The 57,671-nt window shown below is 72.3% G+C and carries 43 protein-coding genes and 2 tRNA genes (1 of these 45 running past the window's edge); 34 read left to right on the plus strand and 11 right to left on the minus strand.

The window, feature by feature from the left end:
• Positions 1 to 44: 44 nt before the first annotated feature.
• A complete protein-coding gene (gene pepN / locus RND61_RS12710) occupies positions 45 to 2,591 on the minus strand; it encodes an aminopeptidase N (protein WP_315878007.1) in 2,547 nt (848 codons plus the stop codon).
• Between the two features lie 148 nt (positions 2,592 to 2,739).
• On the opposite strand from pepN, the gene RND61_RS12715 reads away from it, so the two are divergent.
• Positions 2,740 to 3,375, plus strand: coding sequence for a mycothiol-dependent nitroreductase Rv2466c family protein (locus tag RND61_RS12715; RefSeq protein ID WP_315878008.1), 636 nt, complete (start codon positions 2,740 to 2,742; stop codon positions 3,373 to 3,375).
• A gap of 126 nt (positions 3,376 to 3,501) precedes the next feature.
• On the opposite strand, the gene RND61_RS12720 is transcribed toward RND61_RS12715, so the two are convergent.
• From RND61_RS12720 to RND61_RS12730, 3 genes are all read right to left on the minus strand, one after another.
• Entirely contained in the window at positions 3,502 to 4,137 is a 636-nt protein-coding gene (locus RND61_RS12720; protein WP_315878009.1) for a superoxide dismutase, read from the minus strand.
• A gap of 165 nt (positions 4,138 to 4,302) precedes the next feature.
• Positions 4,303 to 5,811 carry an amino acid permease gene (locus RND61_RS12725; RefSeq protein ID WP_315878010.1) on the minus strand — a complete coding sequence of 503 codons (1,509 nt, stop codon included), beginning with the start codon at positions 5,809 to 5,811 and terminating at the stop codon, positions 4,303 to 4,305.
• Positions 5,812 to 5,987: 176 nt separating this feature from the next.
• Positions 5,988 to 7,361, minus strand: coding sequence for an amino acid permease (locus RND61_RS12730; protein WP_315878011.1), 1,374 nt, complete (start codon positions 7,359 to 7,361; stop codon positions 5,988 to 5,990).
• Between the two features lie 273 nt (positions 7,362 to 7,634).
• On the opposite strand from RND61_RS12730, the gene RND61_RS12735 reads away from it, so the two are divergent.
• The gene (locus RND61_RS12735; protein ID WP_315878012.1) at positions 7,635 to 8,243 is read left to right on the plus strand and encodes a biotin transporter BioY; all 609 of its coding nucleotides are present in this window, start codon (positions 7,635 to 7,637) and stop codon (positions 8,241 to 8,243) included.
• A 93-nt stretch (positions 8,244 to 8,336) separates the two neighbouring features.
• Here the strand turns inward: RND61_RS12735 and RND61_RS12740 are convergent, their stop codons facing one another.
• Positions 8,337 to 9,770, minus strand: a complete 1,434-nt coding sequence (locus RND61_RS12740) for an amino acid permease (RefSeq protein ID WP_315878013.1) — start codon at positions 9,768 to 9,770, stop codon at positions 8,337 to 8,339.
• A 160-nt stretch (positions 9,771 to 9,930) separates the two neighbouring features.
• Between RND61_RS12740 and RND61_RS12745 the strand changes: the two genes are divergently transcribed.
• Both RND61_RS12745 and RND61_RS12750 read left to right on the plus strand, forming a co-directional pair.
• A complete protein-coding gene (locus RND61_RS12745; RefSeq protein ID WP_315878014.1) occupies positions 9,931 to 10,419 on the plus strand; it encodes a ribose-5-phosphate isomerase in 489 nt (162 codons plus the stop codon).
• Positions 10,420 to 10,423: 4 nt separating this feature from the next.
• The gene (locus tag RND61_RS12750) at positions 10,424 to 11,233 is read left to right on the plus strand and encodes an Fpg/Nei family DNA glycosylase (RefSeq protein WP_315878015.1); all 810 of its coding nucleotides are present in this window, start codon (positions 10,424 to 10,426) and stop codon (positions 11,231 to 11,233) included.
• Between the two features lie 72 nt (positions 11,234 to 11,305).
• Here the strand turns inward: RND61_RS12750 and RND61_RS12755 are convergent, their stop codons facing one another.
• On the minus strand, positions 11,306 to 12,535 hold the full coding sequence (locus tag RND61_RS12755; protein WP_315878016.1) for a GNAT family N-acetyltransferase: 1,230 nt from the start codon (positions 12,533 to 12,535) through the stop codon (positions 11,306 to 11,308).
• Between the two features lie 107 nt (positions 12,536 to 12,642).
• On the opposite strand from RND61_RS12755, the gene RND61_RS12760 reads away from it, so the two are divergent.
• Both RND61_RS12760 and RND61_RS12765 read left to right on the plus strand, forming a co-directional pair.
• Positions 12,643 to 13,791, plus strand: coding sequence for a PP2C family protein-serine/threonine phosphatase (locus RND61_RS12760; RefSeq protein ID WP_315878017.1), 1,149 nt, complete (start codon positions 12,643 to 12,645; stop codon positions 13,789 to 13,791).
• 21 nt (positions 13,792 to 13,812) lie between these two features.
• The gene (locus tag RND61_RS12765; protein WP_315878018.1) at positions 13,813 to 14,262 is read left to right on the plus strand and encodes an HD domain-containing protein; all 450 of its coding nucleotides are present in this window, start codon (positions 13,813 to 13,815) and stop codon (positions 14,260 to 14,262) included.
• Here RND61_RS12765 and RND61_RS12770 read toward each other — a convergent pair.
• Positions 14,249 to 15,349, minus strand: coding sequence for an acyltransferase family protein (locus tag RND61_RS12770; RefSeq protein WP_315878019.1), 1,101 nt, complete (start codon positions 15,347 to 15,349; stop codon positions 14,249 to 14,251). The two genes, RND61_RS12765 and RND61_RS12770, sit on opposite strands and share 14 nt — an antisense overlap.
• A gap of 415 nt (positions 15,350 to 15,764) precedes the next feature.
• On the opposite strand from RND61_RS12770, the gene RND61_RS12775 reads away from it, so the two are divergent.
• On the plus strand, positions 15,765 to 15,959 hold the full coding sequence (locus RND61_RS12775; protein WP_315878020.1) for a hypothetical protein: 195 nt from the start codon (positions 15,765 to 15,767) through the stop codon (positions 15,957 to 15,959).
• Positions 15,960 to 16,081: 122 nt separating this feature from the next.
• Here the strand turns inward: RND61_RS12775 and RND61_RS12780 are convergent.
• A tRNA-Gly gene (locus tag RND61_RS12780) sits at positions 16,082 to 16,152 on the minus strand.
• A gap of 138 nt (positions 16,153 to 16,290) precedes the next feature.
• On the opposite strand from RND61_RS12780, the gene RND61_RS12785 reads away from it, so the two are divergent.
• The 5 genes from RND61_RS12785 (at position 16,291) to clpX (ending at position 20,935) form a co-directional block, all read left to right on the plus strand.
• Positions 16,291 to 16,367, plus strand: a tRNA-Pro gene (locus RND61_RS12785).
• A gap of 177 nt (positions 16,368 to 16,544) precedes the next feature.
• Complete coding sequence (tig, locus tag RND61_RS12790; protein WP_315878021.1) at positions 16,545 to 17,921, plus strand: trigger factor; 1,377 nt, start codon at positions 16,545 to 16,547, stop codon at positions 17,919 to 17,921.
• A gap of 237 nt (positions 17,922 to 18,158) precedes the next feature.
• On the plus strand, positions 18,159 to 18,764 hold the full coding sequence (locus RND61_RS12795; protein ID WP_315878121.1) for an ATP-dependent Clp protease proteolytic subunit: 606 nt from the start codon (positions 18,159 to 18,161) through the stop codon (positions 18,762 to 18,764).
• Positions 18,765 to 18,834: 70 nt separating this feature from the next.
• Positions 18,835 to 19,494: an ATP-dependent Clp protease proteolytic subunit gene (locus RND61_RS12800; protein WP_010470196.1), complete on the plus strand. Its 660-nt coding sequence runs from the start codon at positions 18,835 to 18,837 to the stop codon at positions 19,492 to 19,494.
• 157 nt (positions 19,495 to 19,651) lie between these two features.
• Positions 19,652 to 20,935, plus strand: coding sequence for an ATP-dependent Clp protease ATP-binding subunit ClpX (gene clpX, locus RND61_RS12805; RefSeq protein ID WP_315878022.1), 1,284 nt, complete (start codon positions 19,652 to 19,654; stop codon positions 20,933 to 20,935).
• A gap of 73 nt (positions 20,936 to 21,008) precedes the next feature.
• Here the strand turns inward: clpX and RND61_RS12810 are convergent, their stop codons facing one another.
• Entirely contained in the window at positions 21,009 to 21,974 is a 966-nt protein-coding gene (locus RND61_RS12810) for a hypothetical protein (protein ID WP_315878023.1), read from the minus strand.
• A 138-nt stretch (positions 21,975 to 22,112) separates the two neighbouring features.
• Here RND61_RS12810 and RND61_RS12815 point away from each other — a divergent pair, with 138 nt between their 5' ends.
• The 18 genes from RND61_RS12815 to galE all read left to right on the plus strand — a co-directional run bounded on the left by RND61_RS12815 (position 22,113) and on the right by galE (position 49,612).
• The gene (locus tag RND61_RS12815; protein ID WP_315878024.1) at positions 22,113 to 24,734 is read left to right on the plus strand and encodes a valine--tRNA ligase; all 2,622 of its coding nucleotides are present in this window, start codon (positions 22,113 to 22,115) and stop codon (positions 24,732 to 24,734) included.
• A gap of 102 nt (positions 24,735 to 24,836) precedes the next feature.
• A complete protein-coding gene (gene folC / locus RND61_RS12820; protein WP_315878025.1) occupies positions 24,837 to 26,351 on the plus strand; it encodes a bifunctional tetrahydrofolate synthase/dihydrofolate synthase in 1,515 nt (504 codons plus the stop codon).
• A 5-nt stretch (positions 26,352 to 26,356) separates the two neighbouring features.
• Complete coding sequence (locus RND61_RS12825; RefSeq protein WP_315878026.1) at positions 26,357 to 26,710, plus strand: DUF4233 domain-containing protein; 354 nt, start codon at positions 26,357 to 26,359, stop codon at positions 26,708 to 26,710.
• Positions 26,711 to 26,923: 213 nt separating this feature from the next.
• A complete protein-coding gene (gene ndk, locus RND61_RS12830; protein WP_315878027.1) occupies positions 26,924 to 27,337 on the plus strand; it encodes a nucleoside-diphosphate kinase in 414 nt (137 codons plus the stop codon).
• A gap of 260 nt (positions 27,338 to 27,597) precedes the next feature.
• Positions 27,598 to 28,617 (plus strand): rod shape-determining protein, encoded by a 1,020-nt coding sequence (locus RND61_RS12835; protein ID WP_315878122.1) that lies wholly within the window; start codon positions 27,598 to 27,600, stop codon positions 28,615 to 28,617.
• A gap of 99 nt (positions 28,618 to 28,716) precedes the next feature.
• Positions 28,717 to 29,709 (plus strand): rod shape-determining protein MreC, encoded by a 993-nt coding sequence (gene mreC, locus RND61_RS12840; RefSeq protein WP_315878028.1) that lies wholly within the window; start codon positions 28,717 to 28,719, stop codon positions 29,707 to 29,709.
• Positions 29,710 to 29,713: 4 nt separating this feature from the next.
• Entirely contained in the window at positions 29,714 to 30,379 is a 666-nt protein-coding gene (gene mreD / locus RND61_RS12845; protein WP_315878029.1) for a rod shape-determining protein MreD, read from the plus strand.
• Positions 30,380 to 30,446: 67 nt separating this feature from the next.
• Positions 30,447 to 32,639, plus strand: coding sequence for a penicillin-binding protein 2 (mrdA, locus tag RND61_RS12850; protein WP_315878030.1), 2,193 nt, complete (start codon positions 30,447 to 30,449; stop codon positions 32,637 to 32,639).
• Between the two features lie 9 nt (positions 32,640 to 32,648).
• Positions 32,649 to 33,851 (plus strand): rod shape-determining protein RodA, encoded by a 1,203-nt coding sequence (gene rodA / locus RND61_RS12855; RefSeq protein ID WP_315878031.1) that lies wholly within the window; start codon positions 32,649 to 32,651, stop codon positions 33,849 to 33,851.
• Positions 33,852 to 33,900: 49 nt separating this feature from the next.
• A complete protein-coding gene (locus RND61_RS12860; protein WP_315878032.1) occupies positions 33,901 to 35,406 on the plus strand; it encodes a CYTH and CHAD domain-containing protein in 1,506 nt (501 codons plus the stop codon).
• Between the two features lie 80 nt (positions 35,407 to 35,486).
• A complete protein-coding gene (locus tag RND61_RS12865) occupies positions 35,487 to 37,409 on the plus strand; it encodes a TIGR03960 family B12-binding radical SAM protein (protein WP_315878033.1) in 1,923 nt (640 codons plus the stop codon).
• A gap of 647 nt (positions 37,410 to 38,056) precedes the next feature.
• Positions 38,057 to 38,839 carry a TIGR03936 family radical SAM-associated protein gene (locus RND61_RS12870; RefSeq protein WP_315878034.1) on the plus strand — a complete coding sequence of 261 codons (783 nt, stop codon included), beginning with the start codon at positions 38,057 to 38,059 and terminating at the stop codon, positions 38,837 to 38,839.
• 234 nt (positions 38,840 to 39,073) lie between these two features.
• Positions 39,074 to 43,168: an Rne/Rng family ribonuclease gene (locus tag RND61_RS12875; RefSeq protein ID WP_315878035.1), complete on the plus strand. Its 4,095-nt coding sequence runs from the start codon at positions 39,074 to 39,076 to the stop codon at positions 43,166 to 43,168.
• 337 nt (positions 43,169 to 43,505) lie between these two features.
• The gene (locus tag RND61_RS12880; protein ID WP_315878036.1) at positions 43,506 to 44,624 is read left to right on the plus strand and encodes a DegT/DnrJ/EryC1/StrS family aminotransferase; all 1,119 of its coding nucleotides are present in this window, start codon (positions 43,506 to 43,508) and stop codon (positions 44,622 to 44,624) included.
• Positions 44,621 to 45,637 carry a Gfo/Idh/MocA family protein gene (locus tag RND61_RS12885; RefSeq protein ID WP_315878037.1) on the plus strand — a complete coding sequence of 339 codons (1,017 nt, stop codon included), beginning with the start codon at positions 44,621 to 44,623 and terminating at the stop codon, positions 45,635 to 45,637. Before RND61_RS12880 ends, RND61_RS12885 begins: the two co-directional genes overlap by 4 nt.
• 12 nt (positions 45,638 to 45,649) lie before the next feature.
• Complete coding sequence (locus tag RND61_RS12890; RefSeq protein WP_315878038.1) at positions 45,650 to 47,278, plus strand: glycosyltransferase family 2 protein; 1,629 nt, start codon at positions 45,650 to 45,652, stop codon at positions 47,276 to 47,278.
• On the plus strand, positions 47,275 to 48,558 hold the full coding sequence (locus RND61_RS12895; RefSeq protein ID WP_315878039.1) for a nucleotide sugar dehydrogenase: 1,284 nt from the start codon (positions 47,275 to 47,277) through the stop codon (positions 48,556 to 48,558). Before RND61_RS12890 ends, RND61_RS12895 begins: the two co-directional genes overlap by 4 nt.
• A gap of 82 nt (positions 48,559 to 48,640) precedes the next feature.
• On the plus strand, positions 48,641 to 49,612 hold the full coding sequence (galE, locus tag RND61_RS12900; RefSeq protein ID WP_315878040.1) for a UDP-glucose 4-epimerase GalE: 972 nt from the start codon (positions 48,641 to 48,643) through the stop codon (positions 49,610 to 49,612).
• Positions 49,613 to 49,948: 336 nt separating this feature from the next.
• Here galE and RND61_RS12905 read toward each other — a convergent pair whose 3' ends face one another.
• A complete protein-coding gene (locus tag RND61_RS12905) occupies positions 49,949 to 51,004 on the minus strand; it encodes a hypothetical protein (protein WP_315878041.1) in 1,056 nt (351 codons plus the stop codon).
• 278 nt (positions 51,005 to 51,282) lie between these two features.
• On the opposite strand from RND61_RS12905, the gene wecB reads away from it, so the two are divergent.
• The 4 genes from wecB to RND61_RS12925 all read left to right on the plus strand — a co-directional run bounded on the left by wecB (position 51,283) and on the right by RND61_RS12925 (position 55,788).
• Positions 51,283 to 52,389, plus strand: a complete 1,107-nt coding sequence (gene wecB / locus RND61_RS12910) for a non-hydrolyzing UDP-N-acetylglucosamine 2-epimerase (RefSeq protein WP_315878042.1) — start codon at positions 51,283 to 51,285, stop codon at positions 52,387 to 52,389.
• Positions 52,390 to 52,576: 187 nt separating this feature from the next.
• Positions 52,577 to 53,782, plus strand: coding sequence for a glycosyltransferase family 4 protein (locus RND61_RS12915; RefSeq protein WP_315878043.1), 1,206 nt, complete (start codon positions 52,577 to 52,579; stop codon positions 53,780 to 53,782).
• Positions 53,783 to 53,791: 9 nt separating this feature from the next.
• Positions 53,792 to 54,367, plus strand: a complete 576-nt coding sequence (locus tag RND61_RS12920; protein WP_315878044.1) for a hypothetical protein — start codon at positions 53,792 to 53,794, stop codon at positions 54,365 to 54,367.
• Between the two features lie 17 nt (positions 54,368 to 54,384).
• Positions 54,385 to 55,788: a glycosyltransferase gene (locus RND61_RS12925; RefSeq protein ID WP_315878045.1), complete on the plus strand. Its 1,404-nt coding sequence runs from the start codon at positions 54,385 to 54,387 to the stop codon at positions 55,786 to 55,788.
• A 65-nt stretch (positions 55,789 to 55,853) separates the two neighbouring features.
• On the opposite strand, the gene RND61_RS12930 is transcribed toward RND61_RS12925, so the two are convergent.
• On the minus strand, positions 55,854 to 57,671 hold the 3' portion of the coding sequence (locus tag RND61_RS12930; RefSeq protein ID WP_315878046.1) for a glycosyltransferase family 4 protein. It continues 369 nt past the right edge of the window; only the last 1,818 of its 2,187 coding nucleotides appear in the window; its start codon lies beyond the right edge, outside the window; the stop codon is at positions 55,854 to 55,856.

The following is a 57,671-nucleotide window of genomic DNA, read 5'->3' on the forward strand; positions in this document are numbered from 1 at the left end:
CGGGGGGGCGGCGCCCGGGCCCGGCCCCCGCCCCGAGGACTCGGTCACGCGTTCGCGTCGCACTCCTGGGCCCGCAGGGCGCGCGCCAGGTCGTCACGCGCCTCCAGTACGAGCCTGCGCAGCGCCGGCGCGGCCCCCTCGTGCGCGGCCAGCCACGCGTCCGTGGCCTCCAGCGTCTCCGGCCGGTCCTGGAGGGCCGGGAACAGGCCCCGCACCACGTCCATCCCGATCTGGATCGACCGCTCGGCCCACACCCGCTCGATCGCCGCGAAGTACTTCTCCGCGTACGGCGCGAGCAGCTCCCGCTGCGACGGCTGCGCGAACCCCGTGATCGTCGCCTCCACCAGCGCGTTCGACAGCTTGTCGGACTCGACCACCTGCGCCCACGCCTGCGCCTTGACCGCCGCGGACGGCCGCGCCGCCAGGCACCGCACCTGGTGCCGCTTGCCCGACGCGGTGTCGTCCCGCGCCAGTTCCGCGCCGATCACCGACTCGTCGGCCCGGCCGTGCGCGGCGAGCGGCTCCAGGAGCGCCCAGCGCAGCTCCTGGTCGACGTCGAGCCCGTCCACGGTCTCCGTGCCGGCCAGCAGGCCCTGGAGGAACGCGAAGTCCTCGTCCGTCGCCGCGACCGACGCGAAGAACCGCGCCCACGTCAACTGGTGCTCGCTGCCCGGCTCGGCGCTCCGCAGCTCCCGCAGCGCGGCCCGCGCGACGAGTCGGCCGCCGGTCCCGCGCCACTGCGGCGCGGCGTAGTGGGTGAGCGCGGTCCGCACCCAGACGTGCAGCATCTGCAGGACGCCGATGTCCGACTCGCGCCCCGCGAAGGCCAGGACGACCTCCACGAAGTCCCGCGCCGGCATCAGCGCGTCACGCGTCATGTTCCACAGCGCCGACCAGCACAGCGCCCGCGCCAGCGGGTCGGTGATGTCGCCGAGGTGCGCCCGCAGCGTGGCGAGGGAGTCCTCGTCGAACCGCACCTTGCAGTACGTCAGGTCCTCGTCGTTGACCAGCACCAGGGCGGGCCGCTCGGCGCCGGCCAGCTCGGTCACGGCCGTCCGCGTCCCGGTGATGTCGGTCTCGGCACGCGCGTAGCGGACGAGCCGCCCGCCGTCCAGCCGGTACAGGCCGACGACGGCCCGGTGCGGGCGCGCCTCGGCGCCGTCCTGCTCGACGACCAGCTCGGCGACGCGGTCGCCCGTCCCGTCGTACGTGACGACGGGCGTGAGGACGTTGACGCCGGACGTCTCCAGCCAGGACCGGGACCACGCCTTCATGTCGCGGCCGGAGGTCTCCTCCAGCACCGCCAGGAGGTCGCCGAGGGTCGTGTTGCCGTACGCGTGGCGCGTGAAGTACCGGCGGGAGCCCTCCAGGAACGCCTCCCGGCCCGCGTACGCGACGAGCTGCTTCAGGACGGAGGCGCCCTTGGCGTACGTGATGCCGTCGAAGTTGAGCTTGGCGTCCTCCAGGTCGCGGATGTCCGCCGTGACGGGGTGCGTCGAGGGGAGCTGGTCGGCCCGGTACGCCCACGCCTTGCGGTTGTTGGCGAAGGTGATCCAGCCGTCCTCGAACCGGGTCGCCTCGACCATGGAGAACGTCCCCATGAAGTCCGCGAAGGACTCCTTCAGCCACAGGTCGTCCCACCACTTCATGGTGACCAGGTCGCCGAACCACATGTGCGCCATCTCGTGCAGGACGACGTTGGCGCGGCGCTCGTAGGCGGCGCGCGTCACCTTGCCCCGGTAGATGTACTCCTCGCGGAAGGTGACCAGGCCGGGGTTCTCCATGGCGCCGAGGTTGTACTCGGGCACGAAGGCCTGGTCGTACTTGCCGAAGGGGTACGGGTAGTCGAAGGCCTCGTGGAAGAAGTCCAGGCCCTGCTTGGTGACGCGGAAGACGTCGTCCGCGTCGAAGTGCCTGGCGAGGCCCTTGCGGCACATCGCGCCGAGGGGGATCTCCAGGTCGCCGCGCCGGTAGGTGTCGGTGACGTAGTGGTACGGGCCCGCGACGACGCAGGTGATGTAGGTGGAGATCGGCCGGGTCGGCGCGAACCGCCACACCCCGCCGTCCCGGGACTCCTCCGCGCCGTTGCTCCACACGGTCCAGCCCTCGGGCGCCGTCACCTCGAAGCGGTACGGGGCCTTCAGGTCGGGCTGCTCGAAGTTGGCGAACACGCGGCGGGCGTCGGCCGGCTCGTACTGCGTGTAGAGGTAGACCTCGCCGTCCTCCGGGTCGACGAAGCGGTGCATGCCCTCACCGGTGCGGCTGTAGGCGCACTGCGCGTCCACGACCAGGACGTTCTCCTCGGCGAGGCCCTCCAGCGCGATCCGCGCCCCGTCGAAGACGGCCGACGGGTCCAGCGCGCGCCCGTTGAGCGTGACGGAGGTGACGGACGGCGCGACGAGGTCGGCGAAGGTGCTCGCCCCGGGGGTCGCGCAGCGGAACCGGATCGTCGTCACCGAGCGGAACGTCCGCTGCTCCGCCCCGCTCTCCCCGACGGCCGACCGCAGGTCGAGCGCGACCTCGTAGCCCTCGACGGACAGCAGGGCCGCCCGCTCGCGGGCCTCGTCGCGGGACAGGTTCTCACCGGGCACGGGCACTCCTTCGTGGCTCGTTGGTACGGCGTGATCCTCCCACGCCGCCGAGAGCCGCCATAAGCGGGAATGCCCTCGTCGTCCCCCGGCGTTGTGAGGGGAGCGCGACCGCACGTTTCCCTTATGCCGCACGGATCCGAGGAGACACATGTCCGAGACGAGGACCACCGCCGACTTCTGGTTCGACCCGCTGTGCCCGTGGGCGTGGATGACGTCCCGCTGGATGCTGGAGGTGCAGAAGGTCCGCCCGGTGGACGTGCGCTGGCACGTGATGAGCCTCGCCGTCCTCAACGAGAACAAGCTGGACGAGGTCCCGGAGGAGTACCGGGAGGCGCTGGCGACCACGGCGTGGCACCCCGTCCGCGTGGCCGTCGCCGCCGAGCAGCTGCACGGCCCGGAGGTGCTGGGCCGGCTGTACACGGCGATGGGCACGCGCTTCCACAACGAGGGCCAGGGCCCGACCCGCGAGGCGATCGCCGCGGCGCTCGCGGACGCCGGGCTGCCGGCGGAGCTGCTGGAGTACGCCGAGAAGGACACGTACGACGCGGAGCTGCGCGCCTCCCACAAGGAGGGCATCGACCGGGTCGGCCAGGACGTCGGCACGCCGGTGATCTCCGTGCCGGGCCCCGACGGCACGGAGGTCGCGTTCTTCGGCCCGGTCGTCACCCCGGCGCCCAAGGGCGAGGCCGCGGCCCGCCTGTGGGACGGGACGCTGCTGGTCGCGTCGACGCCCGGCTTCTACGAGATCAAGCGCACGCGCACGTCGGGCCCGGTCTTCGACTGAGCGCGCACGCCGGAACGGCCCCCGCGAGTCCTGTCCTCGCGAGGGCCGTTCCTCTTTTCCGCCCGCCGCGTGAAGGGTGAGAAGACGATCACGGGCAGGGGGCCGGGGGGCGGGGCCCCGCCGCCGTCAGGGCGCGATCAGCGGCACGCGGTCCTTGGCCTCGGCGTAGCGCTTCGCCACGTCCTGCCAGTTCACGACCTGCCACATCGCCTCGATGAAGTCGACCTTCTGGTTCTTGTACTGGAGGTAGAAGGCGTGCTCCCAGGCGTCGAACACGAGGATCGGCACGGAGCCCTGGCCGACGTTGCCCTGGTGGTCGTAGACCTGCTCCACGATGAGGCGGCCGCTCACCGGCTCGTACGCCAGGACGCCCCAGCCGGAGCCCTGCGTGGTGGCGGCGGCCTTCGAGAGCTGCGACTTGAACCGCGCGAACGAGCCGAACGACTCGGCGATCGCGTCCGCGAGCTCGCCCGTGCCGTCCTTCTCCAGCGGCTCGCCGCCACCGTCGCCGGTCATGTTGTGCCAGTAGATGGAGTGCAGGATGTGGCCCGAGAGGTGGAAGGCCAGGTTCTTCTGCAGGCCGTTCAGGGCGGCCCACTGGTCCTTGTCGCGGGCCTCCTCCAACTGCTCCAGGGTGTCGTTCGCGCCTTTGACGTACGCGGCGTGGTGCTTGTCGTGGTGGAGCTCGATGATCTCCGGGCTGATGACGGGCGCCAGCGCCGCGTAGTCGTAGGGAAGTTCCGGAAGGGTGTACATCGCCATGCCGAGCCTCCGACTGCTTATTGCAACCTGTGTGCAAGTGCACGCTAGCAGCAGCAGGGTCCGGAGTTGATCAGCCCTTCGCCCTAGGTCCGGGAAGTGGCCGGAAAACGGGGGAGGCCCCGGCGCGCCGTCGCGCCGGGGCCTCCCCAGGGGGTTGCGGGTGGATCAGTCGTCGCCCTTCGCGGCGGTGGCCGCGGGCTTCTCGGCGGGCTCCTCGGCGGTCGCGGGCGCCCCGGCGGCCGGTGCCCCGGCGGGGACGGCCTCCCGGTCGGCGGTCAGCCGCTGGTGGACGTAGCCCAGCACGGCCAGGACCACGACGAGGCCGCCCGTGTAGTAGAGCTGCTCGCGCGTGCCCTCGTCGCGGGCCATCAGGACGAACACCACGGCGATGCCGGCGAGCGCCGCCCACGTGAGGTACGGGAAGGCCCACATCCGCACGACCAGCTTCTCCGGCGCCTCCTGCTCCATGCGGCGGCGCAGGATCAGCTGGGAGACGGCGATGAAGAACCAGACGACCAGGATGATCGCGCCGATCATGTTGAGCAGCCACATGAACAGGTCGTCCGGCCGCCAGTAGCTCAGCAGCACGCACACGAAGCCGAAGACCGACGAGGTCAGCACCGCGACGCGCGGCACACCGCCGGAGATCTTGCCGAGCACCTTCGGGCCCTGGCCGCGCGCCACCAGCGAGCAGGCCATGCGGGAGGCGCCGTAGATGTTGGCGTTCATCGCGGACAGCAGCGCCACCAGCACGACGACGTTCATGATCTCGCCGGCGGCCGGCAGGCCCAGGTGCCTCAGCGTGGCGACGTACGAGCCCTCGGCGAGCGACTCGCTGTTCCACGGGATCAGCGTGACGATGACCACCATGGAGCCGATGTAGAAGACCGCGATGCGCCACATCGCCGTACGGACGGCCTTGGCGACGCCCTCCACCGGGCGCTCGGACTCGGCGGCGGCGATGGTGACGGTCTCCAGGCCGCCGTACGCGAAGACGGAGGCGAGGAGGCCGACGATCAGTCCGTCGGTGCCGTTCGGCAGGAAGCCGCCCTGGCCGGTCAGGTTCGACATGCCGGGGGAGTCGACGTCGGGCAGCAGGCCCAGGATGGCCAGCAGGCCGATGACCAGGAACAGCGTGATGGCGCCGATCTTCAGCGCGGCGAACCAGAACTCGAACTCGCCGAAGTTCTTCACGGCGGCCAGGTTCGTCACGCTGAACACCAGCATGAACAGGGCGACCACCGACCACTCGGGCACGTCCACCCAGCCCGTCACGATCTTGGCGGCGCCGATCGCCTCCAGACCCACGGCCACGCACAGCAGGAACCAGAAGGCCCAGCCCGCCGTGAAGCCCGCCCACGGGCCGATGGCCCGCTCGGAGTGGACCGAGAAGGAGCCGGAGGCCGGGTTGGCCGCCGACATCTCGCCCAGCATGCGCATGATCAGCATGACGAGCAGACCGGAGATCGTGTAGGCGACGACGATCGACGGACCGGCGGCCGCGATGGCGGAGCCCGAACCGACGAAGAGGCCGGCGCCGATCACACCACCGAGGGCGATCATCGACAGGTGGCGTTGCTTGAGTCCGTGCGAGAGCGGCGCGTCGGTGGTCGGCGTCGCAGGTGCGTCGACGTCGGCCGAGCCGGAGGACGCGGGCGCGGGGGTCCGAGACATGGGAGTGCCCTGTTCCGTAGCGGGGGAGAGGCAGAAGGTGCGCCCAAGTTTTGATGCGCGCACCGGGCGCAGGGAACACGTTTCCGCTATACGGACACAGCGCTCACACAAAGTGAAGGCGCAACCACGAATTCCTTACAAGCGGAACGTGATCACCGGTTGTCCGGAAGCAGCCGTTACGTCCGCTTCGCCCGCCACTCCCGGACCAGCGCCACCGCCACCACGAGGGTCGTCGCGCCGGTCGACCAGAGCACCTGGGGGCGGGTCGAACCCTCCCGTAGCATCAGCACCCACACCCCCGTCATCGCAGCCAGCGCCGCCCACGTCAGCCAGGGGAACGCCCACATCCGCACCGCCGGCCCCTCCGGCGCCTCCCGCTCGATCCGCCGCCGCAGCCGCAGTTGCGACACGGCGATCAGGGCCCAGACGAAGAGCAGGACCGCGCCCACGGAGTTGAGCAGGTAGAGGAAAACGGAATCCGGCCACAGGAGGTTCAGCAACACCGACACGAAACCGAACGCCACCGACGCCAACACCGCCCGCCGCGGCACCCCGCCCGCCGACACCACCAGCAGCCCGCGCGGCGCCTGACCGCGTTCCGCGAGCGAGAACACCATCCGGGAGGCCCCGTACAGATTGGCGTTCAGCGCGGACAGCAGCGCCACGAACACGACCACGTCCATCAGCGCGCCCGCCGCCGGCACCCCGATCGCGTCGAGCACCGCCACGTACGGGCTGAGCCCCGGCCGCATCGCCGTCCACGGCAGCAGCGTCACCACGACCAGCATCGAGCCCACGTAGAAGACGAGGATCCGCCACACGGCGGTGCGCACCGCGCGCGCCACGTTCCGGGCCGGGTCGTCCGACTCGGCGGCGGCGATCGTCACCACCTCCAGGCCGCCGAACGCGAACACGACGGCCAGCACCCCCGACACGACGCCGGCCCAGCCGTTCGGCAGGAAGCCGCCCCGCCCGGTCAGGTTCTCCAGCCCCACCGGCTCGCGCCCCGGCAGCCACCCCGCGACGGCCGCCACGCCCAGCAGCAGGAACAGCACGATCGCCCCGACCTTCAGCGAGGCGAACCAGAACTCCGACTCCCCGAAGTTCTTCACGGCGGCCAGGTTGGCGGCCGTGAACACCAGCATGAAGACCAGCACCCAGCCCCACTGCGGCACGGCCGGCAGCCAGCCGCTCGCGATCCGCGCCGCGCCCGCCGCCTCCACCGCCAGCACCACCACCAGCAGGAACCAGTACAGCCATCCCACGGAGAAGCCGGCCCAGCGGCCCAGAGCCCGTTCGGCGTGCACCGAGAACGCGCCCGACGCGGGCATCGCCGCCGCCATCTCCCCGAGCATCCGCATGACCAGCATGGCGAGCGCGCCCGCGATCAGGTACGACAGCACGATCCCCGGCCCGGCCACCGCGATCCCCGCCCCGGAGCCCACGAACAGCCCCGCCCCGATCACCCCGCCCAGGCCGAGCATCGTCAGGTGGCGCCGCTTCAGCACGTGCGCCAGGGGTTCTGCGGGGGCGGTCCGGGGGGCGGGCATGGTGCCGGGCACACTCTCTTCAGGCGTTTGGTGAGACCCCACAGTCTCCCCGGAGATCGCGGCGCCACGCAAAAGGGGCGGTTCAACCGGCCGCCCTAGTGACACGTATCACGTCCCCGGAGGGTTCGCGGACGACCTTTGTGTGAAGTCCACCAACGCCGGGAGCGGGGCTTTGTCGTTCGCTGACGGTGGTCGCCCGCTCGCCCCTGGGCTACGGTCGGGGCCTGTCCCTGGCCCACCGCCCGCGAAGCCCCGCGGAGTACCGGAGTTCCGATGAGCACTGCCGCCGTCCCCGCCCGTACCGGAGCGGTCCTCGCCGACCTGCTCCCCTCCAGCCGCGCCCGCACGAGCGACCTCGCGCTCGTCGCCGGCGGCGCCCTCCTCACGGGCCTCGCCGCCCAGATCGCCGTCCCCGTGCCGGGCTCGCCGGTCCCGGTCTCCGGGCAGACGTTCGCCGCGCTCCTCGTCGGCACCGCGCTCGGCGCCCGCCGCGGCTTCCTCTCCCTCGGCCTGTACGCCCTCGCCGGCATGGTCGGCGTCCCGTGGTTCGCCCAGGGCGAGGCCGGGTACGCCATGCCGACGCTCGGCTACGTCCTCGGCATGCTCCTCGCCGCCACCGCGGTGGGCGCCCTCGCCCGGCGCGGCGCCGACCGCTCGGTGGCGCGCATGGCGGGCACGATGGCGGTCGGGTCCCTGATCGTCTACGCGGTCGGCGTGCCGTACCTCGCCCTCGCCACCGGCATGTCCCTGTCCCAGGCGGTGGCCGCCGGCATGGTGCCGTTCCTCATCGGCGACGCGCTGAAGGCCGCGCTCGCCATGGGCCTGGTGCCCACCGCCTGGAAGCTCCTCGGCGACCGCGACCGGAACCGCGACCGCGGCTGAGGCGCCGAGGCCGCGGCGCAGGCACGCGCCGCCGGAACGACGAGGGGCCCTCCGTCTCACAGGACGGAGGGCCCCTCGCCGTTTCCGCGCGCCTCAGGACTTCGCGGCCGCCCGGTGCCTGCGGTCCAGCACCACGCCCACGGCCACGACGATCGCCGCCACCAGCACCGACAGCAGCACCACCTGGCGGTTGGCCTCGTCGAAGACCATGTAGACCAGCACGAACAGGATCATCGCGGCGGTCGCCCAGGTCAGGTACGGGAACAGCCACATCTTCACGGTGACCTTCTCCGGGGCCTCCCGCATGAGGATGCCGCGCATCCGCAGCTGCGTGAAGCAGATCACCAGCCAGACGAACAGCGCCACGGCGCCCGACGAGTTCAGCAGGAACGTGAAGACGGTGTCCTTGAAAGCGTAGTTGAAGTACACCGCCGCGAAGCCGAAGACCACCGACGCCCAGATCGCCACGGCCGGCACGCCCTTGGCGTTGACCCGCGCGAAGGACTTCGGCGCGTCACCGCGCTCGCCCAGCGAGAACGCCATGCGCGAGGCCGTGTACAGCCCGGAGTTCAGGCACGACAGCACCGCCGTCAGCACGATCACGTTCATGATCTGCCCGGTGTGCGGGATGCCGATGGAGTCGAGCGCGGCGACGTACGAGCCCTTCTCGACGATCGAGGCGTCGTTCCACGGCAGCAGCGTCAGCACGACGAAGATCGAGCCCAGGTAGAACACGCCGATGCGCCAGATCACGCTGTTGGTGGCCTTGGTGACCGCCCGGCGCGGGTCCTCCGACTCGCCGGCCGCGAGGGTGACGATCTCGCTGCCCATGAACGAGAAGACCACCATCAGCACACCGGTGAGCACGGCCCCGGCGCCCTTGGGGAAGAAGCCGCCCGTGTCCGTCAGGTGGGCCAGGCCCGCCCCCGGGTTGTCGGAGCCCGGCAGCAGCCCGAAGACCGCCAGCAGGCCGATGACGACGAACGCGCCGATCGCGACGACCTTGATCCCGGCGAACCAGAACTCGAACTCGCCGTACGAGGAGACCGACGCGAGGTTCGTCGCGGTCAGCACCACCATCACGATCAGGGCCCAGGCCCACTGCGGCACGGCCGGGACCCAGCCCTCCAGGATCACCGCGCCCGCCGTCGCCTCGACGGCCAGGACGACCACCCAGAAGAACCAGTACAGCCAGCCGATGGAGAAGCCCGCCCAGCGGCCGAGGGCCCGGTCCGCGTAGGCCGAGAAGGAGCCGGAGTCCGGGCTGGCGGCGGCCATCTCGCCCAGCATCCGCATCACGAACACGACCATCGCGCCCACCAGGGCGTACGACACGAGGATGGCGGGCCCGGCCGCGGCGATGCCGCCGGACGAACCGACGAAGAGGCCGGCGCCGATCACGCCGCCGATGGCGATCATGGAGAGGTGGCGGTTCTTGAGCCCCGCCTTGAGACCGTGGGAGGACTGCGAAAGTCCGGGTTCTCCGGCCTTTCCGCCTTCCTTCACCAGGTTGGTCTGGGTGGTCATGGACACTTCCTCAGCTTTCTCGGGTGCTCGGGTCGCGAGCCCGAGCATTCAACCCCGCGGGTGTCCGCACCCGGAAGGCCCGAACCCGGATCGTTGTACGCGTCACTCCGGCCCACCCCGGCGGCCGTCGCCGGGTACCCCCCGTGTCACACTCGGAGCCATGCGCGTGTACCTCGGCTCGGACCATGCCGGCTACGAACTCAAGAACCACCTCGTCGAGTGGCTGAAGGCCCACGGCCACGAGCCCGTCGACTGCGGACCCCACGTCTACGACGCCCAGGACGACTACCCGCCGTTCTGCCTGCGTGCCGCGGAGCGGACGGCCGCCGACCCCGACGCCCTCGGCATCGTCATCGGCGGCTCCGGCAACGGCGAGCAGATCGCCGCGAACAAGGTGAAGGGCGTCCGTGCCGCCCTCGCCTGGAGCGAGCAGACCGCCGCCCTGGGCCGCGAGCACAACAACGCCAACGTCGTCGCCGTCGGTGCCCGGATGCACTCCGTCGAGGACGCCACCAAGTTCGTCGAGGTCTTCCTCGCCACCCCGTACTCCGGCGACGAGCGCCACACGCGCCGCATCGAGATGCTCGCCGCGTACGAGACGACCGGCGAGCTCCCCCCGATCCCGGCCCACCACCCGCAGCAGGACTGACACGATGCCCGAAGGGCATACGATCCACCGGCTGGCCGCCGACTACCGGGAGCGGTTCGGCGGCCGCGCCGTGCGGGTGACCAGCCCGCAGGGCAAGTTCTCCGACGCCGCCGCGCTCCTCGACGGCACCGTGCTGGAGACCACCGAGGCCCACGGCAAGCACCTGTTCCTCGGCTTCGGCGCGGAGGAGTGGGTGCACATCCACCTCGGCCTGTTCGGCAAGGTCACCTTCGGCGGCGCGCCCGTCCCGCCGCCCACCGACACGGTCCGCCTGCGGCTCGCCCACGCCGACGCCCACGTCGACCTGCGCGGCCCCACCGCCTGCGCGCTCCTCACCGGCCCCGAGAAGCAGGCGATACACGACCGGCTCGGCCCCGACCCGCTGCGCGACGGAGACGACCCGGACCGCGCCTGGCGCCGCGTCTCCCGCTCCCGTACGACGATCGCCGCGCTCCTCATGGACCAGAAGGTCATCGCCGGGGTCGGCAACGTCTACCGCGCCGAGGTCCTCTTCCGGCACGGCATCGACCCGTACCGCGCGGGAAGGGACGTCACGGAGGCGGAGTGGGCGGCGATCTGGCAGGATCTCGTCGCGCTCATGCGCGAGGGCGTCCGCACCAACCGCATCGACACCGTGCGCCCCGAGCACACCCCCGAGGCGATGGGCCGCCCGCCGCGCGTCGACGACCACGGCGGAGAGGTGTACGTGTACCGCAGGGCCCACCTGCCCTGCCACATCTGTGGCGGCGAGATCCGCACCGCCGATCTCGCCGCCCGCAACCTCTTCTGGTGCCCCGGCTGCCAGCGGCGCTGACCTGCTGCCGGCGGCGCTGACCCGAGCCGCCGGCGCCGGGGCCGGGTACGGCACCGGGACGGGCCCGGCGGCTCAGAAGCCGTGCGGCAGCCAGGGCGCGACGGCGGAGCCGAACGCGAGCGACGCCTCGGCCAGCGCGCCCTCCCGCAGCTCCCGCACCCGGCCCGCCTGTGCCAGCGACACGAGCGAGAACCCGCCCAGGTACGCCGTGCCCAGCTCCCGCACGGACAGCGCCAGGTCCGCCGCCTCGTCCGTGCGGACGCACCGCGCGCCCCGGCCGTCCCCGGTCAGCCGCCAGCGCCCCGCGTTCCAGGGGCAGAAGCCGTCCGCCACCTCCAGGACCACGTCCACCGGCGCCTGGTACGTCCGCGCCTCCAGCGCCGCGCCCACGTCCACCAGCCGGACGAACATCCCGTCCTGCAGCGTGATCCCGCACCGCCGGACGTCCGACACGAGGTGCTGCCAGGCGTCGTCCACCGGACGGCTGCCGACGGAAACAGTCGAAGTCAGATCAATCTCGAACAAATAGCGCCACAGGGCGGCGTACGACAGCGGGTCGAGCGCCCCCAAGTGCTCCATCACCACCGTGCCGTCGGCCCCCGCCGCGTTCCACTCGGGCCGCACCCGGTACAGCACGTACCCCGTGACCCCGCCGTCCCGCTCCGCCAGCACGCACTGCAGCGGCGACGCGCCGCCCCGATCCGACGGCGGGTCCAGCAGCGGCAGCCGCTCCCACCCCGGACGGCGCTCCGTCATCCCCGGCCGCAGCGGCACCGACCGCGCGTACACCGCCTCGCACGCCGCCGCCGCGTCCTCGGGCCGCGCGAGCCGCAGCCGTACGCCGTCCGTCCCTTCCGGAACGGACAGCCGCACCCGGGCCGTGTCGATGTCGGCCCGCATCCGCCGCGTCGCCAGGCCGTAGCCGAACCGGCCGTAGATGTCGGGCTCCGACGCCGTCAGCACCGCCAGCGGCTCGCCCCAGGCACGCACGTCGTCCAGTTGCCGCCGCATCATCGAGGTGAGGACACCGCGCCTGCGGTGCGTCGGCGCCACGCTCACCATCGTCACCCCGGCCGCGGGCACCACCGCCCCGCCCGGCACCGACAGCCGGAACGAGAACGCCCCCGCCGTCCCCACGCACTGCTCCCCGTCCCAGACGCCCAGCGAGCGCTCGTGCTCGGTCAGCGCCTCCCACAGGGCGCGCGCCTCCGGCGCCTCGGCCACACCCCCGAACGCACGCTCCAACTGCTCGTACCACACGTTCCACTGGGCAGGGGCCAGGACCCTCGGCTCGATCGTCATAGGCCATCCGTACCAGCCCGTCCCCCCGGCGGGCGACCCGATTTCGAACGCAATGTCGCGGGGGTCCCCCTGCACGCCGCCCTCCCGGATGGATAGGGTCCAGGCCAATGGCCCGCAGCGCACCACGAACGGACACGTACGCGGCCCGGTACCGCAAGGCGGCCCACCGGGCCCGCGTCGCGCTGCGCAAGTCCGCCGTCGACTACTTCCGCGGCGACGGCTCCGACTGGATCGCCCTGGCGGGCCTCTTCCTCACCATCCCGGCGATCATGCTCGCCACGATCGCCACCCCCGTGTGGTGCGCCCCCGAGGCCCTCGTCCTGCCGATCGTCGCCGGCGGGCTGCTGCTGCGCCCCGCCAGCCTCCTCGGCCTGTACGCCGCCTCCGCCGCCGCGCTGATCGTCGAGTCGGCCGCCCTGGGCCCGTACACCGAGGGCGCCGCCCGGGTCACCCCCGGCACCGTCCTCGTCGTCGCCGCGTGCGGCCTGTTCGGACTGCTCATCGCCCAGTTCCGGGCCCGCGTCGGGGTGCCCTGGCGGCGCGGCGGCACCATGCTGTTCGACCTGCGCGAACGCATCCGCACCCAGAGTGCCCTGCCCCCGCTGCCCAAGGGCTGGCACCGCGAGATGGCGCTGCGCCCGGCCGGCGGCCAGTCCTTCTCCGGCGACTTCGTCGTCGCCGCCCGCACCCACGGCGGCCGCACCCTCGAAGCCGTCCTCACCGACGTGTCCGGCAAGGGCATGGACGCCGGCTCCCGCGCCCTGCTGCTGTCCGGCGCCTTCGGCGGGCTGCTCGGCTCCCTCCCGCCGCACGGCTTCCTCCCCGCCGCCAACGGCTACCTCCTGCGGCAGGACTGGGACGAGGGCTTCGCCACCTCCATCCACCTGGTCCTCGACCTGGAGTCCGGCGACTACGAGCTGCTGTCCGCCGGCCACCTGCCGGCCCTCCAGCTCCACGCGGGCAGCGGACGCTGGGAGGAGAAGGCCGCCGACGGGCCGCTGCTCGGCGTCTACGACGGCGCCGAGTTCCACCCGGTCAAGGGCACCCTGCGCCCCGGCGACGTGCTGATGCTGTTCACCGACGGCCTCGTCGAGGCCGCCGACCGCGACATCGCCGAGGGCATCGACCGGCTCACCGGCGAGGCCGACCGCTACGTCACCGCGGGCTTCCGCGGCGCGGCCTGGCACCTCATCGAGGCGTGCGCCAAGGACGTCAACGACGACCGCGCGCTGCTCCTGATCTCCCGCGAGGCCTGAGCCGGCGCGTACAGTCGCCCCGTGCCGAACCTCTCCCTGCCGCAGGTCGAAGCGATCGCCCGCCGTGCCCACGCCGGGCAGACGGACAAGGCGGGGCGGCCCTACGCCGAGCACCTCCAGGCCGTCGCCGAGGGGGTGCGGGCGCGGGGTGGCAGCGACGGGCAGATCGCCGCGGCGTGGCTGCACGACGCCGTCGAGGACGGCGTCCTGTCGCCTGGCTGGCTCGCCGGCGCCGCGCTGCCGCAGGAGGTCAAGGACATCGTCCTGGCGCTCACCCGGCGCCCCGGCGAGGACCTCGCCGACTACACCGCCCGCGTCCTCGCCGTGCCCGGCGCCCGCCTCGTCAAGGAGGCCGACCTGGCGCACAACGCCGACCCGGACCGGCTCGCCGCCCTCGACGAGCCGACCCGGGCCCGGCTGACCGCCAAGTACGCGCGCGTACGGCGGCTGCTCGGCCTCACCTCCGACTGACCGCCCCGGCGGCCACCGCCCCGCCCGGGGCGCCGCCACCCGGCGCGCCCGGCACGGGTTCCTCCGTCCGGCGGAACGCCCACTCCAGGCGCGGCTCCGTCACCCACCGCAGCGCGCGCCGCACCGGCGGGGTGCACATCAGCGTCACCGCCACGGCCGCCGCCGCCGTCAGCCCGACCCGCCCCGCGGGCGTGGCCAGCACCTCGTACGCGTCGACGAGCTCCCAGTACTGGAGCGCCTTCGTCGCGAACCCGTGCAGGAGGTACCCGCAGAGGCTGCCCGCGCCCAGCACGGTGAACCAGGTCCGCCGCGACGGCACCCACGCCAGGAACGCCGCCGTCAGCACCAGCGCGACGGCGCCCAGCGCGACCGTCGCCAGCGGCCCCGCCCACCACGCGTACCCGAGCTCCTGGGCGCTGGTGTTGCGGTAGAACCAGCCCATCCGCAGGTGCGGCGCCACCGCGTACGCCCCGGCCAGCGCGGCCACCGCGACCGGCACGGCCGCCACCCGCACGGCCCGCCGCCGCAGCAGCCGGAAGTGCTCCTCCCGCAGCGACAGGCCCAGCACGAAGAACGGCAGGAACTGCAGGACCCGCTGGAGGTCCAGGTCGGCCGCGATGCGCGGGGTCAGCGACGCCAGTGCCGCGACGGCCACGGCGACGGGCAGGGGGTGGCGCAGGGCGCGCCACAGCGGGGCGGACAGCCGCCACATGAACAGCGCCAGGAGGAACCAGGTCAGGTAGAAGGGGTCGGTGAGCGAGAACGCCTGTTGCGGCGCGTCCTGCGCCCACCGCCGGTACAGCGTGTACGCCACCTCGAACACGAGGTACGGGACGAGGACCCCGCCCACCAGCCGTCTCAGTTGGTCGGGCCGTCCGGCGAAGCTCCGCGAGAAGTACCCGGAGATGATCACGAACGCCGGCATGTGGAAGGCGTACACGACCATGTAAAGCGCGCGGGTCGCACGGCTGCCCTCCATGACCGGCTCCCACACGTGGCCCACCGCGACGAGCACGATCGCCAGGTATTTCGCGTTGTCGAAGAAAGGATTCCGCTGACTCTGCTTTTCCCGGAGTGGCTGGAACATCCAAGGGACCCTAACCCCGCCCGGCGCCGTTCCGGCAACCCGACGCCCCCCGTCACGGCATGGCACACGGTGCCCGGAATGCCATGACAAATCCCCCACAAAAGCCGCACATCACCCTGTTGGCCGTCACGCCGCGCACACCGGTCGGGGCGCCGGACGTGAGCCCGGACCCCTCCTGTGGCTTTCCTGTGGCGGACACGCGGGCGCCCTGGGGGAATCGCCGCGCATTCCGTCGCGGAATTCCCGCAGGGCCGTACGCCGACCGTGTCCGCCCCGCCCCGCGGGCCCCCGCGTCCGTCCACGACCCGTCACGGGGCAGCACGGGAGGGGTCGTTGATGGCACGATGGACGCGTGCGGGGGTCGCCGGGCCGTGTGCCCCCGGCCGTCCTGACGGACCGACCGAGGGGATCAGTCGTGGCCATTTCGCTGTCCGTGGTGCTGTTGCTGGCGATCGTCCTGGTGGTGATGATCCGCGGCGGCTCGATCAAGGCGGGTCCCGCCGTCGTCGCCGCCCTGTTCGGCTTCTTCCTCGCGTCCTCCGGACTCGGGCCGACCATCTCCAAGATCCTCAACGAGATAGCCGCGTCCATCGGCAGGATCAACTTCTAGCCGGGCCCGGCCGCACCCTCCCGGCCGCCTCCGGCCGGCCCGGAGGCGATTTCGGCGCGCCCGGAGACGACTCCGGCCCGGCCGGGTGATCGCTCACCCGGCCGGGCCGGACGTCCGTACAGAGCGGGCGACGGGAATCGAACCCGCGTAGCTAGTTTGGAAGACTAGGGCTCTACCATTGAGCTACGCCCGCAAGCGGCACACCGCACGTCACCGGGAGGGCGACGGCCGCGCCACGTAGAGCATCGTAGCGGGTTCCCGCGCCGGGTCGCACACCCCTTTAAAGTGCCGACGCAGCGCCCGCGGCCATGTACCCTACGTGTCGCACCGACGGGGTGTGGCGCAGCTTGGTAGCGCGTCCGCTTTGGGAGCGGAAGGCCGTGGGTTCAAATCCCGCCACCCCGACCACGACAGACCCTCACGCGCGTGCCGGACGCAACCAAGATCACGTTGTGGGGCCCGTACTCCTTGCGGTTACTATGCAAACTGCGTGCCCGTGTGTCTCTCTGACCGGGCCGATCCGCTGGGCCGCCGCAGTCAGCGCCCCAGCTGAAACCCAGAATCAGCCACCAAGGAGACCGAACCGTGAAGAGCGCCGTGGAGACCCTGAACCCGACTCGGGTTCGGCTCACTGTCGAGGTGCCCTTCGAGGAGCTCAAGGCCAGCCTCGACGCGGCGTACAAGAAGATCAACCAGCAGGTCACGGTCAAGGGCTTCCGCAAGGGCAAGATCCCGGCCCGGGTCATCGACCAGCGGTTCGGCCGCGGTGCGGTGCTGGAGGAGGCCGTCAACGACGCCCTCCCGAAGCTCTACACCGAGGCGGTCAACGAGGCCGAGGTCAACCCCCTCGGCCAGCCCGAGGTCGACATCACCGAGCTGAAGGACGGCGAGCTGCTGGCCTTCACCGCCGAGGTCGACATCCGCCCGGCGATCGAGATCCCGGACTTCTCCGGCATCGAGGTCACCGTCGACGCCGTCGAGGTCACCGACGAGGACGTCGAGAAGTCCGTGGAGCAGCTGCGCGGGCGCTTCGCCTCCACCTCCCCGGTCGAGCGCGCCGCCGCCGAGGGCGACGTCGTGACGATCGACCTGGAGGCCAAGGTCGACGGCGAGGTCCTCCCGGACGGCGTCGCCACCGGCGTGCAGTACACGATCGGCTCCGATGAGCTGCTGGAGGGCATCGACGAGGCCGTGACCGGCCTGGAGGCCGGTGGCGAGGCCACCTTCACCTCCACGCTGAAGGGCGGCTCCGCCGAGGGCAAGGAGGCCGAGGTCACCGTCAAGGTCACCCAGGTCGCCGCCCGCGAGCTCCCCGAGCTGGACGACGAGTTCGCCCAGATGGCGAGCGAGTTCGACACGCTCGACGAGCTGAAGGCCGACAGCCGCAAGCGCCTCGAGAACATGAAGCAGTACGACCAGGCCACCCAGGCCCAGGAGCGCGTCCTGGACGAGTTGCTGAAGCTGGTCGAGGTCCCGATCCCCGAGAAGCTCCTCGAGGACGAGATCAACACCCGCAAGCACAACCTGGAGCACCACCAGCTCGGCCAGATGGGCCTCACGCTGGAGAAGTACCTGGAGCTCCAGGGCAAGACGGTCGAGGAGTTCGACGCCGAGACCGAGGAGCAGGCGGTCAAGGGCATCAAGACCCAGTTCATCCTGGACGAGCTCGTCTCCAAGGAGAAGCTCAACGTCAACCAGGACGAGCTGACCGAGCACCTGATGCGCCGCGCCGCGTCCTCCGGCATGAGCCCGGACCAGTTCGCCCAGGCCGTCGTCGAGGGCAACCAGGTCCCGATGCTCGTCGGCGAGGTCGCCCGCGGCAAGGCCCTGGCGCTCGTCGTCGAGTCCGCCAAGGTCGTCGACACCAACGGCGAGCCGGTCGTCATGGACGACGACGAGGACGAGACGGCCGAGGCGGCCGAGTCCTCCGAGGCGAAGGCCGAGGAGCAGACCGAGGCCTGAGCGGCCTCGCCCTGAGCTCCGCGGCGGGCCCCGGACGCACTGCGCGACCGGGGCCCGCCGCCGTTCTCAAGGAACCTTGCGCTCCCAGCGAACAGTTCGGGAACCGGGATGGCGCCCGCCCACCTGCGCGTTAGGGTCCATGAATACGAGGGCAGGGGAGTACCCGCCCCCAGGTACGAGAGACGCTGAGACGGCCGCAGCCGTCAGAGACGAGCAGGTGGATACGTGACGAATCTGATGCCTTACGCCGCGGGTGAGCCGTCCATCGGTGGTGGCCTCGGCGACCATGTGTACAACCGGCTGCTCGGTGAGCGGATCATCTTCCTCGGCCAGCAGGTCGACGACGACATCGCGAACAAGATCACTGCGCAGATGCTGCTCCTCGCCGCCGACCCGGACAAGGACATCTACCTGTACATCAACAGCCCCGGCGGCTCGGTGACGGCCGGCATGGCGATCTACGACACCATGCAGTACATCCCGAACGACGTGGTCACGATCGGCATGGGCATGGCCGCCTCCATGGGCCAGTTCCTGCTGACCGGCGGTACCGCGGGCAAGCGCTTCGCCCTGCCCAACACCGACATCCTGATGCACCAGGGCTCCGCCGGCATCGGCGGCACGGCCTCGGACATCAAGATCCAGGCCGAGTACCTCCTCCGCACCAAGCGACGCATGGCCGAGATCACGGCGCGCCACTCGGGCCAGTCCGTGGAGACGATCATCCGCGACGGCGACCGCGACCGCTGGTTCACCGCGGACGAGGCCAAGGAGTACGGCCTGATCGACGAGATCATCTCCGCCGCCTCGGGCGTTCCGGGCGGTGGCGGCACCGGCGCCTGAGCCCTCCCGCCGCACCGACGGCCCCCGCCCCCAGCAGCCCGCCGAACGCCATCAGGATGGTGAACACCCCATGAGCAACTTCTCCGCGAGCGGCCTCTACACCGGCCCGCAGGTGGACAGCCGTTACGTCGTCCCCCGCTTCGTCGAGCGCACCTCCCAGGGCGTGCGCGAGTACGACCCGTACGCGAAGCTCTTCGAAGAGCGCGTGATCTTCCTCGGCGTCCAGATCGACGACGCCTCCGCCAACGACGTCATGGCGCAGCTCCTGTGCCTGGAGTCGATGGACCCGGACCGCGACATCTCGGTCTACATCAACAGCCCCGGTGGCTCCTTCACCGCGCTGACGGCGATCTACGACACGATGCAGTTCGTGAAGCCGGACATCCAGACCGTCTGCATGGGTCAGGCGGCCTCCGCCGCGGCGGTCCTCCTCGCCGCCGGCACGCCCGGCAAGCGCATGGCCCTGCCCAACGCGCGCGTGCTGATCCACCAGCCGTCCGGCGGCACCGGCCGCGAGCAGCTCTCCGACCTGGAGATCGCGGCCAACGAGATCCTCCGGATGCGCACCCAGCTGGAGGAGATGCTCGCCAAGCACTCCACGCAGCCGATCGAGAAGATCCGCGACGACATCGAGCGCGACAAGATCCTCACGGCCGAGGACGCCCTGGCGTACGGCCTGATCGACCAGATCGTGTCGACCCGCAAGAGCACGGCGGCCGCGGCGGCCTGACGCTCGACCTTCCCTTGGCACGGCACGCCGCGGACGCCCGACGACGTGAACCGTGCCAAGGGGGGCCCGAACGGGGGGCCCGGCAAGGTACCGTCGGATATGAGGCACCAGGAGTCGGCTGCGAACAAGCCGCTCCCAGGCGAAGGGGAAGCACCTCGTGGCACGCATCGGTGATGGCGGCGACCTGCTCAAGTGCTCGTTCTGCGGAAAGAGCCAGAAGCAGGTGAAGAAGCTCATCGCAGGCCCCGGTGTGTACATCTGCGACGAGTGCATCGACCTCTGCAACGAGATCATCGAAGAGGAACTCGCCGAGACGAGCGAGGTGCGGTGGGAGGAACTCCCCAAGCCGCGCGAGATCTACGAATTCCTGGAGGGCTACGTCGTCGGCCAGGAGCCGGCGAAGAAGGCCCTCTCGGTCGCGGTGTACAACCACTACAAGCGCGTCCAGGCCGGTGAGAACGGCGGCGCGCAGGGCCGGGACGACGCGATCGAGCTCGCCAAGTCCAACATCCTGCTGCTGGGCCCGACCGGCTCCGGCAAGACGCTGCTCGCCCAGACGCTGGCGCGCATGCTGAACGTCCCCTTCGCCATCGCCGACGCGACGGCGCTCACGGAGGCCGGGTACGTCGGCGAGGACGTCGAGAACATCCTGCTGAAGCTCATCCAGGCGGCCGACTACGACGTCAAGAAGGCCGAGACGGGCATCATCTACATCGACGAGATCGACAAGGTGGCCCGCAAGAGCGAGAACCCGTCCATCACGCGCGACGTGTCGGGCGAGGGCGTCCAGCAGGCCCTGCTGAAGATCCTGGAGGGCACGACGGCCTCCGTCCCGCCGCAGGGCGGCCGCAAGCACCCGCACCAGGAGTTCATCCAGATCGACACGACGAACGTGCTGTTCATCGTGGGCGGTGCCTTCGCCGGCCTGGAGAAGATCATCGAGGCGCGGGCCGGCGCGAAGGGCATCGGCTTCGGCGCGACGATCCGCTCCAAGCGGGAGATCGAGGCGAGCGACCAGTTCCAGGAGGTCATGCCGGAGGACCTGGTGAAGTTCGGGATGATCCCCGAGTTCATCGGCCGCCTCCCCGTGATCACCTCCGTCCACAACCTGGACCGCGAGGCCCTGCTGAAGATCCTCGTCGAGCCGCGCAACGCCCTGGTGAAGCAGTACCAGCGCCTCTTCGAACTCGACGGCGTCGAGCTGGACTTCGACCGCCCCGCCCTGGAGGCCATCGCCGACCAGGCCATCCTCCGCGGCACGGGCGCCCGCGGCCTGCGCGCCATCATGGAGGAGGTCCTCATGTCGGTGATGTACGAGGTGCCGTCCCGCAAGGACGTCGCCCGCGTCGTCATCACCGAGGACGTCGTCCACAACAACGTCAACCCGACCCTGGTCCCCCGGGTCGTCAAGGACCAGGGCCGCCACGAGAAGAGCGCGTAGCACCCCCGGTACGACGAAGGGCGCCCGCCCGGTTCCACGGAACCCGGCGGGCGCCCTTCGCGTCGCGCGGGGCTCACGCCTTGACGCGGACCTCCTTGCGGAGGTCGGCGGTGATCTGCGCCGCCGCGTCCTTGCCGAGGCCCCTCGTCGCCTCGTTGGCGAAGACCACGGCGAACGTGCTGTGGTCCGACCACGCGCAGAACCAGTTGGTCTGCCGCTGCTTCGTCACGAGGTTCTCGCCCTCGATGGACTGGCACTTCATGACGCCGTTGAAGCCGTCCGGGCTCATCTCCTCCGGGGACCCGACCAGCTTCGCCTTGCTGTCGGTGTCCTTCTTCGCCTCCTCGTGCACCCCGGCGAAGTACGCGTCCAGGGTCTTCTCCGGGTCCGCGATCTTGCCGTACACGCCGGTGAAGCTGACCGACTTCGCCGTCATCAGCTCCGGCGACGCCGACGGGTTCGTCAGGTCGATCTTCTTCGGGTCGAGCGTCGAGTACGTCCCCGTCACGGACGTGCCGTCCTGCACGCCCGCCTTCCCCAGGTCGCCCGCCAGCGAGTCGTTGGTGGCGCCCTCCTTGTTGGTCCGCTTGTACTCGCCGCCGAGCACCGTCTCGGGCGTCGCCAGCTTGTGCGGCCCGTCGTCCTCCAGGCCGCCGCCGAACCCCCCGCCGAAGAGGAACCACGCGCCCACGCCCAGCGCCACGGCACCCGCCGCCACACCGATGACCAGGCCCGTCTTCTTCTTCGGGGCCTGCGGCGGGACCGGCGCGCCCGGGTAGCCCGGACCGCCGTACGGGGGCTGCTGCGGGGGCTGGCCGTACGCGCCGGGCTGCGGCGGCTGGCCGTACGGACCCGGCGCCTGCTGCGGGTAGCCGTACCCCGGCTGGGGCGGCGGCGCCTGCTGCGGGTAGCCGTAACCGGGTTGCGGCGCCTGCGGCGGCTGGCCGTACGGACCCGGCTGGCCGTAGGGGCCCGGCTGGCCGTACGGCCCGGGCTGCTGGGGCTGCCCGCCGTACGGACCCGGCTGGTTGTAGCTCATTGAGGGGTTCCCCCATCCAGATGTTTACGCGTCGCTCACATCTTGGCCGAAGGGACGCCCCCCGAGGGGCCCGGGGCCCGGACCGTCACGGAACATTCCCGTTTCAGTACGCGGCTGTGACACCTCTAAACTGGGCCCGTGACCGAGAACACTCAGCAGCAGCCAGCATCCGTCCCCGAACTGCCGACCCAGTACGCGCCGGCCGAGGTAGAGGGGAAGCTGTACGAGAGCTGGGTGGAGCGCGGTTACTTCACGGCCGACGCGGCGAGCGGCAAGCCCGCCTACACCATCGTCATCCCGCCGCCGAACGTCACCGGCAGCCTCCACCTGGGCCACGCCTTCCAGCACACCCTCATGGACGCCCTCACGCGCCGCAAGCGCATGCAGGGCTACGAGGCGCTGTGGCTGCCCGGCATGGACCACGCCGGCATCGCCACCCAGAACAAGGTCGAGCAGCAGCTCGCCGAGGAGGGCAGGTCCCGCCACGACCTGGGCCGCGAGGAGTTCGTCCAGCGGGTCTGGCAGTGGAAGGAGGAGTACGGCGGCAAGATCCTCGGCCAGATGCGCCGCCTGGGCGACGGCGTCGACTGGAGCCGTGAGCGCTTCACCATGGACGAGGGCCTGTCCCGTGCCGTCCAGACCATCTTCAAGAAGCTCTACGACGACGAGCTGATCTACCGCGCCGAGCGCATCATCAACTGGTGCCCGCGCTGCCTCACGGCCATCTCCGACATCGAGGTGGAGTACCAGGAGGACGACGGCGAGCTCGTCTCCATCCGCTACGGCGAGGGCGAGGACAGCCTCGTCGTCGCCACCACCCGCGCCGAGACGATGCTCGGCGACACGGCCGTCGCCGTCCACCCCGACGACGAGCGGTACAAGCACCTGGTCGGCAAGCGCATCAAGCTGCCGCTGACGGACCGTACGATCCCCGTCGTCGCCGACACGCACGTCGACCCGGAGTTCGGCACCGGCGCCGTCAAGGTGACCCCGGCCCACGACCCGAACGACTTCGCCATCGGCCAGCGCCACGGCCTGGAGTCGCTCACCGTCATGGACGAGCGCGGCGTCATCACGGTCCACGGCCCGTTCGAGGGACTCGACCGCTTCGAGGCGCGCTCCACCATCGTCGGCGCACTGCGCGAGCAGGGCCGGATCGTCGCGGAGAAGCGCCCGTACGTCCACTCCGTCGGCCACTGCTCCCGCTGCAGCACCACCGTCGAGCCCCGCCTCTCCCTCCAGTGGTGGGTCAAGGTCGGGCCGCTCGCGAGGGCGGCCGGCGACGCCGTCCGCGACGGCCGGGTCGCGATCCACCCCGAGGACATGTCGAAGCGCTACTTCGACTGGGTGGACAACATGCACGACTGGTGCATCTCGCGCCAGTTGTGGTGGGGCCACCGCATCCCCGTCTGGTACGGCCCGAACGGCGAGGTCGTCTGCGTCGGACCGGACGAGGAGCCGCCGACCGGCGAGGGCTGGACGCAGGACACCGACGTCCTCGACACGTGGTTCTCCTCCGGCCTGTGGCCGTTCTCCACGCTCGGCTGGCCCGAGCGGACGCCGGACCTGGAGAAGTTCTACCCGACCGACGTCCTCCTGACGGGCCACGACATCATCTTCTTCTGGGTCGCCCGGATGATGATGTTCGGCCTGTACGCGATGGACGGCGAGGTGCCGTTCAAGACGATCGCCCTCACCGGCCTCGTCCGCGACGAGCGCGGCAAGAAGATGTCGAAGTCCTTCGGCAACGTCGTCGACCCGCTCGACTGGATGGACCGGTACGGCTCCGACGCGGTCCGCTTCACCCTCGCCAAGGGCGCCAACCCCGGTACGGACGTGCCGATCGGCGAGGACTGGGTCCAGGCGTCCCGGAACTTCGCCAACAAGATCTGGAACGCCACCCGCTTCGCGCTGATGAACGGCGCGACGGTGGAGGGCCCGCTGCCCGAGCCGTCAAAGATGTCCGCCACGGACCGGTGGATCCTCTCCCGCCTCAACAAGACGGTCGCCGAAGTCGACGCGTACTACGAGGACTTCCAGTTCGCCAAGCTCAGCGAGGCCCTCTACCACTTCGCGTGGGACGAGGTCTTCGACTGGTACGTCGAGCTGTCGAAGACGACGTTCTTCGGGGGCGGCGAGCGGGCGAAGGTCTCCGCGCGCGTCCTCGGCGAGGTCCTCGACGTGATGCTGCGCCTGCTGCACCCGATCGTCCCGTTCGTCACCGACACCCTGTGGACCACCCTGACGGGCGGCGAGTCCCTCGTCGTCGCCGACTGGCCCGCGGACAGCGGCTTCCGCGACGACGCGGCCGAGCGGGAGATCGAGCTCGTCCAGCGCGTCGTCACCGAGGTCCGCCGCTTCCGCTCCGACCAGGGCCTCCAGCCCGGTCAGAAGGTCCCGGCCCGCCTGGACCTGGACGGCACGGCGCTGGCCCCGCACGAGGCGGCCATCCGCCAGTTGCTGCGCCTCCAGCCGGAGGGCGAGGGCTTCCACGCCACCGCGTCCCTCCCGGTCGCCGGCGCCACGGTCGCGCTCGACCTGTCGGGCACGATCGACGTCGAGGCGGAGCGCAAGCGCCTGACGAAGGACCTCGCCGCGGCCGAGAAGGAGAAGGCCCAGGCGGAGGGCAAGCTCGGCAACGAGGCCTTCCTCGCCAAGGCGCCCGACCAGGTCGTCGAGAAGATCCGCACGCGGCTCGCCAAGGCGAACGAGGACATCGCCCGCATCGAGGCCCAGCTGGCGGGCCTCCCGCAGGGCTGACCCCTCCCACGGCGGGGCCCCGGGACCGGTTCGGTTCCGGGGCCCCGCCGTGCGCGCGGGTCGGGCCGGCCCGTGTCGGCGGCCCTCCGTAGACTGGACGGCGTGAGTGAGCAGCCCTCGTCCAGCGACCACCCGGACAGCGAAGACTTCGACGGCATCGTCGAGGCGGAGACCACCCGAGACCCCGACCTGGCGGTGATCGAGGCCGGCAGCCGCACCCTGCGCACCCAGGCCGGACCGCCGCAGGGCGACCCCGTACCGGCGCGCCCCGCCGACCCGGAGGTCGACAGGGCGCTGCGGGAGGTCGAGCAGGAGCTCTCCACCCGCTGGGGCGAGACCAAGCTGGAGCCGTCCGTCCAGCGGATCGCCGCGCTCATGGACGTCCTGGGGGAACCCCAGCGCGCGTACCCCTCCCTCCACATCACGGGGACCAACGGCAAGACCTCCACGGCCCGCATGATCGAGGCGCTGCTCGGCGCGTTCGACCTGCGCACCGGCCGGTACACGTCGCCGCACGTCCAGTCGATCACCGAGCGGATCAGCCTGGACGGCGCCCCCATCAGCGCCGAGCGGTTCGTCGAGACGTACCGGGACATCAAGCCGTACGTCGAGATGGTCGACGGCGCCCAGGAGTACCGGCTGTCGTTCTTCGAGGTCCTCACCGGCATGGCGTACGCCGCGTTCGCCGACGCCCCGGTCGACGTGGCCGTCGTCGAGGTCGGCATGGGCGGCACCTGGGACGCGACGAACGTGATCGACGGCTCCGTCGCCGTCGTCACGCCGATCTCCCTCGACCACACCGACCGGCTCGGCGACACGCCCGCGCAGATCGCCGGCGAGAAGGCCGGGATCATCAAGCAGGGCGCCACGGTCATCCTGTCGCAGCAGCCGGTGGACGCGGCGCAGGTGCTGCTGAAGAAGGCCGTCGAGACGGACGCCACCGTCGCGCGCGAGGGCCTGGAGTTCGGCGTCGTCTCCCGCGAGGTCGCCGTCGGCGGCCAGCTGCTGACCCTGCGCGGCCTCGGCGGCGAGTACGAGGGCGTCTTCCTCCCCCTGTACGGCGCGCACCAGGCGCACAACGCCGCGGTGGCGCTCGCCGCGGTCGAGGCGTTCTTCGGGGTCGGCGCGCAGCACGCCCGCCCCCTGGACCTCGACACGGTCCGCCGGGCCTTCGCGTCCGTGGCGTCGCCGGGCCGCCTGGAGGTCGTCCGGCGCAGCCCGACCGTCGTCCTGGACGCCGCGCACAACCCGGCGGGCGCGCAGGCGGCGGCGGACGGCGTCCGGGAGGCGTTCGGCTTCTCGCGGCTGATCGGCGTGGTCGGCGCGAGCGGCGACAAGGACGTGCGGGGGCTCCTCGAAGCGTTCGAGCCGATCTTCGCGGAGGTCGTCGTCACGGCGAACTCCACGCCCCGGGCGATGGACCCCGATGCGCTCGCGGCGATCGCGGTGGAGGTCTTCGGCGAGGAGCGGGTGGTCGTCGAGCCGCGCCTCGACGACGCGCTGGAGGCGGCCATCACGCTCGCCGAGGAAGAGGGCGAGTTCGGGGGCGCCGGTGTGCTGGTGACGGGTTCGGTGATCACGGTCGGGGAAGCCCGGCTGCTCCTGCGGAAGGGCTGACACACATGCGTACGCTCTGCGCCTCGACGCTGATCGGCGAGTTCTTCGTGCTGGGCTTCGCGGGCCTGGTGGCGATGAAGGACCCGGAGCTGGGCATGGGCACCGTCTGGGCGGTGTGCGGCGTCCTGATGGGGGTGAGCCTGCTGCTGTGCGGCATGATCACTCGTCCGGGCGGAGTCCAGCTGGGGTGGGCGCTGCAGATCGCCCTCGTCCTGAGCGGCTTCGTCGTCCCGGTCATGTTCTTCCTCGGCGCGGTCTTCGCGGGTCTGTGGTGGGCGTCCCTCCACTTCGGCCGCAAGATCGACGAGGCGAAGGCCCGCTGGGCCGCCCAGAACGAGGCCGGCGCCTCCTCGGCATAGCCGTACCGCCGGTGCCGGACGACGCACCACGCGCCGCGGGCGGCTCGTCGTTCCCCGCGGGCGCGGGGCGGCCCGCCGATGACGAACGGCTCGCCGCTCACGGTGGGGTCCCCGCACCCCGCGGGGACGGGGCCGCGGCCCGGGGTCCCCTCCCTTTCGGGGCCCCCTGTAACCTCTGTGCACCGCACGAACGCCTGCAAGGAGCCGCACACCATGACCCAGCGCACCCTCGTCCTCCTCAAGCCCGACGCCGTCCGGCGCGGGCTGATCGGCGAGATCATCGGCCGCATCGAGCGCAAGGCCGGCTGGAGCGTCACCGCGCTGGAGATGCGCACGCTGGACCGGGCGATCCTGGAGCAGCACTACGCCGAGCACGTCGGGCGGCCCTTCTACGAGCCGCTCGTCACGTTCATGTCCTCCGGGCCCGTCGTCGCGGTGGTCGTCGAGGGGGAGCGGGTCATCGAGGGCGTGCGCCAGCTCGCCGGCCCGACGGACCCGATCGCCGCGGCGCCCGGCTCCATCCGGGGCGACTACGGCACCATCGTCCGGGAGAACCTGATCCACGCTTCGGACTCCGAGGAGTCCGCCATTCGGGAACTGAAGATTTTCTTCCCCGGCCTTTCCTGACCTCCTGTCAGCCATACGCGCTCACGACCTGGGGCGACCGAGTGGTATTTCGGTCGCCCTTCGGCATATGACGGGGGAGACCGGGAACGCATCGCTCCGACACTTCGTCACCTATATAGAGGCGGACCACCGCGCCGTGTTCGCGGAAGCGGCACTACGATGGAATCCTCCGCTCCACACGATCCAGCGCGCCGTCCTGAGAAGCCGTCAACGCTCTATGGGAAGGCCCGGCGCTCCTCATGGGAAACAAGGGGAACTCAATGTCGTTCATCGGCCGTGACATGGCTGTCGACCTCGGGACCGCCAACACGCTGGTGTACGTCAGGGGTCGCGGCATCGTCCTCAACGAGCCGTCGGTCGTCGCCATCAACACCAATACCGGCGGCATCCTGGCGGTCGGCGCAGAGGCGAAGAAGATGATCGGCCGGACCCCCGGCAACATCGTCGCGGTGCGCCCGCTGAAGGACGGGGTGATCGCGGACTTCGAGATCACCGAGCGGATGCTCCGCTACTTCATCCTGAAAATCCACAAGCGCCGCTATCTCGCCCGCCCCCGCGTCGTCGTCTGCGTGCCGTCCGGCATCACGGGCGTCGAGCGCCGCGCGGTCATCGAGGCGTCCACCCAGGCCGGCGCGCGGCAGGTGCACATCATCGAGGAGCCCATGGCGGCCGCCATCGGCTCGGGCCTGCCGGTCCACGAGGCCACGGGCAACATGGTCGTCGACATCGGCGGCGGCACGACCGAGGTCGCCGTCATCTCCCTCGGCGGGATCGTCACCGCGCAGTCCATCCGGGTCGCCGGCGACGAGCTGGACAACGCGATCATCCAGCACGTCAAGAAGGAGTACAGCCTCCTCCTCGGCGAGCGCACCGCCGAGCAGATCAAGATCACCATCGGTTCGGCGTACGAGCTCGGCGAGGACGAGCACACCGAGATCCGCGGCCGCGACCTGGTCTCCGGCCTGCCGAAGACCGTCGTCATCTCCGCCTCGGAGGTACGCAAGGCCATCGAGGAGCCCGTCAACGCCATCGTCGACGCCGTGAAGACGACCCTCGACAAGTGCCCGCCCGAGCTGTCCGGCGACATCATGGACCGCGGCATCGTCCTCACCGGCGGCGGCGCCCTGCTGCGCGGCCTCGACGAGCGGCTGCGCCAGGAGACGGGCATGCCCATCCACATCGCCGAGGACCCGCTGGACTCGGTGGCGCTGGGTTCCGGCAAGTGCGTCGAGGAGTTCGAGGCGCTCCAGCAGGTCCTGGACGCCCAGCCCCGCAGATAGCGCGTGCGCGATCAGCCGTACGGGTGTTGCCAGGCCCGTACGGCTGATCGTTGGTATAACGGCACAAACATTCCTACGAGGAAGGCACGGCCGCCCCACGTGAGGGACACGAAAGAGAGCCGGCTGCTTCTGGCGCTTCTGGTCGCCGTCGCGTTCGCGCTGATCACGGTGGACATCCGCGGCGGTGAGGAGTCACCGGTCGACGGAGCCCGGCGCGTCGCCGCCACCGTCTTCGGTCCGGTCGAGAACAGCGTCGCGTCCGCGGTGGACCCCATCGGCAACGCGATCGGGGCCGTACGGGACTCCGGTGAGCGCCACAGCCGCATCGCGCAGCTGGAGAGGGAGAACGCCGAGCTGAAGGTGAAGCTCGGCAGCGACGACCGCAACCGCAACCGCGTCCGCGAGCTGGACAAGCTGCTCAGGACGGCCGGCGCGGGACAGTACGGCATCAAGGCGGCCGAGGTCGTCGCCATAGGGGCCGCCCAGGGCTTCTCCTGGACGGTCACCATCGACGCCGGCTCCCGGGACGGCATCCGCCGCGACATGACCGTCATCAACGGCGACGGGCTCGTCGGCCGCGTCACCACTGTCGGCCCCTCCACCGCGACCGTGCTGCTCGCCAACGACCCGGACTTCACGGTCGGCACGCGGATAGAGCGCACCAACGAGCTGGGCTTCGCCACCGGCCAGGGCGAGCGCCCGCTGTCGGTGCAGCTCCTCAACGGCAAGGCGAAGGTGAAGCCCGGCGACCGGCTCGTCACCTTCGGCTCCCAGGCCGACCGCCCCTTCGTGCCCGGCGTGCCCGTCGGCGAGGTCATCCGCGTCGATCCGTCCAGCGGCGACCTGACCCGCCGGCTGTTCGTCCGCCCGTACGCCGGGTTCAGCCGCCTCGACATCGTCGGCGTCGTCGTCCAGGCCCCCCGCACCGACCCGCGCGACACGGTCCTGCCCGCCAAGCCGAAGCCCGCCCCGACGGTCACCGTGACGGTCACCCCGTCCCCGGGCGGCGAGCAGCCGCAGGGCGAGCAGGACGAGCGGATGAACGCCCAGCCCGGCGTGACCCCCCGCACCGACGAGCAGGAGCAGGAGTAGTCCCATGCGCTTCAACCGGATCCTGCTCTCCAGCACCCTGGTCGTCGTCGCCCTCGTCGTCCAGGTCTCCGTCCTCGCCCGCCTCCACCTGCCCGGCGCCGTCCCCGACCTGGTCCTGCTGACCGTCCTCAGCCTGTCCATGGTGTACGGGCACGTCAGCGGCGCCCTCATCGGCTTCGCCGCCGGCCTCCTCGCCGACCTCGCCCCGCCCGCCGACCACGCCGTCGGCCGCTACGCCCTGGTCCTGTGCGTCATCGGCTACGTCGCGGGGCTCACCAGGCCGGAGACCGGCCAGCCCCGGTCCGCGGCCGGCCCGATGGTCATGGTCGTCGCCGCCGCCATCGGCTCCACGCTGCTGTACGCGGGCGTCGGCGCCCTCGTCGGCGACACCGGGGCCCGCCACGTCGGCCTCGCCTCGCTGATCCTCACCGCCGTCGTCTACGACCTGCTGCTCGCGCCGTTCACCGTGCCGTGGATCATGGCGCTGGCCCGGCGGGCCGACAACGACCCGCTCGCCGAGCCCGCCACCGCCGGCGGCGACGTCACCGCGAGCTGGACGGCCGGCGGCACCGGTCTGCGCGTCGGTGAACGGCGCGGCGGGCTGCGCGCCCGGGCCGCCCGCGGCAGGGCCGCCCGCGCCGCCCGCATCAAGGGGGTCAAGCGCCTGTGAGGCCGGCCCGACCGCGACGAGAGCGGCACGCGACACGAACGAACCGAGACGTCCGGGGGAGGGAGTCTTGAGCAACATTCCCGAGACGGGCCGGACCCCGCGGGTCCAGATCCGCCTCATCGTCATCCAGGTCCTCGTCTTCTCCCTGCTCCTCACCCTCCTCGGCCGCCTGTGGTACCTCCAGATCCGCAACGGCGAGGAGTACACCAACGAGGCGAAGAACAACCACGTCCAGCAGGTCGTCCAGCCCGCCGTGCGCGGCACCATCCTCGACGCCCGCGGCGTGCCCCTCGCCGACAACGAGACCCGCCTGGTCGTCTCGGCCTCCCGCACCAAGCTCATGCGCATGGAGGACCGCGGCAAGGGCGTCCTCACCCGCCTCGCCGGCGTCCTCGGCATGACGCCCAAGGAGGTCATGGACAAGGTCCGCCTCTGCGACGCCAAGACCCCGCAGCCCTGCTGGAACGGCTCCCCCTACCAGCCGATCCCCATCACCGACGAGGCGACCACGCAGCAGGCCCTGCAGATCCGCGAACGCGCCGAGGACTTCCCCGGCATCACCGCCGAGCCCACCGCCGTACGCCGCTACCCGGCCCCCGGCAAGGCCCGCACCGCGCAGGTCCTCGGCTACCTCTCGCCCGTCACCGACGAGGAGATCGAGAAGGCCAAGGACACCGACTCGCCGTTCCTCCGCTCCGACCAGGTCGGCCGCTCCGGCATCGAGCGCACCTACGACAAGTACCTGCGCGGCAAGGCCGGCGTCACCCGCTACGAGGTCGACAACCTCGGCCGCGTCCTCGGCCAGGCGGAGAACGACCCGGCGGTCCCCGGCTCCACCCTCGTCACCTCCATCGACGCCCGCGTCCAGGCCGTCGCCGAGTACGAGCTCCACCAGGCGATGAAGAACGTCCGCAAGGAGACCGACAGGGTCACCGGCCGCCCCTACAAGGCGGACGCGGGCGCCGTCGTCGTCATGGAGTCCAAGACCGGCCGCGTCGTCGCGATGGCCTCCCAGCCCGACTACGACCCCAACGCCTGGGTCGGCGGCATCTCCGGCACCGAGTACGCCAGGCTCACCAGCAAGAACTCCAACTACCCGCTGCTCAACCGGGCCATCCAGGGCCAGTCGCCCGCCGGCTCCGTCTTCAAGGTCGTGTCGGCGAGCGCGGCCGTGCGGGCCGGCTACCCCTTCGACAACCGCTACAACTGCAGCAGCTCCTACAGCCTCGGCGGCCGGAGCTTCGCGAACTTCGAGTCCAAGGGGCACGGCCCGATCACCCTCGGGGACGCCCTCAAGTACTCCTGCAACACCGTCTTCTACGCCCTCGGCCACAAGGAGTGGCAGCGCGACGGCGGCCTCAAGCCGAACAAGAACGCCCACGACTGGTTCTACCGGACCGCCCACGACTTCGGCTTCGGCTCCGAGACCGGCATCGACCTGCCGAACGAGGTCAGCGGACGCATCCCCGACCGCCAGTGGAAGCAGAGGTTCTGGGAGGCCAACAAGGACTCCTGGTGCAAGCAGGGCAAGAAGGGCGGCACCTACGTCGAGCAGATCGCCTACGAGAACTGTCTCGAAGGCAACCAGCTGAAGGCGTTCGACAGCATCAACTTCGCCATCGGCCAGGGCGACGTCCTCATCACGCCCGTCCAGCTCGCCACCGCCTACGCCGCCATCAGCAACGGCGGCACCCTCTTCGCGCCCACCATCGGCAAGGCCCTGATCAGCCCCGACGGCAAGAAGGTCCAGGAGATCAAGCCCAAGTCCCGCGGCAGGCTGCCGGTCGACGCCGAGACCATCAGCGACCTCGACAAGGGCCTGCGCTCCGTCGTCGAGCCCGGCGGCACCGCCGCCTGGCGGTTCGGCGGCTGGCCGCAGGACAAGATCCCGATGCGGGCCAAGACCGGCACCGCCCAGGTGTACGGCAAGCAGACCACCTCGTGGTTCGCCACCTACACCGACGACTACACGATCGTCATGACGATCTCCCAGGGCGGCACCGGCTCCGGCGCCTCCGGCCCCGCGGTCCGCAACATCTACGACGCCCTCTACGGCCTCGACGACGAGGGCAACCAGGACCTCAAGCGGGCCCTCCTGCCCAAGCCGCAGAAGGACCTGCCGAAGATCCAGCCCGACGGCACCATCGAGGCGCCCACCGTCAAGCCGTACGACCCCGAAGCGCAGAAGCCCAAGAAGGGCGACGGACAGGACGGCGGACAACAGGGCCTGGCCGGCCCGCCGCCGGTCTGGAGGGACTGACCGACCACCATGCCCGGAACCAACGCCTTCTCCGTCCCCCGGTACGCCCCCGAGCCCGGCGGCCTGTGGGCCAGGCTCACCGCCCGCGACTCCCTGGTGCGCCGCCTCGACTGGCCGCTGCTGTTCTCGGCGCTGGCCCTCTCCCTCGTCGGCGCGCTCCTCGTGTGGTCGGCCACCCGCAACCGCACCGAGCTCACCCAGGGCGACCCGTACTCGTTCCTCTTCAAGCACCTGCTGAACACGAGCATCGGCATCGCCCTGATGGTCGGCACGATCTGGCTGGGCCACCGCACCCTGCGCGGCGCTGTGCCCTTCCTGTACGGCCTCTCCGTCGTGCTCGTGCTGCTCGTCCTCACCCCGCTGGGCGCCACCATCAACGGCGCCCACGCGTGGATCGTCCTCGGCGGCGGCTTCTCCCTCCAGCCATCCGAGTTCGTGAAGGTCACGATCATCCTCGGCATGGCGATGCTGCTCGCGGCACGCGTCGACGCCGGGGACCAACTCCACCCCGACCACCGCACCGTCGCCAAGTCGCTGGTCCTCGCGGTCCTCCCCATGGCGATCGTCATGCTGATGCCGGACCTCGGCTCCGTGATGGTCATGGTCGTGATCGTCCTCGGCGTGCTCCTCGCCTCCGGCGCCTCCAACCGGTGGATCTTCGGCCTGATCGGCGCCGGTGTCACCGGCGCGGTCCTCGTCGCCGTGCTCGGCGTCCTCGACGAGTACCAGATCAACCGCTTCGCCGCGTTCGCCAACCCCGAACTCGACCCCGCCGGTGTCGGCTACAACACCAACCAGGCCCGCATCGCCATCGGCTCCGGCGGCCTGTACGGCGCGGGACTCTTCAACGGCCACCAGACGACCGGCCAGTTCGTCCCCGAGCAGCAGACCGACTTCATCTTCACCGTCGCAGGCGAGGAGCTCGGCTTCCTCGGCGCCGGCACGATCATCGCCCTGCTCGGCCTCGTCATGTGGCGCGCCTGCCGCATCGCCCGCGAGACGACCGAGCTGTACGGCACGATCGTCGCCGCCGGCATCATCGCCTGGTTCGCCTTCCAGTCCTTCGAGAACATCGGCATGACCCTCGGCATCATGCCCGTCGCCGGCCTGCCCCTGCCGTTCGTCTCCTACGGCGGCTCGTCCATGTTCGCCGTGTGGATCGCCGTCGGCCTGCTCCAGTCCATCCGCTCCCAACGGCCCATGACGGCATAGGCGCACCCGGGCGCAACGGTCCAACGGCGCGTTGGACTACATTCGGTACATGGCGGAGACAAAACGCGAAATCGAGCGAAAGTACGAAGCCACCACCGACACGAGGGTGCCGGACCTCACCCGGGTCCGCGGGGTGTCCCGCGTCGTCGACGCGGGCACCGCGGACCTCGACGCCGTCTACTACGACACCCCCGGCCTGCGCCTCGCCGCGCACTCCATCACCCTGCGCCGCCGCACCGGCGGCGGCGACGCGGGCTGGCACCTCAAACTGCCCGTCGCCCCCGGGGTCCGCGACGAGATCGGCGCGCCCCTCGACGACGACGTGCCGCCGTCCCTCGCCGCGCTCGTCCGCGCCCGCACCCGCGGCGACGCCCTCGCCCCCGTCGTACGGCTGCGCTCCTCCCGCGACGTGCGCCACCTCCTCGACGGGGACGGCGGCCTCCTCGCCGAACTGAGCACCGACACCGTTCACGCCGAACGCCTCACCGGGGGCGGCGGCACCGCGCGGTGGACCGAGATCGAGGTGGAACTCGCGGACGGCGGCGACCCGGCGCTGCTGGACGCCGTCGGCAAGCGGCTCCGCAAGGCCGGCATCCGCCCCGCCGCGTCCCCCTCCAAGCTCGCCCGGGCCCTGGAGGAGACCGGCACCCCACCCCGTGCGGCCCGGCCCCCCGCGCCGGACGGCACGGCCGGCGACCACGTCCTGGCCTACCTCCGCGCCCAGGTCGACGCCCTCCTCGACCACGACGCCGGCCTGCGCCGCGACCGGCCCGACGCCGTCCACCAGATGCGCGTCGCCACCCGCCGCCTGCGCAGCGCCCTCCGCAGCCACCGCGCGGTCCTCGACCGGGAGGCCACCGCCCCCCTCGCCGCCGAGCTGAAGTGGCTCGCCGCCGAACTGGGCGTCGACCGCGACCGGGAGGTGCTCGACGCGCGCCTGCTCGCGGCCCTCGACACGGTCCCGCGCACCCTCCAGCTCGGCCCGGTGCGCGGTCGCCTCCGCCGCTGGTCCGCCGCCCGCGAGGCCGGCTCGCGCGGCCGCCTCCTGGAGATCCTCGACGGCGACCGCTACCTGGCCCTCCTCGACGCCCTGGACACCCTCCTCGCCGACCCGCCGCTGCGCCCCGCCGCGGCGAAGGCCCCGGAGAAGGTGTTGGCCAAGGCGATCGGGAAGGACTACGCGCGCGTGGCGGCCCGTCTCGAACGCGCCCTGGCGCTCGACCCCGGCCCCGAGCGGGACACGGCCCTCCACGAGGCGCGGAAGGCCGCCAAGCGCGCCCGGTACTCCGCCGAGCCGGCCGCCCCCGTCCTCGGCAGGCCCGCGCGGCGCCTCGCCAAGGGGATGAAGGCGGTCCAGCGGCTCCTCGGTGACCACCAGGACAGCGTCGTCGCCCGCGAAGCCCTCCGGAACCTCGCCGTCCAGGCGAACGGCGCGGGGGAGTCGTCCTTCACCTGGGGCCTCCTCTACGCCCGGGAGGAGGCCGCGGCAGCGGCCAGGGAGCGGGAGCTGCCGGAGGCGTGGGCGAAGGTGTCGCTCCGGGGTCTGGACGGCTGAGCCGTTCGCCGTACCGGGGGGCGGCCCCGGGCGCGTTACGCTTGAGGGCCGCCCCCGTCAGCTCACGAAGGTTCCCCGAAATGCCTGAGTCGGTCTTCCCACAGCTCGAAGCTCTGCTCCCGCATGTGCAGAAGCCGATCCAGTACGTCGGAGGCGAGCTCAACTCCACGGTCAAGCCGTGGGAGAGCTGCGACGTCCGCTGGGCGCTCATGTACCCCGACGCGTACGAGGTCGGTCTTCCCAACCAGGGCGTCATGATCCTCTACGAGGTGCTGAACGAGCGCGAGGGCGTCCTCGCCGAGCGCACGTACAGCGTGTGGCCCGACCTGGAGAAGCTGATGCGCGAGCACGGCGTGCCGCAGTTCACGGTGGACAGCCACCGCCCGGTCGGCGCGTTCGACGTCTTCGGCCTGAGCTTCTCCACCGAGCTGGGCTACACCAACATGCTCACCGCGCTCGACCTGGCGGGCATCCCGCTGGAGGCGCGCGAGCGCACGCTCGACGACCCGATCGTCCTCGCCGGCGGCCACGCCGCGTTCAACCCCGAGCCGATCGCTGACTTCATCGACGCCGCGGTGATCGGCGACGGCGAGCAGGCCGTCCTGGAGATCACCGACATCATCCGCGCGTGGAAGGCCGAGGGCCGCCCCGGCGGCCGTGAGGAAGTCCTCTTCCGCATGGCGCGGACCGGCGGCGTGTACATCCCGCGCTTCTACGACGTGGAGTACCTGTCGGACGGCCGCATCGGCCGCGTCGTGCCCAACCGGTCCGGGGTGCCGTGGCGCGTGTCGAAGCACACGGTCATGGACCTCGACGAGTGGCCGTACCCGAAGCAGCCGCTCGTCCCGCTCGCCGAGACGGTCCACGAGCGGATGTCCGTCGAGATCTTCCGCGGCTGCACCCGCGGCTGCCGTTTCTGCCAGGCCGGCATGATCACGCGCCCCGTGCGGGAGCGAAGCATCACCGGCATCGGCGAGATGGTCGACAAGGGCCTCAAGGCGACCGGCTTCGAGGAGGTCGGCCTGCTCTCCCTGTCCTCCGCGGACCACTCCGAGATCGGCGACGTCGCCAAGGGCCTCGCGGACCGCTACGAGGACGACAAGATCGGCCTGTCGCTCCCCTCGACCCGTGTCGACGCGTTCAACGTCGACCTGGCCAACGAGCTGACGCGCAACGGCCGCCGGTCCGGTCTCACCTTCGCCCCCGAGGGCGGCTCCGAGCGCCTGCGCAAGGTCATCAACAAGATGGTCTCGGAGGAGGACCTGATCCGCACGGTCGCCACGGCGTACGGCAACGGCTGGCGCCAGGTGAAGCTGTACTTCATGTGCGGCCTCCCCACGGAGACCGACGACGACGTCCTCCAGATCGCCGACATGGCGGCGAACGTCATCGCCAAGGGCCGCGAGGTGTCGAGGTCCAACGACATCCGCTGCACGGTCTCCATCGGCGGTTTCGTGCCCAAGCCGCACACGCCGTTCCAGTGGGCGCCGCAGCTCTCCGCCGAGGAGACCGACGCCCGCCTGGAGAAGCTCCGCGACAAGATCCGCGGCGACAAGAAGTACGGCCGCTCGATCGGCTTCCGCTACCACGACGGCAAGCCGGGCATCGTCGAGGGCCTCCTGTCGCGCGGCGACCGGCGCGTCGGCGCCGTCATCCGCGCCGTGTTCGAGGACGGCGGCCGCTTCGACGGCTGGCGCGAGCACTTCTCGTACGACCGCTGGATGGAGTGCGCCGAGAAGACGCTGCCGCAGTACGGCGTCGACGTCGACTGGTACACGACGCGCGAGCGCACCTACGAGGAGGTCCTGCCCTGGGACCACCTGGACTCCGGCCTGGACAAGGACTGGCTGTGGGAGGACTGGCAGGACGCCCTCGACGAGACCGAGGTCGAGGACTGCCGCTGGACGCCCTGCTTCGACTGCGGCGTCTGCCCCCAGATGGACACCCACATCCAGATCGGCCCGACCGGCAAGAAGCTGCTTCCGCTCACGGTCGTCAAGTAGCCGCCGACGAGGCGTGACGCCCTGACAACGGCCCGTCCCGGGGGAGACCCCGGGGCGGGCCGTCGCGTTACGGGGGCGGGGACCGGGGAGCGCCCGCCGTGGCGCGGACCGGGGGCCGCCCGGCGACGGCCGTCAGACCGCCCGTCCGGACCGCCGCCCCGCCTGTCGGCCCGGGCCGTGCGCCCCGCCCGTGCGCCCCGCCCGTGAGCCCGGACCGTCGGCCCGGGCCGTGCGTCCTGTCCGACCGTCCTGACCCGTCGGTGCGGACCGTACGTCCCGCCCATCCGCCCGGGCCGTCGTCCCGCCCGGTGTGCGAGGGGTCCCGCCGCACGGTTCCGCGCCCCCCGGGCCGTTTCCTCCCCGTGTCCCCGCCCTCCCGGGGGTGGCGCCGCGCGCCGGCCGGTGCGGGCCCCGCCGCGCGACCCGTGGGAGAGGGGCGCGTTCCTGCGCGTACCCTGGGTAGGACGACGACTGCTCCCGGCGCGGCGCCCGCCCCCGAGGTCTCCCCGCACCAGCGGGGGTGATCCGGGCGGGTCCCCCGGGACGTCCACCGCATCCGGTGGGCGGCGCGCCACCGCGCCGCCCCGCACCGAGGAGAAGAACCACTGGGCAAGCGACAGCCCGAAGGCCCGCCGCCCGCACCGGCGGTGCAGCGCATCCGACTGCGCTACACCAAGCGCGGCCGCCTCCGGTTCACCAGCCATCGAGACTTCCAGCGCGCGTTCGAGCGCGCGCTGCGCCGCGCCGAGGTGCCCATGGCGTACTCGGCCGGTTTCACGCCCCACCCCAAGGTGTCGTACGCGAACGCCGCGCCGACCGGTACGGCCTCCGAGGCCGAGTACCTGGAGATCGCGCTCACCGAGCCGCGCGACCCCGCGAAGCTGCGGGAGCTGCTCGACGAGTCCCTCCCCGGCGGCCTCGACATCGTCGACGCCGTCGAGGCCCGCACCTCCGGCCTCGCCGACCGGCTCACCGCCTCCGTGTGGGAGCTGCGGCTCGACGGGGTCGACCCGGCCGACGCCGAGCGGGCCGTCGCCGCGTTCCTCGCGGCGGACACCGTGGACGTGCAGCGCATGACCAAGAACGGCCTGCGCACCTTCGACGCCCGCGCCGCCGTGGCGGGGCTCGAAACCGTTCCCGCTTCGGCTGATAGGCCGCTGGACGGCCCCTGTGCGATACTGCGGCTGGTTGTTCGGCACGTGACACCTGCCGTTCGACCCGACGACGTCCTGTCCGGTCTCCGAGCTGTGGCCGACCTGGCGCCGCCGGTCCCCGCAGCGGTGACCAGGCTGGCGCAGGGGCTCTTCGACGAGGAGTCCGGCACGGTGACCGACCCGCTCGCGCCCGACCGCGAGGCAGTCACGGCCGCCCCTTCCAAGGCCGCCGGACCCGCCGCCGCGACGGCGCCGGAAGGTGCAGGTTCCGCGTAGGAGCGTTCGTCGAAGCGCGGCCCTGGCACTCGGAGCCACCTGGGTCGGGTCGCGTACAGACACAGGAGACTTTCGCCAGGCCGTACGCAGAAGGCGTACGGAACCGGCGAGCCAGACATAACAGCTCCCGTGCGGCGCCCGCGCCCCGGACGGCGGCCACCGCGCATCACGCGGTGCCGCGGCCGGACCGGACACAGGCGCGGCGCCCGGGAGCGTGACGGGAGAACCGCCCGCATGCTCGAGTCGAACGAAACCGGCACCGCCGGTATCAACGAGGACAACAACACACCCAGCGACACGCTGCCGCCGCGCCGCAGGCGCCGCGCCGCGTCGCGCCCCGCGGGTCCGCCGGTCACGGCGGACACCGCCCCCGAGACCGTCGTGACCACGGTCGCTCCGGCCGCCGAGGCCGCCGCGTCCGACACGCCCGCCGCTTCCGGGGACGCGCCCGAGGCCGCCGCACCGGCGCGCCCGCGTCGTCGTGCGACCCGCAAGGCCACTGCGCCCGCGGCCGAGGCGTCGCAGGCCGCGGAGGTCGTCGAGGCCCCCGCCGCGCCCGTCGAGGCCCCCGCGCCTGCCGCCGAGGAGCCGGTCGCCCCGGCTCGTACGCGTCGTCGTGCGACCCGCAAGGCCACTGCGCCCGCGGCCGAGGCGCCGCAGGCCGCAGAGGTCGTCGAGACCCCTGCCGCGCCTGCCGAGGCCCCCGCGCCCGTCGAGAGCCCTGCTGCCGAGGTTCCCGCCGCCGAGGAGCCGGCCGCCCCGGCTCGTACGCGCCGCCGTGCGACCCGCAAGGCGACCGCGCCCGCCGTCGAGGCGTCGCAGGCCGCGGAGGCCACCGAGGCTCCTGCCGCGCCCGTCGAGGCCCCCGCGCCCGTCGAAGCGCCCGCGCCCGCCGCCGAGGAGCCGGCTGCTCCGGCTCGTACGCGCCGCCGTGCCACCCGCAAGGCCACTGCGCCGGTCACGCGGCCGGAGCCCGTGCCCGCCGAGGAGACCGAGACCGAGGCCGAGGTGGGCGAGAGCCTGCCCGCCGCCACCGTCGCGCAGATCACCACCGAGGAACCCGGTCGGGTCGCCGCCGCCGAGCAGGCCGCCTCCCGGGGCCGTACGCGCCGCCGCGCGACCTCCCCGCAGTTCACCGCCGAGGCCCCGCAGGGCCCCGAGCGCGGCCGCCGCCCGGCGCGCCCCGCCGTGCCGGTGTTCCAGGCCCCGGTCTTCACCGAGCCGATGTTCCAGACCCCGGAGACCGCCGCCGCGGCAGCCGCGGCCGCCGCCGCCGAGGCCGCGGAAGCCGCCGCCGAGGCGGAGGAGGAGACGGCCGAGGCCGTCGAGCCCGCCGCCGAGCGCGCCGAGACCGGTGGCCGCCGTCGCCGTCGCCGCCGCGGCGAGCCCGCCGAGGCCGTACGCCCCGCCGAGCCCGCTCCCGTGGAGGAGGCCGAGCCCGAGGCCGCCGAGGAGGAGCCCGAGGAGGCCGCCGCCGAGGGCGACGAGCAGGACGAGTTCGAGGAGCGCCCGTCGCGCCGCCGCCGCCGGGGCGGCCGCCGTCGCCGCCGCGGCGAGTCCGCCGACGCGGACGACCACGACGAGACCGCCGAGGCCGCCGAGGAGGAGGACGACGAGGACGACCGCGACGAGTCCGCCGAGACCGACGCCGAGTACGAGTCCGAGTCCGAGGGCGACGCCACCCCGTCCGCCGCCGGTACGAGCAGCTCGCGCCGCCGTCGCCGCCGTCGCCGCCGCAGCGGTGAGCCCGCCGCGGAGGCCGAGGCGGCCACCGAGGAGGACGGCGTCCGCACGGTCGTCAAGGTCCGCGAGCCGCGCCCCAAGGCCGAGCCGTCCGACGAGGTGCAGTCCATCAAGGGCTCCACGCGCCTGGAGGCGAAGAAGCAGCGCCGCCGCGAAGGCCGCGAGCAGGGCCGCCGCCGCGTCCCGATCATCACCGAGGCCGAGTTCCTCGCCCGCCGCGAGGCCGTCGAGCGGGTCATGGTCGTCCGCCAGCACGGCGACCGCACGCAGATCGGCGTCCTCGAGGACAACGTGCTCGTCGAGCACTACGTCAACAAGGAGCAGGCGACCTCGTACGTCGGCAACGTCTACCTGGGCAAGGTCCAGAACGTGCTGCCGTCCATGGAGGCCGCGTTCGTCGACATCGGCAAGGGCCGCAACGCCGTCCTGTACGCCGGCGAGGTCAACTTCGAGGCGCTCGGCATGGCCAACGGGCCGCGCCGCATCGAGACCGCGCTCAAGTCCGGCCAGTCCGTCCTCGTCCAGGTGACGAAGGACCCCATCGGCCACAAGGGCGCCCGCCTCACCAGCCAGGTCTCCCTGCCCGGCCGGTACCTGGTGTACGTGCCCGAGGGCTCGATGACCGGCATCAGCCGCAAGCTGCCCGACACCGAGCGGGCCCGGCTGAAGACCATCCTCAAGAAGATCGTCCCCGAGGACGCGGGCGTCATCGTGCGCACCGCCGCCGAGGGCGCCAGCGAGGACGAGCTGCGCCGCGACGTCGAGCGGCTCCAGGCGCAGTGGGAGGAGATCCAGCAGAAGGCGAAGGGCGGCAACGCCCCGACGCTCCTGTACGGCGAGCCGGACATGACCGTCCGCGTCGTCCGCGACATCTTCAACGAGGACTTCTCGAAGGTCATCGTCAGCGGCGACGAGGCGTGGGAGACCATCCACGGCTACGTGTCGCACGTCGCGCCCGACCTGGCGGACCGGCTGCAGCGCTGGACCTCCGAGGTCGACGTCTTCGCGACGTACCGGATCGACGAGCAGCTGATGAAGGCGCTCGACCGGAAGGTGTGGCTGCCGTCCGGCGGCTCGCTGGTGATCGACAAGACCGAGGCGATGGTCGTGATCGATGTCAACACCGGCAAGTTCACCGGCCAGGGCGGCAACCTGGAGGAGACCGTCACCAGGAACAACCTGGAGGCGGCCGAGGAGATCGTCCGGCAGCTGCGCCTGCGCGACCTGGGCGGCATCGTCGTCATCGACTTCATCGACATGGTGCTGGAGTCCAACCGGGACCTGGTGCTGCGGCGCCTGCTGGAGTGCCTGGGCCGGGACCGGACGAAGCACCAGGTGGCCGAGGTCACGTCGCTGGGCCTGGTCCAGATGACCCGCAAGCGGGTCGGCCAGGGACTGCTGGAGTCGTTCTCCGAGACCTGCGTCCACTGCAACGGCCGCGGCGTCATCGTCCACATGGAGCAGCCCGGCACCGCGGGCGGCGGTGGCGGCAAGCGGTCCCGCAAGCGCGGTCGCGGCGGCGCCGAGCAGCACGAGCACGTCGAGCAGCCGCACGAGTACGTCGAGCCCGCCGAGGCCGCCGAGGCGCCCGCCGCCGTCGAGGCCCCGCAGGCCGAGGCGCCCGCCCCGGCCGCCGAGCCGGAGCCGGCGTTCGCCCCGGACGAGGAGCTGTACTCCAGCGCCGCCGAGGCCGAGGCCGCCGCGGCCCGCGGCCGTACGCGCCGCCGTGCGAGCCGCAGGGCGTCCGCCCCGGCCGGCGCGCCGCGCGCCGCGGAGACCGCGCCGGTCGTGGAGGCCCCGGTGACCCCGGTCGCCGAGCCCGCGACGGTGACGGAGCCGGAGGTGGCCGCCCCGGCCGCCGAGCCGGAGCCGGCCGCCGTCACGCCGGAGACCGCCGAGGTCACCGAGGCCGCGCCCGAGGCGCCCGCCGAGGCCGCGCCGCAGGGCCGTACGCGCCGCCGTGCCACCCGCAAGGCGACCGCGCCGGCCGGATCGCCGAAGGCCGCCGAGGCCGCCGTCGTCGTGGCCCCCGCAGCCCCCGAGGCACCGGCCGCTCCCGAGGCGCCGGTCGCTCCCGAGGCGCCGGTGGCCGAGGAGCCGGCCGTCGAGGCGCCCGCGCCCGCGGCGGCCCCGCCGCGGGCACGCCGCCGGGTGGTCCGCAAGGTCACCGCTCCCGCCGGTTCGCCGTCGGGCGCGCAGGAGGCCGCGATCGTCGTCGTGAGCAGCCCGTCGGCCCCGGCGGAGCCCGCTCCGGCGGAGGCGGAAGCGGAGCCCGCCGAGGCGGGGGCCGCCGCCGAGCCGGAGGCCCCGGCCGCCGAGAAGCCCGCCCGGAAGACCGCCGCCAAGAAGGCCACGGCCAAGAAGACCGCCGCCAAGAAGACGGCGGCCAAGAAGACCGCGGCGAAGAAGACGACCGCCAAGAAGGCCACGGCCACCAAGGCCACGGCCACCAAGGCCACGGCCACCAAGGCGGCGTCGAAGACGGCGAAGACGGCCAAGGCGGCGAAGACCGCCAAGTCGGCCAAGAAGACCGCTGCCGCCGAGCAGTCGTCGGAGCCTTCCGTGACGGTGGTCACGGAGGACTGAACGCTCGGTGGAGCGTGGCCGAAATGATCTGTGTCCCGCCTCGCATTCCTGCGGGGCGGGGCATGGATTTTGTTTCAGAATCGATGCTTCCGGCCCTTAACGGCCCGGAAATTGGCAGAGACATTCCTGATAATGTGACGCGGGTCGATGCCGTTCACCGTTCCCCACCGGAGCGTGCGGGCGGTGTGCGACTCGGTTCCGGGCCGGACCCGTCCCGGCCGTCATCGGTAGGGCGTCGGCATCGCGCCGGAGGGGTAGACGCGCGCTCACGACGAGACGTACGCACACCCCGGACCTCTGCCACATAGAGCTCTTGCGGTGTTCAAGGAGGACGTCCATGCCGAGCGTCAACGAGCAGCCCATCCCCGCTGCCCGCCCGGTCATCGGTGAAGAAGAGATCGAAGCCGCCGTACGCGTACTGCGCAGCGGCCGCGTCGTGCAGGGCCCGGAGGTGGCGGCCTTCGAGGAGGGCTTCGCCGACCTCGTCCAGGGCCGCCACTGCGTTGCCGTCAACTCCGGCACCTCGGCGCTGCACCTTCTCCTGATGGCCCTGAACGTCGGCCCGGGTGACGAGGTCATCGTGCCGTCGTTCTCCTTCGCGGCCTCCGCCAACGTGATCCGGCTGGTCGGCGCCGACGCCGTCTTCGTCGACATCGACCCGGACACCTTCTGCGTGGACCCGGCCGCCGTCGAGGCCGCCATCACCCCGCGCACGGTCGCGATCATGCCGGTGCACCTGTACGGCCACCCGGCCGCGATGGACGAGATCATGGCCATCGCCGACAAGCACAAGCTGGCCGTCGTCGAGGACGCCTGCCAGGCGCACGCCGCCGCCCTCCACGGCACCCCGGTCGGCGCGTTCGGCGTCGGCGGCACGTTCAGCTTCTACCCGACCAAGAACATGCACTCCCTCGAGGGCGGCATGGTCACGGTCGCGGACGCGGAGATCGCCCGCACCCTGCGCCTGCTGCGCAACCAGGGCATGGAACAGCGGTACGCCAACGAGATCGTCGGCGCCAACATGCGCATGACCGACGTCGCCGCCGCCGTGGGCCGCGTCCAGCTCGCGAAGCTGAACGGCTGGACCGAGCAGCGCATCGCCAACGCCGCGTACCTCTCCGAGCACATCACCGCGCCGAACGTGGTGACCCCGGTCGTCGCCGAGGGCGCGCGCCACATCTACCACCAGTACACGATCCGCGTCCTCGGCGACCGCGACGCCGCCATGGCGAAGCTCACCGAGGCCGGCGTCGGCAACGCCGTGTACTACCCGACGCCGATCCACCGCCTGAAGCCGTACTGGGAGCCGGACCAGAAGGCCGGCCGCCACTGGGACCTGCCGGAGACGGAGAAGGCGGCCGCCCAGGTCGTCTCCCTGCCCGTCCACCCGTCGCTGACCCGGAACGACCTGGAGCGGATCGTCACCGCCGTGAACGCGCTGGGGGAGGACCTGTGACCGCCACCACCGGAACGCTCCGGGCCGGCCTCGTCGGCCTCGGCTCCATGGGCCGCCACCACGCCCGCGTCCTCGCCGGGCTGGAGGGCGTCCAGCTCGTCGGCGTCGTCGACCCGATGGGCGACAAGAACGGCTGGGCGCAGGGCGCCCCCGTCCTCGCCACCGTCGAGGAACTGCTCGCCCTCGGCGTGGACTACGCCGTCGTCGCCTGCCCGACCGCCCTCCACGAGGAGGTCGGCCTGAAGCTGGCCGAGGCCGGCGTGTGCGCGCTCATCGAGAAGCCCGTCGCGGACACCGTCGACGGCGCCCGCCGCCTCGTCGAGGCGTTCGAGTCGCGCGGCCTGGTCGCCGGCGTCGGCCACATCGAGCGGTGCAACCCGGCGCTGCGCTCCCTGCGCGCCCGCCTGGAGGCCGGCGAGCTGGGCGACGTGTACCAGGTCGTCACGCGCCGCCAGGGCCCCTTCCCGCACCGCATCGCGGACGTCGGCGTCGTCAAGGACCTGGCCACCCACGACATCGACCTCACCGGCTGGGTCACCGGCCAGACGTACACGTCGATCGCCGCGCACACGGTGTCCAAGTCGGGCCGCCCGCACGAGGACATGGTGTCCGCCGTCGGCCAGCTCTCCGACGGGACGATGGTCAGCCACCTGGTCAACTGGCTGAGCCCGCTCAAGGAGCGCTTCACGTCCGTCACCGGTGAGCGCGGCTGCTTCATCGCCGACACCCTCACCGCCGACCTGACGTTCTACTCCAACGCCGCCGTCGCCACCGAGTGGGAGGCCCTGCGCGCCTTCCGCGGGGTCGCCGAGGGCGACATGGTCCGGTACGCGATCCCGAAGCGGGAGCCGCTCCTCGTGGAGCACGAGCTGTTCCGCGACGCGGTCCTCGGCAAGTCCGACGACATCTGCACGCTGCGGCAGGGCCTGCGGACCGTGGAGGTCGCCGCGGCCGTCCTGGAGTCCGCCGCGACCGGCGACACGATCCGTCTCGACGGCGCGGCAAAGGGGTAGGGGTAATCTCCCTTGACCAGACCTGATGTCACCGTCGTCGTGGCGGTCTACAACACGATGCCGTACCTGACGGAGTGTCTGAACTCGCTCGTCAAGCAGAGCATCGGCAGGGACCGCCTGGAGATCGTGGCCGTCGACGACGGTTCGACCGACGACAGCGGCCGGGAGCTCGACCGCTTCGCGGAGCGGTACCCCGGCGTCGTGAAGGTCATCCACCAGGCCAACTCCGGTGGCCCGGCCGCTCCCAGCAACCGGGCCCTGGAGGTGGCCACCGGCCGCTACGTGTACTTCGTCGGCTCCGACGACCGCCTCGGCCGGGAGGCACTGGAGCGCATGGTGAAGTGCGCCGACGAGCACGGCTCCGACGTCGTCGTCGGCAAGATGGTCGGCACCAACGGCCGGTACGTCCACCAGGCGCTCTACCAGCGGAACGACCCCGACGTCAGCCTGTACGACTCGGCGCTGCCGTTCACGCTCGCCAACACCAAGCTGTTCCGGCGGGACCTCGTCGAGCAGCACAAGCTGCGCTTCCCCGAGGACATGCCGGTCGGCTCCGACCAGCCGTTCACCATCGAGGCGTGCGTCCGCGCGAGGAAGATCTCCGTCCTCGCCGACTACACGTACTACTACGCGGTGAAGCGCGGCGACGCGTCCAACATCACCTACCGCGCCGACCACCTCTCCCGGCTGCGCTGCACCGCGCAGATCATGGAGCACACGGCGCGGCTCATCGAGGCCGGGCCGAAGCGCGACGCGGTCCTCAAGCGCCACTTCACGTGGGAGCTCGCCAAGCTCGTCCAGGGCGACTTCCCGTCCCTGGACCGCGCCACCCGGGTCGAGGTGTGCGCCGGCATCGCCGAACTGGCCGACGCGTACTTCACCGACGCGCTGCGCGACTCCATGGACGTCAGGCGGCGGGTGCGGATCGCCCTCGCCCAGCGCGGCGCCGTCGACCTGCTGGTCCGCGCCATCGAGGACGAGGCGGAGCACGGCGCCCCGCCGATGCTCCTGGAGGACGGCCGCGCGTACCTGCGCTACCCCGGCTTCCGCGACCCCGCCCTCGGCCTGCCCGACCGGCTGTTCGAGGTGGTCGGCGAGGCCGTGCCCGCGCAGCTCGCGGACGGCACGCGCCTGGTCTCGGCCGCGTGGGAGCAGGACGGCGACGACATGGCCGTCTCCCTCGCCGTCCGCGTCCCCGTCACCGGCGAGACCGGCACCGCGACCGTGCGCCTCGCCGACGGGGCCCTGCCGAAGAGCGCCGACAAGCCCGGTGGCCGCCGCGTCCCCGTCGGCACCGAACTGCCCCCCCTCGCGGGCGGGACCAGCCAGGAGGCGGCGGCGGACGGCACCGGGACCGTGCTGCTGACCCGCGTCCCGCTCCCGCCGATCCGGGCCAGGCTCGGCGTCCGCGCCTACCTGGATGTGGCAGGCTCGACGTACGAGATCCCCGTCAAGACACAGGGGGCGCCGCTGCCCCTGGCCCGGCGCTGGCGCGAGAAGGTCCCGTACCGGCTCTCCGCCACCGCCGACGCCAAGGGGCGGCTGGTCATCACCACGGCCCCGCTGTGGGAGCCCCCGCCCGGCGCCAGCCTGCGACTGCGCCGCGTCCTGTCCCGTGTGAAGAGGAAACTGACCCGATGAACATCTGTGTAGTCGCGCTCGGCAAGATCGGTCTGCCGCTCGCCGTGCAGTTCGCCGACAAGGGCCACAAGGTCATCGGCGCCGACGTCAACGAGAAGGTCGTGGAGCTGGTCAACGCCGGCACCGAGCCCTTCCCCGGCGAGCACGACCTGGACGTCAAGCTGAAGAAGGCCGTCGACGCCGGCCTGCTCACCGCCACCACGGACACCGCCGCCGCCGTCGCGCGGTCCGAGGCCGTCGTCGTGGTCGTCCCGCTGTTCGTGGACGCCGAGGGCACCCCCGACTTCGGCTGGATGGACTCCGCCACCCGGGCCATCGCCAAGGGCCTCAAGCCGGGCACCCTCGTCTCGTACGAGACGACCCTCCCCGTCGGCACCACCCGCACCCGCTGGGCGCCGATGCTGGAGCAGGGCTCCGGCCTCACCGCCGGCGAGGACTTCCACCTGGTCTTCTCCCCGGAGCGCGTCCTCACCGGCCGCGTCTTCGCCGACCTGCGCCGCTACCCGAAGCTCGTCGGCGGCATCGACGAGGCGTCCACCCGGCGCGGCGTCGAGTTCTACGAGCAGGTCCTCGACTTCGACGAGCGCGCCGACCTGCCGCGGCCGAACGGCGTGTGGGACCTCGGCACCGCCGAGGCGTCCGAGCTCGCCAAGCTCGCCGAGACCACGTACCGCGACGTCAACATCGGCCTGGCGAACCAGTTCGCCCGCTTCGCCGACAAGAACGACATCGACGTCAAGAAGGTCATCGAGGCCTGCAACTCCCAGCCCTACAGCCACATCCACCAGCCGGGCATCGCCGTCGGCGGCCACTGCATCCCGATCTACCCGCGGATGTACCTGTGGAACGACCCGGAGGCGACCGTCGTCCGCTCCGCGCGCGAGGCGAACGCCGCGATGCCGGAGTACGCCGTCGACCTGCTGGCCGCCGCCTACGGCGACCTGAAGGACGTGGGCGTGCTCGTGCTGGGCGCCGCCTACCGCGGCGGCGTCAAGGAGACCGCCTTCTCCGGCGTCTTCCCGACCGTCGAGGCGCTCAAGGCGCGCGGCGCCGTCCCGTACGTCTCCGACCCGATGTACACGGACGAGGAGCTGGCCGCCCACGGCCTCACCCCGCACCGGGGCGAGAAGGTCACCGCGGCGATCCTCCAGGCCGACCACGCCGAGTACCGCGAGCTGGCGGCCTCGGACCTGCCGGACGTGAAGGTCCTCGTCGACGGCCGCCGCACCACCGACCCGGCCCGCTGGGAGGGTGTCCGCCGCGTCGTCATCGGCGGCTGACACCCGCGCTCCACAGCCGCTGACACCCAGGCCCTGTCCCGCCCGTCCGGCGGGGCAGGGCCGACCTGCTGGAGGTTCCACGATGACCTGGTTGATCACCGGAGGCGCCGGTTTCATCGGCTCGCACGTGGTGCGGGCGATGACCGCGGCGGGAGAGCCCGTCGTCGTCGTCGACGACCTGACGTCGGGACGCGCCGACCGGCTGCCCGCCGGCGTCCCGCTGGAGAGCGGCTCGGTCCTCGACCGGGACTTCCTCGACCGCGTCCTGCGCGAGCACGCCGTCACCGGCATCGTGCACACCGCGGCGAAGAAGCAGGTCGCCGAGTCGGTGGCGAAGCCGCTCCTCTACTACCGGCAGAACGTGGAGGGCGTGCGCGTCCTCCTCGACGCCGCCGTCGCGGCCGGTGTCCGCCGGTTCCTGTTCTCCTCGTCGGCCGCCGTGTACGGGACGCCCGACGTGGACCTGGTCACCGAGAAGACCCCGTGCGCGCCGATCAACCCGTACGGCGAGACGAAGCTCGTGGGGGAGTGGATGACCGGCGCGGCCGGCCGGTCCCACGGCATGGCCACCGCCGCGCTGCGCTACTTCAACGTGGCGGGCGCGGCCACGCCCGAGCTGGCCGACAAGGGCGCGTACAACCTGGTGCCGATGGTCTTCGAGCGGCTCGCGGCCGGGCGGGCGCCGCTGGTCTTCGGCGACGACTACCCGACGCCGGACGGGACGTGCGTCCGCGACTACATCCACGTCGAGGACATCGCCTCCGCGCACCTCGCCGCGGCGCGCCGGCTCGTCGAGGACCCGCGGGCGGAGCTGGTGCTCAACGTGGGCCGCGGCGAGGGCGTGTCGGTCCGGGAGATGGTCCGCGTGATCCAGGAGGTCACCGGGTTCACGGACAGCGGCCTGGAGGTCGCCCCGCGACGCCCGGGCGACCCGGCGCGGGTGGTCGCGTCCGCGGACCTGATCCGCGAGGAACTGGGCTGGACGGCCCGCTACGGCATCCGCGAGATGGTCGAGTCGGCCTGGCGCGGCTGGTCCCTGCGCCACCCCGCCTGACCCGCCCCCGCCCACCGACCGGGACGCACGCCCCGGGCCCCCGGACGGAGCCCTCGGTACGGGCCCTCTGGACGGAGCCCGCGGGTACGGGTCCTCCCCCGTGGACGGAGCCCGCGGGGTGGAGGCTCCGGAGGGAGGCCCCGGGCGGGGCCCCTCCCGACGGAACCCCCGGGCGGGGCCCGGACGGTGCCCCCGGGAGGCGGCTCTCCCCGGACGGAGCCCTTGGCACGGGCCCCTGGACGGAGCCCGCAGGGTGGGGATCCCCCTGCACGGAGCCCGCGGGGTGGGGGTCCCCCCTGGACGGAGTCCTCGGGGAGCACCCCGCGGCGGCCCGGCTCAGGAGCCGGCCGGCTCCCAGGCGCCCAGGGCCAGCCCCGGCTCGGGCTTCTGGCGGGCCACCCAGAGCGCGCCGTCCGTGCCGATCGCGGCCATCACGACCCGCCCGGCCCCGTCCAGCGCCAGCGACGGCGCCCCCAGGCACGGGCTCCCGGTGAGCGTCCAGGTGGCCCCGGCCTCCTCGTTCCCCGTCGGGTACGCGGCGAGCGCCGGCCGCCCCGTCGCCCGGTCCCGGTGCGCCAGCACCGTGCAGTCGTGGCCGTCCACGTCGGTGCGCAGCACCGCCACCGGCCCGGTGCCGGTGCCCTCCCCCACCCGGGCCGGCTCCCCCTCGGCCGGGCGCCAGGCGCGCACCGTGCCGTCCTCGGCGTCGTGCCAGAAGTGGGTGAGCCCGCCGTCCTCGCCCGTCACCACGGACGTCAGCGAGTCGGGCGCGACGCGCAGCGGCACGTCGTCGGCGCGCGCGAAGGGAGCGCCGGGCTTCTCCCAGCTCCAGCGCTGCAGCACCTCCGACGTGGGCGCGAGGATCTCCAGGTGGCCGTCGCCGGCGAGGGCCGCGGACGCCGTGCCCACCACCCGCCTGCCCTTGATGTCCAGCCAGCCGTTCCAGGCGCCCGTCCTGGCCTGGTTGCGGACGGTCACCCCGCGGCCCGCGTTGCGGATGAAGACGTGGAGGGAGCCGTCGCCGTCCACGACGGCCGACGGGAGACCCATCTTCTCGGCCAGCGACGGGTCCGAGGGGTACGGGGACGCCAGCGACCGCCACTCGCGCAGCGGGCGGCCCGTCTGGTACTGGATGGCGTAGACGATCTCGTGGGCCGCCGCCCCGTCCGACAGCGGCCTGCGGCGCGTCCCCACCAGGTGGACGTAGCCGTCGGCGCCCTGGGCGACCGAGAAGTACGGCAGCAGGTCCGGCGCGGGGAGCGGCTCGGGGCCCTTCCAGGCGGGGCCGCCGGGGCGGGTCTCGGTCCAGCGCAGCACGTGGCCGTCCCCCGGGGCGTAGGCCGTGAGCCGGCCGTCCTTGCCGCGCACCAGCCAGCCGGTGGTCGCCGGCACCGAGGGGTCCAGGACCGGAAGGGGCGCTCTCCCGGCCGGTTCGGGCCGGCCGTCCCGGCGTTTGGCTTTCCGGCTGAACAAGACCGCCATGGTTGACGTCGACCTTTCCCTGTACCTGTACCGCGAGCGAGTGATTCTCTTCCGCAGGCGCGCGCGACCCTAGCATTCCGCACTCCGGGAGCCCCCCGTCACCGTCCGGGGGCGGTCGCCGAGCACTCCCCCTCCCGGCATACCATTGCGGTGCCCCTCGTCGGTCTGACCCAGAAGAAGAGTGCGCAGTGAAAGTCATCAGCATCGTCGGCGCCCGTCCCCAACTGGTGAAGCTCGCGCCCATCGCGGCCGCGTTCGCAGAGACGGAGCACGAGCACTTCATTGTGCACACCGGTCAGCACTACGACGCCGACCTCTCCGACGTCTTCTTCCAGGGCCTCGGCATCCCCGACCCGGACGTCCACCTCGGTGTCGGCTCCGGCAGCCACGGCGCGCAGACCGGCGCCGTCCTCTCCGCCCTCGACCCGGTCCTGGAGCGGGAGAAGCCCGACTGGGTCCTCGTCTACGGCGACACCAACTCCACCATCGCCGGCGCCCTGTCCGCGGTGAAGATGCACCTCCCCGTCGCGCACCTGGAGGCGGGCCTGCGCTCCTTCAACCGGCGCATGCCGGAGGAGCACAACCGCGTCCTCACCGACCACTGCGCCGACGTGCTGCTCGCCCCGACCGAGGAGGCCATGCGCCACCTCGCCGACGAGGGCCTGAAGGAGCGCGCCGTCCTCGCCGGCGACGTGATGGTCGACATCTGCCTGCGCATCCGCGACGCCGTCCTCGCCGGCGAGCACCCCGCGCCGGCCCTGCCCGAGGGCATCGACCCGGAGCAGCCGTTCCTGCTGGCCACGATCCACCGGCCGGACAACACCGACGACCCGGAGCGGCTCGCCGCGATCGTCGACTCGCTGGCCGCGCTGCCGCTGCCGGTCGCGCTGCTCGCCCACCCGCGCCTGGTCGCCCGCGCCAAGGAGCACGGCATCGAGCTGGCGAAGGGCTCCGTCCGCGTCGGCCGCCCCCTGCCGTACGCCGGCCTGGTCGCCGCCGTGCTGGCGTCGTCGGGCGTGGTCACCGACTCCGGCGGCCTGCAGAAGGAGGCGTTCCTGCTGGAGCGCGTCACGACCACCATCCGCCCGGAGACCGAGTGGGTCGAGACGGTCGAGTCCGGCTGGAACGTCCTCGTCCCCGACCCGCACACGCTGTCCGCCGACACGTGGGCCGCCACGGTCACCCGCACCGCGCCCACCGCCGACAAGGGCACCCCGTACGGCGACGGACGCGCCGCGCACAACGTCGTCCGCATCCTGGAGGAACGGCTCACGCAGGCGGGCGGCGACGCCTGACGCCCCCGCGGACCGGGGCTCCCCGCGCGCCCGCCCCGGCCCGCCCGGCACCCCGGTCCGCCGACCCGCTCCGGCCCGGCCCGCAGCCTCTCCGCAGGCACCGCGGCCGGGTCGGGACGGCCGGCCGGCGGTGGCAAAGCCGGTGATAAAGTGGCGCGTCGCCGTGCAATCTCGTAAGGAAGTCGACATGAAGCAGGCAGCATCCAGGGATGCGGCCGTGGTCACGCCGTGGTATCCGACACGGGAGTTGCCTTTCCGGGGTTCCTTCGTCTACGACATGGTCGCCGCGACGGCGCCCGGTGTCGACAACCTCACCGTCTACCACGGCGACGCCTGGGTCACCGCCATGGACCCCCAGACGACGCGGGCCATCGAGGCGGCGGGCGCCAAGCTGCTGTCCCGCGCCGCCCACCGCGTGCCCACCGTCGGGGGCGCCGAACTCGTCCACTACCCCGTCACGATGCCGCGCGGCCAGCTCTACGGAGCCCAGGCCCGCAACCACGAGCGCCACCTCCGCAGCCTGCTCGGCGGGAAGCCGATCGACGCGCCGGTGGTCCACGCGCACGTCGGCCTCCCCAGCGGATGGGCCGCGCTCCACAACGCCCGTCCCGACGCCCGGGTCTTCGTCACCGAGCACGCGTCGTTCCTGGAGACCGTCCTCGAAGACCCCGACTCCGCGCAGATGTACGACGAGCTGATAGAGCGCGTCACGGGCTTCCTGGTCGTCGGCCAGCCCCTCACCGACGTGATCGGGAACAAGTTCCCGCACCACGTCGACAAGCTGATCCAGATCCCCAATCCGATCACCTTCGACTACCCGCGGCCCGAGCCCGTCAAGGACCTGCGCCGCTGGCTCTACCTCGGCGGGATACTGCAGCGCAAGGGCGTCAACCTGCTCGTCGAGGCGTTCGCCCGGTGCCACGCCGAGGACCCGACGCTGAGGCTCACGCTGGCGGGCGACGGCGACCAGCGCCTCCCGCTCCTGAAGCGCATCGAGGAGCTCGGCCTCAGCGACGTCGTGGACATGCTCGGCCCGATACCGCACGACCAGGCCCTCGAGGTGATGCGCAACCACGACCTGCTCGTCCACGCCAGCCGGTACGAGACGTTCGGCATGACCATCGTCGAGGGCATCGCCGCCGGCATGCCGGTCCTGGTGACCCGCTGCGGCGGCCCCGAGGAGACGCTCGCGGGCATCGAGGACGCCGCGGGCCAGTTCATCGACGTGGAGGAGAACCCGGAGTCGATCATCGAGGGCTTCCGGCGCCTGCGCGCGCGCTTCCTCGACGGCGACCTGGACCTCGAACGCGCCCAGGCGAAGCTGGCCGCGGCCTACAGCTTCGAGTCCGTGGCCCAGGCGCACTACCGTCTCTGGTTCCCCGACTCCCCGTGATGGAGTGACATGCAGGTTCTGTTCCTGGCCCTCGGCGGTGCGCGCAAGCGGACCGTCCTCGAAGAGTCCGCTGCCGTCGTCGCGGCCGGCGGCCGGGCCGTCGTCCTCGTCAGCCAGAAGCAGCCCTGGGCGTCCACGGCCTTCGCACCCGGTGTCGAGCTGGTGACGCTCTCCGAGCTGGAGGCGCGGCACCTGCCGCACCGCCTCGAACGCGCCGTCCTCTACAAGGGACCCCGGCGCGTCGCGGGCGCGGTCGGCCGGGGCCCCCTCGGCCCGAAGACGAAGAAGGCCCTCAAGGCGTACGAGAAGCGCGTCGCCGGCCGGGTGCACCGCCGCGTCTTCGTGCCGCTGCACCGCCGGGTGTGGCCCACCGCCGCGGCCCGCATGGTGCTCCGCTGCTTCGAAACCCACGGGGGCCCGGACCTCGTCGTGGTCAGCGACGCCCATTCGATCCGCAGGGCCGTGGAGATGATGGAGTCCTGGCACTCCGACGGCCGGAAGATCCCGCGCGTCTGCTACAGCGTCGACTCCGGGGCGCCGTCCTTCGTCGCCGACGCGTCGCCGAAGCGTCCAGCCGCTCGCTGACCTACCGAGGAAGACTGATGAAGAACCGTAGCGAACGGCGTCCCCGTGTGCTCTACCTGGCGTTCTACTTCCCGCCGTCGCGGGCGAGCGGCGTCTACCGGGCCCGGGCCACGGCCAACCACCTCGCGGAGAAGGGCTGGGACGTCACGGTCTGCGCCGCCCCGCTCGACTTCCTCCACAACGTGATCGGCTCGGTCGACGAGGGACTGTCGAAGACCGTGGACCCGAGCATCCGCGTCGAGCGGCCGTCGCTCAACCAGTACAGCTGGCAGAACGACCTCCGCCAGTACAGCTGGCTGCGCCGCAGCTTCCCGCTGATGGCCAAGCGCGTCTACGAGTTCAGCCAGACGAAGCTCTTCCCGGAGCGCTACTCGTCCTGGGCGTGGGCCTCCGTCACCCGCGCGCTGAAGCTGCACGCCAAGCAGCGCTTCGACGTGGTCATCGCCACCGGCAACCCGTTCGCCTCGTTCGGCGCCGCCTGGCTCTTCAACAGGCTCACGGGCGTCCCGTACGTGATGGACTACCGCGACTCGTGGACGCTGGACCTCTTCCACGACGAGCCGGCGTTCCCCGAGGGGCACATCGCCTGGGCGTGGGAGAAGCGCATGCTCGACAAGGCGTCGGCGGCCGTCTTCGTCAACGAGGCCCTGCGCGGCTGGCACGCCGAGCGCTACCCGGAGGTCGCCGACCGCATGATGGTCGTCCCCAACGGATGGGACGCGGACGTGCTGCCGAAGGCCGCGGAGAGCGCGGTCGCCGAGGCCGGGGCCAAGGCGGAAGCGGAGGCGGAGGCGGAGACCGCGGCGGGCGAGAAGGAGCGGGCCCCGCTCAAGTTCACGTACCTGGGCACCCTCACCGCCAAGCAGCCCGTGGAGGAGATGGCCGAGGCGTTCAAGATCGCACGCCGTCACCCGGACATGGCCGGTGCCGAGCTGCAGATCCACGGGCACCTGGGGTTCTTCAAGAACAGCCCCGGCGTCCTGAAGGCCCGTCTGGGCCTCCAGGACGGGCCGAGCCCCGAGGGCGTCGAGGACACCGGCCTGCGCTACTGCGGACCCGTCTCCAAGACGGAGGTCGGCAGGGTGTACGAGGAGTCGGACGTCCTGGTCTTCCTCGCGGGCGGCGGCAAGTACGTCACGTCCGGCAAGATCTTCGAGTACATGGCCTTCGGCCACCCGATCGTCTCCGTCCACCAGCCGGGCATCGCCGCGCAGGACGTCCTCGACGGATACCCGCTGTGGTTCAACGCCAACAGCCTGGACGTCGAGGAACTGGCCGCGTCGATGGTCGCCGCGGGCAAGGCGGCCCGTGACCTGACGCCGGAGCAGCGCGAGGCGGCGCGGCGGCACGCCGACACGTACACGCGTGAGGCGACGCTGATCCCGTTCGAGCGGCGGCTGCGGGAGATCGTGGGCCGCTGAGCCGCGTACCGCGCCAACGGGAAGGGCCCCGACCGGATCACCGGTCGGGGCCCTTCCCGTTCACGTCACTCCGTGTCGTACGCGGTGCGGTCCAGGCTCGTCGTCACCTTCAGGTGCGGGTGGGTCTTCGCCCACTTCCAGCCGGTCACCGTGGAGTTGATGTCGCTGACGAATACGGTGTCCACCTTGTCCAGGGCCAGCTCGGGCAGCACCCGCCGCTGGGTGATCCGGGCGAACAGCTGCGGCCGGACCTCCCGGTAGCCGCGGTTGAAGACCTTCTTGTGGAAGGCGTTGGCGACCTTCGTGTGGGCGCGCTGCACGGTCGCGACCGCCAGCTCGGGGCCGATCGCCTCACGGTTCTTCGCAGCGATCCGCCGGGCCCGCCGCAGGACGGCACGGGGCGCGCGGTAGACGAGGAACCGCTCGGCGCGCGGGATGCGCAGCTTCTTCTCGGCGTCCGCGACGCTGACGACGGGCACGCTCGGGTCGAGGGCCAGGCCCTCCCACAGGGCCGGCGGCTGGGCGGTGACGAGGGTGACCTCGGCGCCCTTCTCGACGAGGTGGTTGGCGAAGTCGACGACGCGGCGCGGCTTGGCGGGCGTCAGCGCCAGGACGACGGCGCGGCCGACCGGCTCCGCGCGGCGGGCGGGCGCGGCCCCTTCCGCGGCCTTCGCCCCGGTCTCCGCCCGGTCGCCGGCCGCGTCGTCCGCCCGCTCGTCCCCGGCACCGGCCTCGGGGGCCTGGGGTACGGGAGGCAGCGCCCCCCCGTACACCTCGACGAGCTGCTTGCCGACAGCCTCGCACCCGACGCGGCCCTCCAGGACCTCGCGGGCCGCCGGCAGGTCCAGCTCACCGGCGCGCTCGCGCAGCCGCCAGTACGCGTCGACGATGACCTGCGGGTCGTCGCTGACGTCCATGAGCGCACCGGCCGCCGTCTCGATGCCGGCCATCGTCTCCTCGGGGCCGCCGCTGCGGGTCACGAGCACGGGGAGCCCGGACGCGATCGCCTCGACGACCGTCATCCCGAAGGTCTCCCGCTTGCTGGCGTGCACGAGCAGGTCGTACTCGTGCATCAGCGCGCCCACGGCCTCCGGGGCGACCGGCGGCAGGATGCGGAAGCGGTCGCCCAGGCCCAGCTCGGCGCCGCGGGCGCGCAGCTCCTCCTCGACGGGGCCGTGCCCGACCATGGTGAGCGTGGCGCGCGGCTCCTCCGCGGCGACCAGCGCGAACGCCTCCAGCAGCTCCTTGACGCCCTTCGGTTCGAGGAGCCGGCCGAGGTACAGCCAGCGCAGCAGCTCGGGGGAGCGCTCCGGGCCCGGCGTGAAGCGGTCGAGGGAGATCGCGTTGGGCAGGACGCCGACCTTCTCCGCGTACTGCGGGAAGCGCTTCACGACCTGCTCGCGCAGCGCGGCGCTGACGCACATGAACGCGTCGGCGCGCTCCAGCACCTCCTCGTAGAGGCGGGCGGCGGGGGGCTGCGAGAGGACCCGGCCGAGGAAGGAGGAGTGCTCGGTCACCACGATGCGGGCGTCGGGGCGGGCGAGCCGGGTGGCCACGACACCGCCGTAGATGCCGGTGTGGGCGTGCACGACCGGGGCCTCGATCCGCCCGGTGGGCAGGACGCTCCGCACCGCCTCCACCTGCGTCTCGGCCCAGGGGGCGTAGTTCTTGCGGAGGAGGATCGGCACCGGGACGCGGACGACGGTCGCCTCGTCGGCGTCCAGCACGTGGCCGAGGGCGCCGCGCTCCCGCAGGCGTTCGGCGGTCACCCGGATCGCGTCGTGGAGCGGGGCGGACGCGCGGCCGGACCAGTCCTCGGTGTGGAAGACGGTGACGCGCTCGTAGTTCCCCGCGACGGCGGCGGTCGCCGCCTGCACGAACGA

It is taken from the genome of Streptomyces tamarix (assembly GCF_032423885.1).
In the GTDB taxonomy this organism is placed as follows: Bacteria; Actinomycetota; Actinomycetes; order Streptomycetales; family Streptomycetaceae; genus Streptomyces; species Streptomyces tamarix.

Bases quoted from the DNA above. Each gene is read 5' to 3' on its own strand.
- RND61_RS12715 (WP_315878008.1), top strand. From the start codon at position 2,740: ATGTCCGAGACGAGGACCACCGCCGACTTCTGGTTCGACCCGCTGTGC.
- RND61_RS12825 (WP_315878026.1), top strand. From the start codon at position 26,357: ATGCGTACGCTCTGCGCCTCGACGCTGATCGGCGAGTTCTTCGTGCTG.
- RND61_RS12880 (WP_315878036.1), top strand. From the start codon at position 43,506: ATGCCGAGCGTCAACGAGCAGCCCATCCCCGCTGCCCGCCCGGTCATC.
- RND61_RS12860 (WP_315878032.1), top strand. From the start codon at position 33,901: ATGGCGGAGACAAAACGCGAAATCGAGCGAAAGTACGAAGCCACCACC.
- RND61_RS12925 (WP_315878045.1), top strand. From the start codon at position 54,385: ATGAAGAACCGTAGCGAACGGCGTCCCCGTGTGCTCTACCTGGCGTTC.
- RND61_RS12735 (WP_315878012.1), top strand. From the start codon at position 7,635: ATGAGCACTGCCGCCGTCCCCGCCCGTACCGGAGCGGTCCTCGCCGAC.
- RND61_RS12730 (WP_315878011.1), bottom strand. From the start codon at position 7,361: ATGCCCGCCCCCCGGACCGCCCCCGCAGAACCCCTGGCGCACGTGCTG.
- RND61_RS12920 (WP_315878044.1), top strand. From the start codon at position 53,792: ATGCAGGTTCTGTTCCTGGCCCTCGGCGGTGCGCGCAAGCGGACCGTC.
- ndk (WP_315878027.1), top strand. From the start codon at position 26,924: ATGACCCAGCGCACCCTCGTCCTCCTCAAGCCCGACGCCGTCCGGCGC.
- RND61_RS12865 (WP_315878033.1), top strand. From the start codon at position 35,487: ATGCCTGAGTCGGTCTTCCCACAGCTCGAAGCTCTGCTCCCGCATGTG.
- RND61_RS12915 (WP_315878043.1), top strand. From the start codon at position 52,577: ATGAAGCAGGCAGCATCCAGGGATGCGGCCGTGGTCACGCCGTGGTAT.
- RND61_RS12800 (WP_010470196.1), top strand. From the start codon at position 18,835: ATGAGCAACTTCTCCGCGAGCGGCCTCTACACCGGCCCGCAGGTGGAC.
- RND61_RS12810 (WP_315878023.1), bottom strand. From the start codon at position 21,974: ATGAGCTACAACCAGCCGGGTCCGTACGGCGGGCAGCCCCAGCAGCCC.
- RND61_RS12750 (WP_315878015.1), top strand. From the start codon at position 10,424: ATGCCCGAAGGGCATACGATCCACCGGCTGGCCGCCGACTACCGGGAG.
- RND61_RS12835 (WP_315878122.1), top strand. From the start codon at position 27,598: ATGTCGTTCATCGGCCGTGACATGGCTGTCGACCTCGGGACCGCCAAC.
- RND61_RS12720 (WP_315878009.1), bottom strand. From the start codon at position 4,137: ATGGCGATGTACACCCTTCCGGAACTTCCCTACGACTACGCGGCGCTG.
- RND61_RS12745 (WP_315878014.1), top strand. From the start codon at position 9,931: ATGCGCGTGTACCTCGGCTCGGACCATGCCGGCTACGAACTCAAGAAC.
- galE (WP_315878040.1), top strand. From the start codon at position 48,641: ATGACCTGGTTGATCACCGGAGGCGCCGGTTTCATCGGCTCGCACGTG.
- RND61_RS12795 (WP_315878121.1), top strand. From the start codon at position 18,159: ATGCCTTACGCCGCGGGTGAGCCGTCCATCGGTGGTGGCCTCGGCGAC.
- RND61_RS12875 (WP_315878035.1), top strand. From the start codon at position 39,074: ATGCTCGAGTCGAACGAAACCGGCACCGCCGGTATCAACGAGGACAAC.
- RND61_RS12725 (WP_315878010.1), bottom strand. From the start codon at position 5,811: ATGTCTCGGACCCCCGCGCCCGCGTCCTCCGGCTCGGCCGACGTCGAC.
- RND61_RS12760 (WP_315878017.1), top strand. From the start codon at position 12,643: ATGGCCCGCAGCGCACCACGAACGGACACGTACGCGGCCCGGTACCGC.
- RND61_RS12770 (WP_315878019.1), bottom strand. From the start codon at position 15,349: ATGTTCCAGCCACTCCGGGAAAAGCAGAGTCAGCGGAATCCTTTCTTC.
- RND61_RS12895 (WP_315878039.1), top strand. From the start codon at position 47,275: ATGAACATCTGTGTAGTCGCGCTCGGCAAGATCGGTCTGCCGCTCGCC.
- mreD (WP_315878029.1), top strand. From the start codon at position 29,714: ATGCGCTTCAACCGGATCCTGCTCTCCAGCACCCTGGTCGTCGTCGCC.
- RND61_RS12740 (WP_315878013.1), bottom strand. From the start codon at position 9,770: ATGACCACCCAGACCAACCTGGTGAAGGAAGGCGGAAAGGCCGGAGAA.
- rodA (WP_315878031.1), top strand. From the start codon at position 32,649: ATGCCCGGAACCAACGCCTTCTCCGTCCCCCGGTACGCCCCCGAGCCC.
- RND61_RS12755 (WP_315878016.1), bottom strand. From the start codon at position 12,535: ATGACGATCGAGCCGAGGGTCCTGGCCCCTGCCCAGTGGAACGTGTGG.